Source organism: Streptomyces africanus (assembly GCF_002150735.1).
In the GTDB taxonomy this organism is placed as follows: domain Bacteria; phylum Actinomycetota; class Actinomycetes; order Streptomycetales; family Streptomycetaceae; genus Streptomyces; species Streptomyces africanus.
Window position 1 is genome coordinate 1 of record NZ_MUKA01000212.1, and the last position, 55,036, is coordinate 55,036.

51 protein-coding genes and 2 riboswitches are annotated in these 55,036 nt (G+C 71.5%); of the genes, 33 read left to right on the plus strand and 18 right to left on the minus strand.

Going from position 1 to position 55,036, the window contains the following annotated elements; translation table 11 throughout:
- A partial coding sequence (locus tag CCL05_RS24645) for a haloacid dehalogenase-like hydrolase (protein ID WP_107400511.1) occupies positions 1–679 on the minus strand: 679 nt, incomplete at its 3' end.
- A gap of 57 nt (positions 680–736) precedes the next feature.
- Positions 737–1,729 carry an aldo/keto reductase gene (locus tag CCL05_RS24650; RefSeq protein ID WP_086562671.1) on the minus strand — a complete coding sequence of 331 codons (993 nt, stop codon included), beginning with the start codon at positions 1,727–1,729 and terminating at the stop codon, positions 737–739.
- Between the two features lie 354 nt (positions 1,730–2,083).
- Here CCL05_RS24650 and CCL05_RS24655 point away from each other — a divergent pair, with 354 nt between their 5' ends.
- The 4 genes from CCL05_RS24655 to CCL05_RS24670 all read left to right on the plus strand — a co-directional run bounded on the left by CCL05_RS24655 (position 2,084) and on the right by CCL05_RS24670 (position 5,490).
- Positions 2,084–3,094, plus strand: a complete 1,011-nt coding sequence (locus CCL05_RS24655) for a beta-ketoacyl-ACP synthase III (RefSeq protein WP_086562672.1) — start codon at positions 2,084–2,086, stop codon at positions 3,092–3,094.
- A 68-nt stretch (positions 3,095–3,162) separates the two neighbouring features.
- Positions 3,163–3,402 (plus strand): acyl carrier protein, encoded by a 240-nt coding sequence (locus CCL05_RS24660; protein WP_086562673.1) that lies wholly within the window; start codon positions 3,163–3,165, stop codon positions 3,400–3,402.
- On the plus strand, positions 3,402–4,634 hold the full coding sequence (locus tag CCL05_RS24665; protein ID WP_086562674.1) for a beta-ketoacyl-[acyl-carrier-protein] synthase family protein: 1,233 nt from the start codon (positions 3,402–3,404) through the stop codon (positions 4,632–4,634). The genes CCL05_RS24660 and CCL05_RS24665 overlap by 1 nt, the downstream gene beginning before the upstream one ends.
- Positions 4,635–4,734: 100 nt before the next feature.
- The gene (locus CCL05_RS24670; RefSeq protein ID WP_086562675.1) at positions 4,735–5,490 is read left to right on the plus strand and encodes a thioesterase II family protein; all 756 of its coding nucleotides are present in this window, start codon (positions 4,735–4,737) and stop codon (positions 5,488–5,490) included.
- A 6-nt stretch (positions 5,491–5,496) separates the two neighbouring features.
- Here the strand turns inward: CCL05_RS24670 and CCL05_RS24675 are convergent, their stop codons facing one another.
- Positions 5,497–6,315 (minus strand): AfsR/SARP family transcriptional regulator, encoded by an 819-nt coding sequence (locus CCL05_RS24675; RefSeq protein WP_020271026.1) that lies wholly within the window; start codon positions 6,313–6,315, stop codon positions 5,497–5,499.
- 253 nt (positions 6,316–6,568) lie between these two features.
- On the opposite strand from CCL05_RS24675, the gene CCL05_RS24680 reads away from it, so the two are divergent.
- Both CCL05_RS24680 and CCL05_RS24685 read left to right on the plus strand, forming a co-directional pair.
- Positions 6,569–10,384, plus strand: a complete 3,816-nt coding sequence (locus tag CCL05_RS24680) for a type I polyketide synthase (RefSeq protein ID WP_086562676.1) — start codon at positions 6,569–6,571, stop codon at positions 10,382–10,384.
- Positions 10,385–10,503: 119 nt separating this feature from the next.
- Positions 10,504–11,187 carry a TetR/AcrR family transcriptional regulator gene (locus CCL05_RS24685; protein ID WP_086562677.1) on the plus strand — a complete coding sequence of 228 codons (684 nt, stop codon included), beginning with the start codon at positions 10,504–10,506 and terminating at the stop codon, positions 11,185–11,187.
- An 84-nt stretch (positions 11,188–11,271) separates the two neighbouring features.
- Here the strand turns inward: CCL05_RS24685 and glgX are convergent, their stop codons facing one another.
- Positions 11,272–13,524 (minus strand): glycogen debranching protein GlgX, encoded by a 2,253-nt coding sequence (glgX, locus tag CCL05_RS24690; protein WP_086562678.1) that lies wholly within the window; start codon positions 13,522–13,524, stop codon positions 11,272–11,274.
- A gap of 186 nt (positions 13,525–13,710) precedes the next feature.
- Here glgX and CCL05_RS24695 point away from each other — a divergent pair, with 186 nt between their 5' ends.
- The 6 genes from CCL05_RS24695 (at position 13,711) to CCL05_RS24720 (ending at position 19,942) form a co-directional block, all read left to right on the plus strand.
- On the plus strand, positions 13,711–14,955 hold the full coding sequence (locus CCL05_RS24695) for a L,D-transpeptidase (RefSeq protein ID WP_086562679.1): 1,245 nt from the start codon (positions 13,711–13,713) through the stop codon (positions 14,953–14,955).
- Positions 14,956–15,112: 157 nt separating this feature from the next.
- Positions 15,113–16,339: a L,D-transpeptidase gene (locus CCL05_RS24700; RefSeq protein ID WP_167409608.1), complete on the plus strand. Its 1,227-nt coding sequence runs from the start codon at positions 15,113–15,115 to the stop codon at positions 16,337–16,339.
- 77 nt (positions 16,340–16,416) lie between these two features.
- The gene (locus CCL05_RS24705; protein WP_086562680.1) at positions 16,417–17,184 is read left to right on the plus strand and encodes an enoyl-CoA hydratase/isomerase family protein; all 768 of its coding nucleotides are present in this window, start codon (positions 16,417–16,419) and stop codon (positions 17,182–17,184) included.
- A gap of 174 nt (positions 17,185–17,358) precedes the next feature.
- A complete protein-coding gene (locus CCL05_RS24710) occupies positions 17,359–17,961 on the plus strand; it encodes an ATP-binding protein (RefSeq protein ID WP_086562714.1) in 603 nt (200 codons plus the stop codon).
- An 82-nt stretch (positions 17,962–18,043) separates the two neighbouring features.
- On the plus strand, positions 18,044–19,222 hold the full coding sequence (locus CCL05_RS24715; protein WP_086562681.1) for a YncE family protein: 1,179 nt from the start codon (positions 18,044–18,046) through the stop codon (positions 19,220–19,222).
- A gap of 93 nt (positions 19,223–19,315) precedes the next feature.
- Positions 19,316–19,942, plus strand: a complete 627-nt coding sequence (locus CCL05_RS24720) for an ADP-ribosyltransferase (RefSeq protein WP_086562715.1) — start codon at positions 19,316–19,318, stop codon at positions 19,940–19,942.
- 93 nt (positions 19,943–20,035) lie between these two features.
- On the opposite strand, the gene CCL05_RS24725 is transcribed toward CCL05_RS24720, so the two are convergent.
- A complete protein-coding gene (locus tag CCL05_RS24725) occupies positions 20,036–20,404 on the minus strand; it encodes a MerR family transcriptional regulator (RefSeq protein WP_086562682.1) in 369 nt (122 codons plus the stop codon).
- Between the two features lie 80 nt (positions 20,405–20,484).
- Here CCL05_RS24725 and CCL05_RS24730 point away from each other — a divergent pair, with 80 nt between their 5' ends.
- The 4 genes from CCL05_RS24730 to CCL05_RS24745 all read left to right on the plus strand — a co-directional run bounded on the left by CCL05_RS24730 (position 20,485) and on the right by CCL05_RS24745 (position 23,789).
- Positions 20,485–21,294 (plus strand): alpha/beta fold hydrolase, encoded by an 810-nt coding sequence (locus CCL05_RS24730; protein WP_086562683.1) that lies wholly within the window; start codon positions 20,485–20,487, stop codon positions 21,292–21,294.
- The gene (locus CCL05_RS24735; RefSeq protein WP_208641611.1) at positions 21,291–22,499 is read left to right on the plus strand and encodes an MFS transporter; all 1,209 of its coding nucleotides are present in this window, start codon (positions 21,291–21,293) and stop codon (positions 22,497–22,499) included. Before CCL05_RS24730 ends, CCL05_RS24735 begins: the two co-directional genes overlap by 4 nt.
- Before the next feature lie 114 nt (positions 22,500–22,613).
- Positions 22,614–23,528, plus strand: a complete 915-nt coding sequence (locus CCL05_RS24740) for a MerR family transcriptional regulator (protein ID WP_086562684.1) — start codon at positions 22,614–22,616, stop codon at positions 23,526–23,528.
- Between the two features lie 48 nt (positions 23,529–23,576).
- Positions 23,577–23,789 (plus strand): EF-hand domain-containing protein, encoded by a 213-nt coding sequence (locus CCL05_RS24745; RefSeq protein WP_020271014.1) that lies wholly within the window; start codon positions 23,577–23,579, stop codon positions 23,787–23,789.
- A gap of 65 nt (positions 23,790–23,854) precedes the next feature.
- Here CCL05_RS24745 and CCL05_RS24750 read toward each other — a convergent pair whose 3' ends face one another.
- Both CCL05_RS24750 and CCL05_RS24755 read right to left on the minus strand, forming a co-directional pair.
- Positions 23,855–24,646, minus strand: coding sequence for an ABC transporter ATP-binding protein (locus CCL05_RS24750; protein ID WP_086562685.1), 792 nt, complete (start codon positions 24,644–24,646; stop codon positions 23,855–23,857).
- Positions 24,643–26,355, minus strand: a complete 1,713-nt coding sequence (locus CCL05_RS24755) for a 2-isopropylmalate synthase (protein ID WP_086562686.1) — start codon at positions 26,353–26,355, stop codon at positions 24,643–24,645. Before CCL05_RS24755 ends, CCL05_RS24750 begins: the two co-directional genes overlap by 4 nt.
- A gap of 194 nt (positions 26,356–26,549) precedes the next feature.
- Between CCL05_RS24755 and CCL05_RS24760 the strand changes: the two genes are divergently transcribed.
- The gene (locus CCL05_RS24760) at positions 26,550–27,242 is read left to right on the plus strand and encodes a FadR/GntR family transcriptional regulator (RefSeq protein ID WP_086562687.1); all 693 of its coding nucleotides are present in this window, start codon (positions 26,550–26,552) and stop codon (positions 27,240–27,242) included.
- 78 nt (positions 27,243–27,320) lie between these two features.
- Complete coding sequence (locus tag CCL05_RS24765) at positions 27,321–27,983, plus strand: NADPH-dependent F420 reductase (protein WP_086562688.1); 663 nt, start codon at positions 27,321–27,323, stop codon at positions 27,981–27,983.
- A gap of 11 nt (positions 27,984–27,994) precedes the next feature.
- On the opposite strand, the gene CCL05_RS24770 is transcribed toward CCL05_RS24765, so the two are convergent.
- From CCL05_RS24770 to gcvT, 7 genes are all read right to left on the minus strand, one after another.
- The gene (locus tag CCL05_RS24770) at positions 27,995–28,552 is read right to left on the minus strand and encodes a GH25 family lysozyme (protein WP_086562689.1); all 558 of its coding nucleotides are present in this window, start codon (positions 28,550–28,552) and stop codon (positions 27,995–27,997) included.
- An 84-nt stretch (positions 28,553–28,636) separates the two neighbouring features.
- On the minus strand, positions 28,637–29,866 hold the full coding sequence (locus CCL05_RS24775; RefSeq protein ID WP_086562690.1) for an McrC family protein: 1,230 nt from the start codon (positions 29,864–29,866) through the stop codon (positions 28,637–28,639).
- Positions 29,863–32,055 carry an McrB family protein gene (locus CCL05_RS24780; RefSeq protein WP_086562691.1) on the minus strand — a complete coding sequence of 731 codons (2,193 nt, stop codon included), beginning with the start codon at positions 32,053–32,055 and terminating at the stop codon, positions 29,863–29,865. The genes CCL05_RS24775 and CCL05_RS24780 overlap by 4 nt, the downstream gene beginning before the upstream one ends.
- An 88-nt stretch (positions 32,056–32,143) precedes the next feature.
- Complete coding sequence (locus tag CCL05_RS24785; protein WP_086562692.1) at positions 32,144–33,511, minus strand: L-serine ammonia-lyase; 1,368 nt, start codon at positions 33,509–33,511, stop codon at positions 32,144–32,146.
- Between the two features lie 94 nt (positions 33,512–33,605).
- Positions 33,606–34,868 carry a serine hydroxymethyltransferase gene (gene glyA / locus CCL05_RS24790; protein WP_086562693.1) on the minus strand — a complete coding sequence of 421 codons (1,263 nt, stop codon included), beginning with the start codon at positions 34,866–34,868 and terminating at the stop codon, positions 33,606–33,608.
- A 14-nt stretch (positions 34,869–34,882) separates the two neighbouring features.
- Positions 34,883–35,260 carry a glycine cleavage system protein GcvH gene (gene gcvH, locus CCL05_RS24795; RefSeq protein ID WP_086562694.1) on the minus strand — a complete coding sequence of 126 codons (378 nt, stop codon included), beginning with the start codon at positions 35,258–35,260 and terminating at the stop codon, positions 34,883–34,885.
- Between the two features lie 102 nt (positions 35,261–35,362).
- The gene (gene gcvT / locus CCL05_RS24800; protein ID WP_086562695.1) at positions 35,363–36,484 is read right to left on the minus strand and encodes a glycine cleavage system aminomethyltransferase GcvT; all 1,122 of its coding nucleotides are present in this window, start codon (positions 36,482–36,484) and stop codon (positions 35,363–35,365) included.
- Positions 36,485–36,521: 37 nt separating this feature from the next.
- Positions 36,522–36,629, minus strand: a riboswitch (glycine riboswitch).
- A riboswitch (glycine riboswitch) is annotated at positions 36,630–36,730 on the minus strand.
- A 183-nt stretch (positions 36,731–36,913) separates the two neighbouring features.
- On the opposite strand from gcvT, the gene CCL05_RS24805 reads away from it, so the two are divergent.
- The 9 genes from CCL05_RS24805 to CCL05_RS24845 all read left to right on the plus strand — a co-directional run bounded on the left by CCL05_RS24805 (position 36,914) and on the right by CCL05_RS24845 (position 46,626).
- The gene (locus CCL05_RS24805; RefSeq protein WP_086562696.1) at positions 36,914–37,582 is read left to right on the plus strand and encodes an AAA family ATPase; all 669 of its coding nucleotides are present in this window, start codon (positions 36,914–36,916) and stop codon (positions 37,580–37,582) included.
- Positions 37,583–37,649: 67 nt separating this feature from the next.
- Entirely contained in the window at positions 37,650–38,444 is a 795-nt protein-coding gene (locus tag CCL05_RS24810; protein WP_086562697.1) for an enhanced serine sensitivity protein SseB, read from the plus strand.
- 199 nt (positions 38,445–38,643) lie between these two features.
- Entirely contained in the window at positions 38,644–39,444 is an 801-nt protein-coding gene (locus CCL05_RS24815) for an enhanced serine sensitivity protein SseB C-terminal domain-containing protein (protein ID WP_086562698.1), read from the plus strand.
- Between the two features lie 353 nt (positions 39,445–39,797).
- Complete coding sequence (locus tag CCL05_RS24820) at positions 39,798–40,796, plus strand: ABC transporter permease (RefSeq protein ID WP_086562699.1); 999 nt, start codon at positions 39,798–39,800, stop codon at positions 40,794–40,796.
- Between the two features lie 8 nt (positions 40,797–40,804).
- Complete coding sequence (locus CCL05_RS24825) at positions 40,805–42,571, plus strand: ABC transporter substrate-binding protein (RefSeq protein WP_208641612.1); 1,767 nt, start codon at positions 40,805–40,807, stop codon at positions 42,569–42,571.
- A 90-nt stretch (positions 42,572–42,661) separates the two neighbouring features.
- A complete protein-coding gene (locus CCL05_RS24830; RefSeq protein ID WP_086562717.1) occupies positions 42,662–43,672 on the plus strand; it encodes an ABC transporter permease in 1,011 nt (336 codons plus the stop codon).
- Positions 43,669–44,751 (plus strand): ABC transporter ATP-binding protein, encoded by a 1,083-nt coding sequence (locus CCL05_RS24835; RefSeq protein ID WP_086562701.1) that lies wholly within the window; start codon positions 43,669–43,671, stop codon positions 44,749–44,751. The genes CCL05_RS24830 and CCL05_RS24835 overlap by 4 nt, the downstream gene beginning before the upstream one ends.
- Positions 44,752–44,765: 14 nt before the next feature.
- Positions 44,766–45,887, plus strand: a complete 1,122-nt coding sequence (locus CCL05_RS24840) for an ABC transporter ATP-binding protein (RefSeq protein WP_086562702.1) — start codon at positions 44,766–44,768, stop codon at positions 45,885–45,887.
- A gap of 64 nt (positions 45,888–45,951) precedes the next feature.
- On the plus strand, positions 45,952–46,626 hold the full coding sequence (locus tag CCL05_RS24845) for a trimeric intracellular cation channel family protein (protein ID WP_086562703.1): 675 nt from the start codon (positions 45,952–45,954) through the stop codon (positions 46,624–46,626).
- Here the strand turns inward: CCL05_RS24845 and CCL05_RS24850 are convergent.
- Positions 46,517–47,752, minus strand: coding sequence for an alpha/beta hydrolase (locus CCL05_RS24850; protein WP_086562704.1), 1,236 nt, complete (start codon positions 47,750–47,752; stop codon positions 46,517–46,519). The two genes, CCL05_RS24845 and CCL05_RS24850, sit on opposite strands and share 110 nt — an antisense overlap.
- Before the next feature lie 136 nt (positions 47,753–47,888).
- Between CCL05_RS24850 and CCL05_RS24855 the strand changes: the two genes are divergently transcribed.
- Positions 47,889–48,749 carry a thioesterase family protein gene (locus CCL05_RS24855; RefSeq protein WP_086562705.1) on the plus strand — a complete coding sequence of 287 codons (861 nt, stop codon included), beginning with the start codon at positions 47,889–47,891 and terminating at the stop codon, positions 48,747–48,749.
- On the opposite strand, the gene CCL05_RS24860 is transcribed toward CCL05_RS24855, so the two are convergent.
- Positions 48,736–49,320, minus strand: a complete 585-nt coding sequence (locus tag CCL05_RS24860; protein WP_086562706.1) for a TIGR03086 family metal-binding protein — start codon at positions 49,318–49,320, stop codon at positions 48,736–48,738. The genes CCL05_RS24855 and CCL05_RS24860 overlap by 14 nt on opposite strands.
- A gap of 101 nt (positions 49,321–49,421) precedes the next feature.
- Between CCL05_RS24860 and CCL05_RS24865 the strand changes: the two genes are divergently transcribed.
- A complete protein-coding gene (locus CCL05_RS24865) occupies positions 49,422–50,459 on the plus strand; it encodes a helix-turn-helix transcriptional regulator (protein ID WP_086562707.1) in 1,038 nt (345 codons plus the stop codon).
- Here the strand turns inward: CCL05_RS24865 and CCL05_RS24870 are convergent.
- Complete coding sequence (locus CCL05_RS24870) at positions 50,395–51,033, minus strand: TetR family transcriptional regulator (RefSeq protein ID WP_086562708.1); 639 nt, start codon at positions 51,031–51,033, stop codon at positions 50,395–50,397. The two genes, CCL05_RS24865 and CCL05_RS24870, sit on opposite strands and share 65 nt — an antisense overlap.
- A gap of 116 nt (positions 51,034–51,149) precedes the next feature.
- Here CCL05_RS24870 and CCL05_RS24875 point away from each other — a divergent pair, with 116 nt between their 5' ends.
- The 3 genes from CCL05_RS24875 (at position 51,150) to CCL05_RS24885 (ending at position 52,959) form a co-directional block, all read left to right on the plus strand.
- On the plus strand, positions 51,150–51,317 hold the full coding sequence (locus CCL05_RS24875; protein ID WP_010041793.1) for a hypothetical protein: 168 nt from the start codon (positions 51,150–51,152) through the stop codon (positions 51,315–51,317).
- A gap of 56 nt (positions 51,318–51,373) precedes the next feature.
- On the plus strand, positions 51,374–51,640 hold the full coding sequence (locus CCL05_RS24880) for a DUF4190 domain-containing protein (RefSeq protein WP_086562709.1): 267 nt from the start codon (positions 51,374–51,376) through the stop codon (positions 51,638–51,640).
- A 149-nt stretch (positions 51,641–51,789) separates the two neighbouring features.
- Positions 51,790–52,959, plus strand: coding sequence for a cysteine desulfurase family protein (locus CCL05_RS24885; RefSeq protein WP_086562710.1), 1,170 nt, complete (start codon positions 51,790–51,792; stop codon positions 52,957–52,959).
- Between the two features lie 38 nt (positions 52,960–52,997).
- On the opposite strand, the gene CCL05_RS24890 is transcribed toward CCL05_RS24885, so the two are convergent.
- Entirely contained in the window at positions 52,998–53,663 is a 666-nt protein-coding gene (locus tag CCL05_RS24890; RefSeq protein ID WP_086562711.1) for an N-acetylmuramoyl-L-alanine amidase, read from the minus strand.
- 60 nt (positions 53,664–53,723) lie between these two features.
- On the opposite strand from CCL05_RS24890, the gene mnmA reads away from it, so the two are divergent.
- A complete protein-coding gene (gene mnmA / locus CCL05_RS24895) occupies positions 53,724–54,854 on the plus strand; it encodes a tRNA 2-thiouridine(34) synthase MnmA (protein ID WP_086562712.1) in 1,131 nt (376 codons plus the stop codon).
- Positions 54,855–55,036 lie beyond the last annotated feature (182 nt).

Consider the following 55,036-nt stretch of genomic DNA (forward strand, 5'->3'; position numbering starts at 1 on the left):
GCGCGGCGGCCTCGGCGTCGAGGGTGCGCAGCAGTTCCTCGTCGATGGAGTGCAGCGAGTCGACGATGTGCCGGGCACCGCTCTCGCGCATCAGCTGGGGCTGGAAGCTGTGCTCGAAAGAGCTGGGGTGGCCGATGAAGGGGATGTCGAGGGCCTTGGCGACCTCCGCCACCCGGGCCACGTCGTCGATGAACAGCACCTCGTCGTACTTCAGGCCGAAGACTTCGGTGGTGATCTCGCGCAGGCCGGGGCGGAAGTCGTTGGTGCAGACGTAGCCGGGCTCGTCGAAGAGGTCGGCGTGCTCGCCCAGGAAGTGGTCGAAGTGCGACTTGTCGAGGCCGCCGTAGCTGACCGTCTTCAGTCCCAGCCCGCGCAGCCGGCGCAGCAGGTCGATCGCGCCGTCGAGCAGCTCGACCGGGTGCTCGCGGGTGTACTCCTTGCGCTCCTTGAAGTAGACGTCGATCGCCTCCTGGGCGGTCCACGGAACGCGCGCCGCGTTCGCCATGCCCTGGCCGCCGACCAGTTGCGGCTGGGAGAAGATGCTGCGCTCGACGTCGGCGGTGTACTCGCCGCCGCGACTGACGATGAAGTTGTGGATGACGGGGCTGAAGGTGTCGTTCAGCAGGACGCCGTCGATGTTGACGGCGGCCAGCTTGAGCTGCTTGAGCTTGTCTGCCATGGAGTCCTCGTTAGTGGTGAAGAAGAGTGAAGAGTGAAGAGTGAAGAGTGACGGGCGTCAGTGGCCGACGGTCGCCATGCCCGCCGGGTCGTAGCGCTCGCCGGAGACGACGTCGTGGGGCACCGCGGCCGACACGGCGGCCAGTTGCTCGTCGGTGAGCCGCAGTTCGGCGGCGGCGACGTTCTCGCGCAGATAGCCGGTCCGGCGCGTGCCCGGGATGGGCACGATGTCGTCGCCCTGGGCCAGCAGCCAGGCCAGGGCCAGCTGGACGGGGCTGCACCCGTAGAGCTCCGCGAGCTCGCGCAGCCGCTCGACCATCCGGACGTTGCGCGCCAGGTGCTCCTGCTGGAAGCGGGGGTGCGAGTGCCGGAAGTCCGTGGGGTCCAGGTCCTCGGGCCGGCTGATCGCACCGGTCAGGAAACCCCGCCCGATCGGCGAGTACGCCACGAGCGACGTGCCCAGCTCCCGGGCCACCGGCAGGACCTCCGCCTCCACCTCGCGGGTCCACAGCGAGTACTCGGTCTGCAGGGCCGCGATGGGGTGGACGGCGTGCGCCCTGCGCAGGGTCTGCGCGGTCACCTCGGACAGCCCCAGGTGCCCGACCTTGCCGGCCCGCACGAGCTCCGCCATGGCCCCGACCGTCTCCTCGACGGGGATGTCGGGGCTCTTGCGGTGCAGGTAGTAGAGGTCGATGTGGTCGACGCCCAGGCGCTGCAGCGAGGCGTCGACGGCCCGACGGCAGTGCTCCGGGCTGGAGTCGATGTTCCGGCCCTGCCTCGGGTCGCTGTCGTCGCGCCGGATGCCGAACTTGGTCGCGAGGACCACCTGGTCGCGGCGGCCCGCGATGGCCCGGCCGACCAGGCGCTCGTTGTGGCCCTTGCCGTACATGTCGGCGGTGTCGAGCAGCGTGACCCCGCTGTCCAGGGCCGCCTGGAGGGTCGCCAGGCTCTGGGCCTCGTCGGTCGGACCGTAGAACTCCGACATCCCCATGCAGCCGAGACCGATGGCGGAGACCACCGGGCCGTTCGTGCCAATCCTGCGTTGCTGCACTCAGTTCTCCTCGTGCGCGGTCGTGAGCGGGGTCGTGTGAAGGGGTGTCCGGAGCCGTTCGCCTGCACCGCGGCACAGGGCCGCCGCCGGACGCATTCCAGGCTGGCAGCGCGCACTTACGCACCACTCATGTGCCGCTCACGGCCGACGTGAGCGGCACATGTCCCCTGCGTGGGCCGCCCGTGAGGGAAAGCGGAGCCCGCGTTGCCAGGCTGACAACTCCGACGGCGCCACAGCACATCGGTGCACCCAGACAGCAGCCAGGAGGAACGACGCAGTGACGGCTACGACAGCGACAACGGCTGTGGCTGACAGCAACACCCCGGACCACTCCCGCGGTGACGGAGACGCCGGATGACCGGGCCGGACCGCGCCGCGGTCGTCGCCGGCCTGGGCGCCTGGGTCCCGCCCACGGTGGTCACCAACGACGACCTCGCCCGGCAACTGGACACCTCGGACGAGTGGATCAGCAGCCGGACCGGGATCCGCCGACGGCACGTCATCGACCCGGGCGGGTCGACGGGCGACCTCGCCGTGGAGGCCGGGCGCAGGGCGCTGAAGTCCGCGGGCGAGGAGCGGGCCGACGTCGTCGTGGTCGCCACCAGCACCCCGGACCGCCCCTGCCCGGCCACCGCGCCCGAGGTCGCCGACCGGCTGGGGCTCGGCGGGGCCGGCGCGTTCGACATCGCCGCCGTGTGCACGGGCTTCGTCTACGCGCTGGGGGCGGCGGCCGGTTTCGTCCAGGCGGGCTTCGCCCGTTCCGTCCTGGTCATCGGGGCGGACACCTTCTCCACCATCCTCGACCCGGCCGACCGTACGACCCGGGCCATTTTCGGGGACGGCGCCGGAGCGGTGTACCTGCGTGCCGGCGCGGCGACGGAGCCGGGCGCCCTGACGGGGCTCCACCTCGGCAGCGACGGCGGCCGGAGCGACCTCATCCAGGTGGCGGCCGGCGGTTCACGGCAGCGTTCCACCGGCCGGCCGGCCGCGCCGGAGGCCTCCTACTTCACCATGGAGGGCCGTGCGGTGTTCGCGGAGGCCGTGCGCCACATGGCGGCCTCCGTGACGACGACGGCCGACGCCGCGGGCTGGGCGGTCGAGGACATCGACAAGGTCGTCCTCCACCAGGCCAACGCACGCATCCTGGCGGCGGTCGCCGAACGCATCGACGTACCGCTCGAACGGTTCCCCGCCAACATCGAGCGGGTCGGCAACACCGTCGCGGCCTCGATCCCGCTGGCCCTGGCCGACGCGTCGGCCGACGGCGAACTGCTCCCCGGCCAGCGCGTCGTGCTCGGCGGGTTCGGCGGCGGACTCACCTGGGGGTCGGTGGCCCTCGAATGGCCCGACATCACGGCGGCCTGACGCCGGCCCCCTCCCCCTCACAACCACCCCCACCTCTCATCACTCACCGCACCACAAGGAGACACACCATGCAGGCGATCGCGGAGCGGGTCTCGGTCCTTCTCTCCGACCAGTTCAAGGTCAAGCCGGAGATCATCGCGTCCGAGGTGACGCTCGGCAAACTGTCCTTCGACTCCCTGGTCCTGATCGAGCTCGGCCTCGTCCTGGACAAGGAGTTCGGGGTCGAGATAGCCGACGGTGAACTCACCGAGGACCACACCCTGGACGACCTGGTCCAGCTGCTGTCGGCCAAGGGAGCGGCGGTCTGATGGCGGACGGTTCCACGCACGGCACAGCCGTCACCGGCCTGGGCCTGGTGACCCCGGCCGGAATCGGCCTGGAGGAGAACTGGGAGCGGGTGCTGTCAGGACGCTCCTGCGCCACGCGCGACCCCGCACTCACCGAGCTGTCGGTCGACTTCTCCTGCCGGGTACCGGGTTTCGACGCCGGTGACCTGCTGGGCGGCTTCGCCGGCTGGCAGCTGGAGCGCTTCGTCCAACTGGCCCTCGTGGCCTCCCGGATGGCCGTCGCCGACGCCGGATGGGACTCGACGGCCTGGGACGGCACCCGGGTCGGGGTGGTGCTCGGCAACTCGCTCGGCGGCGCCGCCACCTTCGCGGAACAGCACGACACACTACGCGAGCGCGGCGCCGGCAAGGTCTCGCCCCTGCTCGTGACGAAGTACATGCCGAACATGCTCGCCGGCTACGTGGCGATCGACGTCGGTGCCCGGGGGCCGAGTCTGGTCACCGCCACCGCGTGCGCGTCCGGGGCGACCGCCATCGGCACCGCCCGGGACCTGCTGCGCTCCGGCGCCTGCGACATCGTGCTGGCGGGTGCCAGTGAGTCCGCGCTCACCCCGACGGTGATGGCCGGGCTGTGCAAGATGGGCGCCCTGTCCAAGTCGGGGGACGCGCCCGAGCACGCCGGCAAACCGTTCGACGCGGAACGGGACGGTTTCGTGGCCGCCGAGGCGGCCGGTGTGCTGGTCCTGGAACGGGAGGCGGACGCCCGCGCCAGGGGTGCGAGGATCCGCGCCGTCGTCAGCGGCTACGGATCCTCCTCCGACGCCCACCACGCCACCGCCCCGCATCCCGACGGGGAGGGCATCGAGCGGGCCCTGCGCGCCGCCCTGGCGGACGCGGGCGCCGGCCCCGCCGACGTCCGGCACGTCAACGCGCACGGCACGGCCACCGCGATGAACGACCTCGTCGAGGGCAGGATGCTGCGCCGTGTCCTGGGTGGCACGCCCCTGGTCACGTCGACCAAGGGGGTCACCGGCCATGCGCTGGCCGCCGCGGGCGCCATCGAGGCGGCGTACACGGTGCTGGCCGTGCAGCACGGCACGGTGCCGCCGACGGCGAACCTGAAGAACCCGGACCCCGCCATCGACCTGGACGTGGTCGGCGGCGAACCCCGCACCACCCCGGTGGACGTCGCCGTCAGCACGTCGCTGGGGTTCGGCGGCCACAACGCCGCGCTCGTCATCACGTCGGCCTGAGCCCCACGCCGCGAGGTCCGTGCCGGGCGGGGAGCACGCTCCCCGCCCGGCACGGGCGCTGTACGGCCCTCCCCTGGCCCCGACCCACCGAGGAATGAGCATGGCTTCCGACTCCGAGGACTGGACGCATGTGCTGCGGCCCTCCGCAGACCGCGGCAGCCGCGTCGTCGTCTTCCCCCACGCGGGCGCCGGCCCGCAGCGCTACGCGAGCGTCCTGGCCGCTCTGCCGGAGGCGGTGGAGGTCGTGGCCGTCACCCTGCCCGGGCGGGAGCGGCGCGCGAGCCTCCCACCCCGTACGACGCCGGCCGCCGCCGTGCCGGCCGTCCGCCGGGAACTGAACGCCCTCGACCCCGCCCCGACCGTCTTCTACGGCCACAGTCTGGGAGGGCTGCTGGCGCTCGCCGTCGCCGACGCCGGCGGACACTGCGACGGCCTGGTCGTGAGCTGTTCGCAACCGGGCGCGCGAAGCCGGCCCCGCCCGCAACTCCCGGGCAGGGCCGCCGAACTGGCCGAGATCTTCGCCGGCCACCGGCTGCCCGCCGACGCCCTGCACGACCCGTCGCTCAGCCCCGCACGGCGGGTCCTGGCCCATGACCTCGCGCTCGCGCGGGACGCGTTGCGCGCCGTGGAGCCGCTGCGGCTCACCGTGCCGGTGACCGCACTGGCCGGTACGGACGATCCGCTCGTCCCGCCGGAGGTGCTGCCCCTGTGGGGCCGCTTCACATCGGGCCCGTTCCGCTGCCGGCTCGCCCAGGGCGGGCACTTCTTCCCCTTCACCCCGTACGGCCAGGGCGTCCTGCTCGAAGAGCTCCTCGCGTCCCTGACGGCCGCCCGCACGGGGGTACTTGTCCACTGATGGGCACTACGCCCCGACGAGGTGGGGGGAGCGGTCGTCCAGGAACGTGTGCTCCAGCGCGTCGTCGCAGTTCAGGATCTGCTGCTGGAGGCGACGCAGACGGTGGGAGGGCTCCAGGCCGATCCCGTCGGTCAGCGCGGTGCGCACGCCCTGGTAGGCCGCCAGCGCGTCGTTGCGACGCCCGGAGAGGTACAGCGCCAGCATCAGGTACTCGTGCAGCACCTCGTCATAGGGGTTGAGCGCCACGAGGGCGTGCAGTTCGCCGATGACCTCGGCGTAACGGCGCAGCCGCAGGTCCAGGCCGACGCGCTGGCTCAGCACCGCCTTGCGGTCCTCCTCCAGCCGCAGCACGTGCGGGTGCAGGACGGGCCCGGCCGGCACATCGGCCAGGGGCGCGTCACGCCACAGCTTCAGCGCGTTGTTCAGCTGCGCCGACGCCTGTGACAGGTCCCCCCTGGCCTCCGCCTCTCCCGCCGCCGACACGAGCCGGTGGTAGCCGACGATGTCGAACTGCTCGCCGGGGACTTCGAGCCGGTAACCGGTGGCCTCGGTGATCAGCGTCTCCTTGGGGAGGCGGTCCGAGGGGCCGCCGGCGAGGGCGTGGCCGATGCTCTTGCGGATCTGCATGACGCAGTTCTGGATGCCCGTCGAGGCGCTCATGGGCACGTCGAGGCCCCACAGTTCGCGCTCGATGGCGGCCCGCTGCACCACGCGGCCCCGGTTCAGGATGAGCACGGCGAGGAGCTTTCTGGCCTTCAGCGCCGTGGGAACCACCGACACGCCGTTCATGGTCACGCGCAGGGGGCCCAGCACTCTGGCGATCATCCGTCCTCCTCGCTCAGGTGTGTAGCGGTGTATCAATGGACTGTAGCCCATGTTTTGACCGGTGTCGCGCGCCAGCTCACCGCCCTATACAAGGAAGCGACAGGTCAACCACCTTGGGAAGCTGGGGGAAATGCGCCCGTGACACACTCTTCTCTCGCCGTTCATCGGGTCAACTGGAAGTCAAACTTGGTCTCTGGTTTACTTTTGGACCTGACACCACAGGACCGAGGGGGGCTTCGTGCAGCAAGGCGGCATGCCTGACATCGCGATCGTCGGGATGGGATGCAGATTTCCGGGAGCGCACGGGGCGGGGGAGTTCTGGCACCTGCTCGAGCGCAACACCGACGCCGTCACACCCGTGCCCCAGGACCGGTTCGACGTGCGGCGGTACCACTCGACGCGGCCGGGCGAACCGGGCACGACCGTCTCGCGGCACGGCGGGTTCATCGACGACCTGTACGGCTTCGACGCCGCCTTCTTCGGCATCGCCCCGCGCGAGGCACTGGCCATGGACCCTCAGCAGCGGGTCCTCCTCCAGGTCGTCTGGGAAGCACTGGAGGACGCCCACATCCTCCCGTCCTCGCTGGCGGGCAGCCGCACCGGTGTCTTCGTGGGCCAGGCGACCGCCGAGTACGCGGACCTGGCGGAGTCCGACGGGCAGCAGGACGTGCACGGGATGGCGGGCAGCCGGCTGCGGACGATGACCGCCGGGCGCCTCTCCTTCGCCCTCGACCTGCGCGGGCCCAGCCTGATGGTCGACACCGCGTGCTCCTCGTCCCTGGTGGCCGTGCACCTGGCCCGGCAGAGTCTGCTGACCGGGGAGAGCGACCTGGCCGTCGCCGCGGGAGTCAACGCCGTGCTCTCGCCGTCCGACGCCATCACCTACTCCCAGGGCGGCATGCTCGCCCCCGACGGACGCTGCAAGTTCGCCGACGCCTCCGGCGACGGCTTCGTCCGCAGCGAAGGAGTGGGGACCGTCCTGCTCAAGCGGCTGCCCGACGCCCTGCGCGACGGCGACCAGGTCCTCGCCGTACTGCGGGGAAGCGCCGTCACCAACGACGGCCGGGGCAGCGGAACGCTGCTTCAGCCCGCCGTGTCCGGACAGACCGAGATGATCCGCTCGGCCTGCCGCAGCGCCGGCATCACCCCGGACCGGTTGGACTACGTGGAGGCACACGGCACCGGCACCCCCGTCGGGGACGACGTCGAACTGCGCGCCCTGGCGCAGGCCGTGGGAGGCGAAGGACGGTCCCGGTCCCGTCCGCTGCCCATCGGCTCCGTCAAGACCAACATCGGCCACGCCGAAGCCGCCGCCGGGATCGCGGGCCTGATCAAGACCGTGCTCATCGCCCGGCACCGCACCATCCCCGCGTCCCTGCACCTGCGCACTCCGCACCCCGTCCTGGCCGGGGACACCGCCCCCCTCACCTGCGTCACCCGCAACACCCCGCTCGTGCCCGGCGGCCGGGCCGCGCTCATGGGCGTCAGTTCCTTCGGCCTGTCCGGCACCAACGCGCACGTGATCGTCGGCGAGTACGTGCCCGAGCCGCGCACCGGGCAGCTCCCGCAGGACGCCGCGGACGCTCCCGAAGAGCCGCAGCTGCTGCTGCTCAGCGCCCGCACCCCGGCCGCCCTGAGCCGGCTCGCCGCGCGCTACGCCGACTTCCTGGACGGCGACGAGGGACGCGCGTTCCCCCTGCGCGACATCTGTCACACCGCCGCGACACGACGTGACGCCCACCCCCACCGCCTGTGGGCCGTCGGCCGCACCCACGGCGAACTCGCCGCCGCCCTGCGCGCCCTGGCCGAGGGCGAACAGACCCCGGACGGAGGGACGGCCGACGCCGGATTCACGGGCGAGTGCCGGACCGCGTTCGTCTTTCCCGGGCAGGGCTCGCAGTGGCTCGGCATGGGCCGCCGCCTGCTGGCCTCCGAGGCGGTGTTCCGCCGGACCCTGACGGAATGCGACGCGGCCGTCCGGGAGGAGCTGGGCTGGTCGGTCATCGGCCTGCTGACCGGCGACGGCGAGGTGGCACCGCCGCGGGAACTCCCCGACGACGTCGCGGTGGTGCAGCCCCTGCTGTGGGCCGTGCAGGTGTCACTGGCCGCGCTCCTGCGCGCCAAGGGCGTCGAACCCGACCTGTGCGTCGGGCACAGCATGGGTGAGGTGGCCGCCGCCCAGGTCTGCGGGGCGCTGTCGCTGAAGGACGCCGCCTCCGTCATCTGCCGGCGCAGTTCCCTGATGCAGAGCCGGGCGGGGCGCGGCGCGATGCTGGCCGTCGAACTCGACGCGCTGAGCGCGGCGGACGCGGCGGCACCCTACGGCGACACGGTGTGCGTCGCGGCGGAGAACGCCCCCGCGAGTACCGTCCTCGCCGGGGACGCGCACGCTCTGCACCGCATCGCCGAACGCCTCCAGGCCGAAGGGGTGTCCTGCCGGCCCGTCAAGGTCAACGTGGCGTCCCACTCCCCGTACATGGCGGACCTGCGGGACGACCTGACCGACGCCCTCGCCCACCTCACGCCGCTGCCCGCAACTACCGCGATGTTCTCCACCACCCGCTGCGAGCCGGTCGACGGACCCGAACTGGACGCCGCCTACTGGGCGGACAACCTCCGCGAGCGGGTGCGTTTCGTCGAGGCCGTGCGGGCGGCCGCCAAGGAGGAGACGGTGTTCCTGGAGGTCAGCCCGCACCCGCTGCTCGTCCAGTCCGTCACGGCGGTCCTCGGCGAACAGGGCGCCGCACCGGCCGCCGTCGCCACCTTGAAGCGCCACCAGGACGACGGCGAGAACCTCACCCGCGCGCTCGGGCAGCTCTTCTCCCACGGCGGACGCGTCGACTGGAACCGTTACTTCCAGGGAACCGCGCCACGGGTGCCGCTGCCGACGTACGCCTGGGACCAGGAACAGTTCAGGAAGGAGCCGGCCCCGGCTCCGGCGCCGGCCGCGCCGGCCGAGCACGTACGGGAGGTCGAACTGCGCGAGTTGGGCCTGGCCGACCTGGGGCAGAGCGTCCGCACCCGGGGCGGCGCGGCCGTCGTACCGCCGGTGCTCTACGTCAAGGCCGTCCTGCGGGCGGCGGACGGCATCGGGGAGGCCGGTGACGGCGTGCTGGAGGACGTCGAGTTCGGGGACCGGCCCTGGGAGCTGGAACACGCCCGCGATGCCGCGGTACGCGTGGTCCTGACGCCCGCCGCGGAGGAGGGCTGTTTTGTCTTCACCGTCACCGCGCTGCGCACCGCGGACGGCACCCGGGACGGTGAGCTCTGCATGACCGGCAGGTTCCGCACCACCGGCCCCGCCGAGCCGTACGGCCGGGAGCTGCTGGACGCCGCCCTGACCCGGTGCACCGCGTACGTGCCGGCGGCGGAGTTCTACCGCCGTGCACAGGGCCGCGGCTACACCATCGACGCGGCCCTGTGCACCGTGGCGCAACTGTGGTGCTCCGACGGCCAATCGGTGGCTCGCATGCGCCGCTCGCCCGGTGCGGCGACGGGGCTCGAAGCGGGGCTGCTGACGATGCTCGCCGCGTGGCCGCACTCCACGGGGGCAGGGGGCAGGCCGGACGACTACGTGCCGGTGTCCTTCGGCCGCGTCCTGGTCCGGGACGAGGCGGGAGTCGGCCGTGACCACTGGTGCGTGGCCCGCTTCACCCCCTCGGACGGCACGGACGACGCACGCTGTGACGTGTGGCTGACGGCCGAGGACGGCCATGTGATCGCGGAGTTCCGTGACATACGACTGCGTCACCGGGCTGCGGGCCCCGCCCACGAGGCACTCGCCGCGGAAGGCACGGTGCCGGTGCCGGTACCGGTTCCCACGACCACGGCCCCCGGGCGCGCCCCCACGCCCGACGACGTCCTGAAGCAGGCCGCCACCGTGCTGGGCCTCTCGGCGACCCGGCTCGACCCGCGCAGACCGCTGCGGACCCTGGGACTGGATTCCCTGCTGGCGACCGAGCTCAGGGTGCGCCTGCACCGCACGGCGGGTGTCGACATACCCGCCACACGGCTGCTGGGCCGCGAACCCATCGGTGTGATCGCCGCTTCCGTGGCGTCACGGCCCTGATGTCACTGCCCTGACGTCCCCTCAGGAAAACGAAGACCATGACTCATAGATGTACCGTGGTATAATTTTTTTCATGGCCGGGGGAGCCCGCACAACGACGTGAGAAGGCGAGGAAGCACATGGCCTCTGAACCTGCCCGGCCTCTCGGGCGCAGAGAGCGCAGCAAGCAGCGGGTTCGGGACCGCATCTACACCTCTGCCCTGACCCTCTTCGCGGAGCAGGGGTACGACCGCACCACGATCGACCAGATCGCCGAGCACGCCGACGTGGCCCGGGGCACCTTCTTCAACTACTTCCAGCGCAAGGAAGACCTGGTCACCGCCTGGGCCGAGGCCCGCAAGCGGCGCCTGGAGCTGTGCATGGAAGAGTCGATGAAGTCCCGGAACGACGACGTGACGGTGCACCTGGAGAGGTGCATGGCGGCCCTGGCGGAGTTCAACGAGTCCGAGCGGGAGATCACCGCCGCCATGCTCCAGGCGTGGGTGAAGGCAGGCCAGCCGCTCCTCGAAGAGCCCTACGCGGGCCAGGTCTTCGCCGACATCATCGAAGCCGGGCGCCAGCGCGGGGAGGTCGCCTTCGACATCGATCCGATGAGGGTCGGCAACATCCTCCGTGATTCGTACCTGGGCCTGCTCTACCGCTGGTCGCAGAACCCGGGCGGGCGGGTACCGCTCCACATCGAACTGCGCGAGGTCCTCAGGATCGTCCTCACGGGCGTCCTGTCGTACTCCCAGCACGGGCGCGGCGCCCCGGCGCCGTCGACTCCCGCCGCGACCCAGCTCGCGCCGGCGTCACAGGCGTAGAAACCCGCACCGGCCCGCCGACCACCAGGTCGGCGGGCCGCCGTCGCCGGAGCCTGGCGGAACGATGCCTGGCGAAACGATGCCTCAGCCCGTCACCCGCAGCAGCAGCACCGCCCGCGCCGGCACGGTGATCTCCGTCCCCGCCGCGTGCTCCACCCCCGGCGCCTCCGCCTGCTCCTCCAGACTCGTGTCGACGACGACCTCGTACCGCTCCGCCCAGGGCGGCCCCGGCAGCACGAAGCTCACCGGCTCCTCGCCCGCGTGCAGGACGGCGAGGAAGCTGTCGTCGAGGATCTGGTCGCCGCGCTCGTCCCGGCCCGGGATGTCCCGGCCGGACAGATACATGCCCAGCGTGGCGGCGGGCGCGTACCAGTCCTGCTCCGTCATCTCGGTGCCCCGGGACGTGAACCAGGCCAGGTCGCGCAGGCCGTCCGCGGTCTGGGCGCGGCCCGAGAAGAAGGCCCGGCGCCGGAGCACCGGGTGCCGGTGGCGCAGCCCGATCAGCCGCGACGTCAGCACGGACAGCGCCTTCCAGCCCGGGTCCTGGAGCAGGCCCCAGTCCACCCAGCCGATCTCGTTGTCCTGGCAGTACGCGTTGTTGTTGCCGCCCTGCGTGCGGCCCAGCTCGTCGCCCGCGACCAGCATCGGCACACCGGTCGACAGCAGCAGCGTGGTCAGCAGGTTCCGCAGCTGCCGCCGCCTGAGCGCCCGAATGCCCTCGTCGTCCGTCTCGCCCTCGGCGCCGCAGTTCCAGGACCGGTTGTCGTCCGTGCCGTCGCGGTTGCCCTCGCCGTTGGCCTCGTTGTGCTTGCGCCCGTAACTCACGAGGTCGCGCAGGGTGAAACCGTCGTGCGCGGTGATGAAGTTGACGGACGCGTACGGCCTGCGGCCGCCCCAGGCGTACAGGTCGCTGGAGCCCGACAGGCGGTAGCCCATCTCCCGTACGTCCGGCAGCGCGTGCCGCCAGAAGTCCCGGACGGCGCCCCGGTACCGGTCGTTCCACTCCGTCCACAGCGGCGGGAACGCCCCCACCTGGTAGCCGCCCGACCCCACGTCCCACGGCTCGGCGATCAGCTTCACCCGGCGCAGCACCGGGTCCTGGGCGATGACCGCCAGGAACGGGGAGAGCATGTCGACGTCGTGCATGGAGCGGGCCAGCGCCGCCGCCAGGTCGAAGCGGAAGCCGTCCACGCCCATCTCCGTCACCCAGTACCGCAGGGAGTCCGTGATGAGCCGCAGCACCTGCGGCTGGACCACGTGCAGGGTGTTGCCGCAGCCGGTGTAGTCGGCGTAGCGGCGGGGATCGTCCTGGAGGCGGTAGTAGCCGCGGTTGTCGATGCCCTTCAGCGACAGCGTCGGCCCCAGCTCGCCCGCCTCCGCCGTGTGGTTGTAGACCACGTCGAGGATGACCTCGATCCCGGCCGCGTGCAGGGCGCGCACCATGCGCTTGAACTCGCCGACCTGCTGGCCGGTCGTCCCAAAGGCCGCGTAGCCCGCGTGCGGCGCGAAGTAGCCGATGGAGTTGTAGCCCCAGTAGTTGCGCAGGCCTCTGCGCAGCAGATGGTCCTCGTGCGCGAACTGGTGCACCGGCAGCAGCTCCACCGCCGTCACGCCCAGCCTCACCAGGTGCTCGATCGCCGCCGGGTGCGCGAGGCCGGCGTAGGTGCCGCGCAGCTCCTCGGGGATGCCCGGGTGCAGCCGGGTGAAGCCCTTGACGTGCAGCTCGTAGATCACCGAGTCCGCCCAGGGCGTCTTCGGGCGGCGGTCGTCCGCCCAGTCGTCGTCATCGTGGACGACGACACCCTTCGGGACGTACGGCGCCGAGTCCCGGTCGTCGCGCACGGTGTCGGCGACGTGCTGCTGCGGCCAGTCGCGCACGTGCCCGTAGACCTCCGGGGGCAGAGCGAAGTCACCGTCCACGGCACGGGCGTACGGGTCGAGGAGCAGCTTCGCCGGGTTCCAGCGGGCGCCGGTCCACGGGTCCCAGCGGCCGTGCACCCGGTAGCCGTAGCGCTGCCCCGGCAGCACGCCCGGGACGAAGCCGTGCCAGATCTCGTGGGTCAGCTCGGCGAGCCGGACCCGCGACTCCTTGCCCCGGTCGTCGAAGAGGCACAGCTCGACCCCCTCGGCACCGCCCGCCCACAGGGCGAAGTTGGTCCCCGCCACCCCGTCCGGGCCGACCCGGAACCGGGCGCCCAGCGGCGTCGGCGCGCCCGGCCGGGCGGGCACCGCGGGCGGTGGCGCGGCCCGCCGCGCGCCGTTCACGGCGGCGGCCTGGCGCCCGTTCCCGGTGGCCTGATGACCGGCCACCGCCTCCTGCTCGGCTGCGCTGGACACCTGTCAGCCTCCCGCGGCTCGTGGGACGACGGGGGACAGAGGGGTGCGGCTCTGCTGCGGCCCGGGTCGCGGCTCCCCTGCGCGTCGTCCTCCCCACTGTTCTGCCCAGAGCGTGGGTCGCACTCACGTTTCCCCGGGGGCGGGCATGGTCGTTTCCCGGGGCCGCGGCCGGTCGTTGGGCACCTCGTGAGGCACGTACAAGGGCGCGCGCGGCGCGCGAGGGCCGCGCTGGCCGCCGTAGTGACATGGGCAGGGCTCCTGACCGGGGCCACCGGCTGTACCTCGGACGACGCGGGCGGGATCGCGGGGGTGTTCGGCGCGCCCCCGGCGCCCGAGGACGTCATCCGGGTCTCGCCCGACGACGGCAGCAGGGGTGTGCGCCCCGGGAGGAAGCTGCGGGTGCGTGTGCCCGACGGCAGGCTGGAGTCGGTGAAGGTCGTCCGGTCCCAGGACGCGCAGGAGTCACCGGTGCCCGGGCACCTCTCCGCCGACGGGCTGTCCTGGGAGCCCGAGGACAAGCGGCTCGCGCTGGCCGCCGAGTACACGATCGACGCGGTGGCCGTGGACGGCTACGGACGCCGCTCCGCCCGGCACACCACGTTCACGACGTATGTCCCGGAGGAACGCTTCATCGGCTACGTCAGTCCGGAGAACCGGGCCACGGTCGGCACCGGCATGATCGTCTCGCTGGAGTTCAACCGCGAGATCGCCGACCGCGCCGCCGTCGAACGCGCGGTGCGGGTCACCGCCCGCCCGGCCGTCGAGATCCGCCCGCACTGGTTCGGCCGGGCGCGCCTCGACTTCCGCCCCGAGGACTACTGGAAACCGGGCACCCAGGTCACCGTGGACCTGCGCCTGCGGGACGTCGAGGGGGCGCCCGGGGTCTACGGCCTCCAGTACAAGACGTTCTCCTTCACCGTCGGCCGCAGCCAGGTCTCCGTGGTCGACGCCGCCCGGCACACCATGGAGGTGCGGCGCGACGGCGAGGTGCTCGCCACCGTGCCGGTCACGGCCGGGGCGCCCGGGACCACCACGTACAACGGCAAGATGGTGGTGACCGAGATGCACGACGTCACCCGGATGAACGGCGCCACGGTCGGCTTCAAGAAGCGCGACGGCAAGGGCGAGTACGACATCCCGGACGTCCCGCACGCCATGCGCCTGACCGAATCCGGCACCTTCCTGCACGGCAACTACTGGGCCCACCACACCGTCTTCGGCCGGACCAACGTCAGTCACGGCTGTATCGGACTGCGCGATGTGAAGGGCGGCGGCTCGGACACCCCGGCCGGCTGGTTCTTCGACCGCAGCCTCGTCGGGGACGTCGTCGAGGTGGTCCGCAGCAAAGACAAAAGGGTTGCTCCCGACAACGGGCTCGGAGGCTGGAATATGGGCTGGAACGCATGGAAGGCGGGCAGTGCGGTGAAGTAGCGGTACACAGGGGTGGGTTGACCCGGCGTTCCGTTGGGACCGAACAGTGACAATCACGGGCCGCCGATGCCGTGCGACCTGTGGTTACTATTCGCCGGTGCGCGGGGGACACGCGCAGGGGTGCGGGCCTGACCAGGCCCGGGGAGGGGAGAACGACGTGAACGGGCGACCGATATCGGGGGCGTCGGTGAGGGGCCGCAGCGGACTGCTCGCGCTGATACTCGGCGGGCTGCTGTTCGCCGTCACGGCGTGCGGCGGCGGGGGGACCGGCTCCGGTTCCGGCGGGGGCACCGGCCAGGGCGCGGACGCCGCGCAGAGCAAGCAGTCCGAGGCCGTCGTCGGCATCACGCCCAAGGACGGCGCCAAGTCCGTGGACACCAGCGGGACGCTGAAGGTGACCGCCGCCAAGGGCAAGCTGACCGAGGTCGTGGTCAAGGACACCAAGGGCAAGAAGGTCGACGGCGAGATATCCGGCGACGGCGCCACCTGGACGCCGTCGACCCACCTGGCCGCCGCCACCACGTACACGGTCCACGCGGTCGCCAAGGACGCCGAGGGCCGCACGGCCGCGGAGGACGCGGGCTTCGCGACCCTGACGCCGAAGAACACCTTCATCGGCACCTTCACCCCCGAGGACGGCTCCAAGGTCGGCGTGGGCATGCCGTTCTCCATCCGCTTCAGCCGGGGCATCACCAACCCCGACGACGTCGAGAAGGCCATCCGCATCAGGACGGAACCGGCCGTGGACGTCGAGGGCCACTGGTTCGGCAACGACCGTCTTGACTTCCGCCCCGAGAAGTACTGGAAGCCCGGCACCAAGGTGACCGTCGACCTCGGCCTCGACGGCGTCGAGGGCCGCCCCGGCGTCTACGGCGAGCAGGACAAGAAGGTCGAGTTCACCATCGGCCGCAACCAGGTCTCCGTCGTCGACGCCAAGAAGCTCACGATGAAGGTCATGCGCGACGGCGAGGTCTTCAAGACCATCCCGGTCACCACCGGCCAGCCCGGAATGGAGACCTGGAACGGCCAGATGGTCATCAGCGAGATGCTCACGGTGACCCGGATGAACGGCGAGACCGTCGGCTACGGCGGCGAGTACGACATCAAGGACGTCCCGCACGCCGTGCGCCTCACCACCTCCGGCACCTTCCTGCACGGCAACTACTGGGCGGGCGGCGCCTTCGGCAACCACAACGCCAGCCACGGCTGCATCGGCCTGCGCGACGTGCGCGGCGGCTGGGACAAGAAGACGCCGGCCGCGTGGTTCTTCAACCACTCGATGGTCGGCGACGTGGTGGTCGTCAAGAACTCCGAGGACCGGATCGTCGACCCGGACAACGGGCTCAACGGCTGGAACATGTCGTGGGAGAAGTGGAAGAAGTAGCTCTGAGCGAATGACGAGGCCCCGGTGTGACGGACAGCACCGGGGCCTCTCCCGTTAGCCCCCGTTAACCTGCTGCCATGACCGTCTCTCTCGAAGTCGCTGAAGGCGTCGGCACGCTCCGTCTCGACCGCCCGCCCATGAACGCGCTGGACATCGCCACGCAGGACCGGCTGAAGGAACTCGCCGAGGAGGCCGGGGCCCGCGAGGACGTGCGGGCCGTGGTGGTCTACGGCGGCGAGAAGGTGTTCGCGGCCGGCGCGGACATCAAGGAGATGCAGGCGATGGACCACACCGCGATGGTCCTGCGCGCCCGCGCCCTGCAGGACTCGTTCACGGCGGTGGCCCGGATCCCCAAGCCGGTCGTCGCGGCCGTGACCGGCTACGCGCTCGGCGGCGGCTGTGAACTCGCGCTGTGCGCGGACTACCGCATCGCCGGCGAGAACGCCAAGCTCGGCCAGCCGGAGATCCTGCTCGGCCTGATCCCCGGCGCGGGCGGCACCCAGCGCCTGGCCCGCCTGGTCGGCCCCTCCAAGGCCAAGGACCTGATCTTCACCGGCCGGATGGTCAACGCCGACGAGGCGAAGGAGATCGGCCTGGTCGACCGGGTCGTGCCCGCCGACGAGGTGTACGCGCAGGCGCACGCCTGGGCCGCGAAGCTGGCGCAGGGCCCGGCCCTCGCCCTGCGCGCCGCCAAGGAGGCGATCGACACGGGCCTGGAGACGGACATCGAGACGGGCCTGGCGATCGAACGGAACTGGTTCGCGGGCCTGTTCGCCACCGAGGACCGCGAGCGCGGCATGCGCAGCTTCGTGGAGGAGGGGCCGGGCAAGGCGAAGTTCCTCTGAAGGCCCCTCCCGGGGGTTGCAATTGACGCCCTGTCTGATCCGGGTCCCTCGATAGGGCGGTTCACGGCGGCCTTGAGGCAGCCTTGAGCGTGTCCGGCCGCGTGTCCGGGTCGCTTGCCCCGCGACGGGTCATCGCCTCAGGTCAGACGGGCCGTGGACGCCTCCGAAGTGCCCATGGCATATGTCGGAGGCTCGCCGCTCGGTCCCCCGCCCCCGGGGCCGTTTTCCCCGGGAACGGCCCCCAGGGGCCCTCCGGGCGGCCATGATGGGGGCATGGCGGGGCTGGAGGGTACGGAACAGCCGCGGGGGCACGCGCATGCGGCCGCGGCGCGCTGGTCGCCGACCGTCGAGGACGAACGCGCGCTGAAGGCGCTGGAGTTGTACGGCAATCCGACGGAGGCGGAGGTGTCGCTGCCGTCCCGCCCCGAGTCCGCGGCCACCGCCCGGCGGCTGACCCAGGTCGTCGTCCTGCGCCACTGGGGGCTCACCCCCAAGACCACGGAGGACGCCGTCCTGCTCGTCTCCGAGCTGGTGGGCAACGCCGTACGCCACACCGGCGCCCGGGTCTTCGGGCTGCGTCTGCACCGGCGCCGCGGCTGGATCCGCGTCGAGGTCCGCGACCCCTCCCGGGGGCTGCCCTGTCTGATGCCGGTCCAGGAGCTGGACATCAGCGGCCGGGGCCTGTTCCTCGTCGACAAGCTGGCCGACCGCTGGGGGGTCGATCTGCTGCCCCGGGGCAAGACCACGTGGTTCGAGATGCGCGTCAACGACCGCTAGGGGGTGTGACCTGCGCCGGCTCGCCCGGCCGCCGATCGGGCGAATCACCGGTTTCCCCGTGGACCCGACCTTAAATGGTGCAATGCACCGCCACCTTGTCAAAAGCGCCCTCGTCGCGGGCGCCGCCCTCGCCGTCCTCGCCGCCTGCGGCACCGGGGGCGGGGAACGGACCTCCGAGGCACGCGCCACCAAGGCCGCCGTGCCCGCGCCGCGCGAGAAGAAGCCCGTGCGGGGACTGCCCGGGATGCCGCCCGTCCTCGATCCCGAGGACGTGTACGCGGCCGACCGCCCGAACAAACTGTCCCCCGTGGTCAAGGACTTCCCGTCCCGGGTCTACGTACCCAACACCGGGTCCGACACGGTCTCCGTCATCGACCCGAAGACGTACGAGGTCATCGAGACCATCCCGGTGGGCCGCCAGCCCCAGCACGTCGTCCCCTCCTGGGACCTGAAGACGCTCTGGGTCAACAACAACCGCGGCCACACCCTCACCCCGATCGACCCGAAGACCGGCAAGGCGGGCAAGGAGGTCGAGGTCCACGACCCGTACAACCTCTACTTCACGCCCCACGGCAGGTACGCCCTCGTCATGGCCTCCCTCGACCGTGAACTGGTCTTCCGCGACCCGCACACCATGAAGATCAGGAAGACGGTCCCGGTCTCCTGCTACGGCGTCAACCACGCCGATTTCTCCCTCGACGGGCGCTACTTCATCGTCTCCTGCGAGTTCAGCGGCGAACTGCTCAAGGTCGACACCGAGAAGATGAAGGTCGTCGGGCAGCAGCGGCTGCCGTTCGAGGGAGCCATGCCGCAGGACGTGAAGGTCTCGCCCGACGGCAAGAAGTTCTACATCGCCGACATGATGGCCCACGGCATGTGGGTCCTGGACGGCGACAAATTCACCGAGCCCACCCTGATCCCCACCGGCAAGGGCTGCCACGGCCTGTACGTCAGCCGCGACTCCCGCGAGATGTACGTGTCCAACCGGGGCGAGGGCACGATCTCCGTCTTCGACTTCACACAGGACAAGCTGACCAAGAAGTGGCAGCTGCCCGACGGCGGCAGCCCCGACATGGGCGGTGTCTCCGCCGACGGCAAGGTGCTGTGGCTGTCCGGCCGCTACGACGGCGAGGTGTACGCCATCGACACCCGCACCGGCACCCAGCTCGCCCGCATCCCCGTCGGCAGCGGACCGCACGGCCTCGCGGTCTACCCGCAGCCGGGCCGCTACTCGCTCGGCCACACGGGCATCTTCCGGTGAGGGTCAGCAGCCGTCCACCGAGGGGCAGTTGACACGCCCCTGATCGAGTGAGGGTCCCCGGCGCGGCGCCGCGGACCCGCGATCGTGCACCTCGTGATCACCACCAGCATCCGGCGGCGCACCGCTGCCGCCGCCCTCTGTCTCGCGGCCGTCCTCACGACCACGGCCGCCACGCCCGGCCCGGCATCCGTGGCCTCCTCGCCTTCTGTGGCCACGGCCGCCGCCCCCGGACCGGCGGCCTGTCCCGTCCAGTTCGACGACAAGATCAAGGCCGCCGCCGACCGCCGGGTCCGGGTCGACCGCATCACCCCCGACCCGTCCTGGCGCACCAGCTGCGGCACCCTCTACCGCGCCGACGGCCGCGGCCCCGCCGTGATCTTCGAGCAGGGCTTCCACCCCAAGGACGTGGTGAACGGCCAGTACGACCTGGAGCAGTACGTCCTGGTCAACCAGCCGTCCCCGTATGTGTCGACCACGTACGACCACGACCTGTTCAAGAAGTGGAAGTCCGCCTTCAACTACTACGTCGACGCTCCCGGCGGAGTCGACGTCAACAAGACCATCGGCGACACCCACAAGTGGGCCGACCAGCAGGAGGTCGCCTTCCCCGGCGGCATCGCCCGCGAGTACGTCGTCGGCGTCTGCCCGGTCGACAAGCGGACCAGGACCGAGATCATGAGTGAGTGCGAGAGCAACCCGCACTACGAGCCCTGGCACTGAGCAGCACCTCCGAGCCCACGGGCCGGTAGCCGGCCGCCTGGAACGCCCGCAGACTACGGGCGTTCCCCGCGGCAGCGGCAGGTTGAGGCGGCCTCAGTGTCCCGGCGCCCCTGAGGGCGCGGCGGTGATGATGGTGTCGAGGATCGCGCGCGACGCCTGTAGATCTTCGATGGCACGGGTGATTCGCTCGCCCTCCCGTCGCAGTTGGGCGAGCAGGTCCGGGCAGGTGGGCACGAGGAGCTCGTCGTCCGCCCGGATGCACGGCAGGACCTGGGCGATCAGAGCGGTCGGAAGCCCGGCCGCCAGCAGACAGCGAATGCGGCGCACTGTCTCGACGTCCGACTCGCCGTAGATGCGGTAGCCGCTGGGCAGCCTGTCGGGCGTCAGGAGTCCTTGCTGTTCGTAGTAGCGCAGCAGCCGCTCATGGACCCCGGTACGCCGCACCATCTCCTTCATGCGCATGCCGCTCGCCTCATTCCTGCTCCCGTTGCCCACGCCGCGACTTGACTCTGACACTGATGTCGGAGTTTAGCGTCGGCGCCATGACCACTGATCACGCGCTTCCCACCCCTCACCTCGACGTTCTCGTGCAGGGGAGCGGCCCGGCACTTCTGCTCGCGCACGGCGCCGGCGGAGGCATCGAGGGGAACTTCGGCCTGGTCCTCGACGACCTCGCCCAGGACCACACCCTCGTCGGCCCGCACTACCCCGGGGCCGGTGGCTCCGCCGTGGCCATCGAACCCCTGGACCTGGACGACCTCGCCGACCGCCTGGTCGCGGCAGCCGTCGCGGCCGGCCAGGACTCGTTCGCCGTCCTCGGGGAGTCCCTCGGCAGCGCCGTGGCCGTCCGGATCGCCACACGGCATCCCCACCGTGTCCGAGCCCTCGTCCTCACCGCCGGTTTCGCTGCCGCCGACCCCGTCCTGGCGCTCGCCGCCCAGCTGATCAAGTCCCTGGCAGCCGCAGGTCAGTGGGAGGACGTGGCACGGCTCGCCCTTCTGTCCTGCATGTCCCCGGCGGACCTGGCGGACCTCGAACCGGCCGCCCTGGACGAACCGGTCGCCCAGACCCTGGCCGCGATGCCGCCGGGCATGCTGGACCACTTCGACCTGGTGTCCCGCGTGGACGTCCGGGCCGACCTGGCGAAGGTGTCCGCCCCCACCCTGGTCGTGGCGCCGACCGGCGACCGACTGGTGCTGCCCGAGAGCTCGTACCGTCTGGCGGCCGGCATCCCGGGCGCCCGGCTGATCGAACTGCCCGGCGCCGCCCACATCCTGAACCCGGCGGACCGGGCGACCTGGCTCCGGCACGTACGCGAGTTCCTCGCCGCACTCCCCGCCACGTCGGCGTGAGCGCACCACTCCTCACGGATCAGGCCGGTCCGCCCACGAAGCCGCCGGCCCGGCGCCGGGCCGGCCTGCTCGTTCTCGCCACCACGACCTTCGTCGTCGTCACCACAGAGTTGCTGCCGGTCGGACTGCTGACACCGATCAGCGACGATCTGGGAGTCGCGCGATCACGGGTGGGGCTGCTGGTCACCGTGTACGCCTTCACCGTCGGACTGACCGCGGCTCCGCTCACCCACTGGACCGCCGGCTGGCCGCGCAAGCGCCTCTACATGACCGTGAGTGCGGTCTTCTCCCTCGGCACCGTGCTCTCCGCGGCCGCGGAGAGCTACCCGACACTGGCGATCGGCCGGTTCCTGTGCGGAACGGCGCACGGGGTCTTCTGGTCGATCGTCGCCGGATACGCAGCCGCGCTCGCCACGCCCGGCCGCTCGGGCCGCACAACAGCTGTCGTCTTCGCCGGAAACTCAGCGGCCCTTGTCCTGGGCGTTCCCCTGGGCACAGTCCTCGGCGGCGTCGTCGGATGGCGCGGTGCCTTCTGCGCCGCGGCGGCCCTAGGTCTCGGGACACTCGCCGCCGCCCGGCGACTCTTGCCGGACATTCCCCACCGTCCCGCCCCGCCGCAGTCGACAGGACTCGGCGGCGCGCTGCGCCTGCTCGGCCTACGACGCATGGTGACAGCAACCGCGCTGCTCATCCTCGGACACTTCACCGTCTACACCTACGTGACCCCCCTCCTGCACGACGCTGCCGCCTTCAGTGAGGCCGCCACCAGCATGCTCCTGGCCTTGTACGGACTGACGGGCTTCCTGGGGACATGGCTCGGCGGTGTCCTGGTGGACCGTCGCCCGCACACCGTCCTGCTCGGCACCATCGCCCTGATGGCCGGCTCACTGGTGCTGCTCGGTGCGAGCATCCGACTGCAGCCACTCGCTGTGGCGGCCGTCGCCCTATGGGGCGTTGCCTTCGCCGCGCTGCCGGTGACGTTGCAGTCGAGCGTTCTCCACCTGGGAGCCACCGCGCCCGACGCCGCGTCCTCCTGGTACGTCGCCGCGTTCAACCTGGGCATCGGAGGAGGAGCCCTGGCCGGGGGGCTGCTGAGTACCATCCCGGTGGGGATGCTCCCGTGGATGGCGCTGATCCCCGTGGTACCGGCCTTCGTCTTCGCCTGGACCACACGGCCGGCCTTCCCGCATCCACAGTCGCGGTGAATACCAGCGCGGCGCCGGGCAGCAGCACGCCGAAGGTGTCCGACGTATGTCCCCCAGAGTGTCCGCCACGTGCTCCTTGAGTCTCCACCCACTGGAAGGCCCAGACTCCCAGACATGATCGACGACGGCACCGGCCTGCTCACCATCGGCGAACTGGCCCGGGTCACCGGGCTGACCGTGCGCACCATCCGGTACTGGTCCGACGAGGGCGCGCTGCCCCCGGTGGCCCGGTCCGCGGGAGGTTACCGGCTGTACGACGCCGCGTCCGTGGCCCGCCTGGAGCTGATCCGCACCCTGCGCGAACTCGGCCTCGGCCTGGCGGACGTCCACCGGGTCCTGGCCGGCGAGACGACGCTCGCGCAGGTCGCTGCCGCCCATGTGGTCGCACTGGACGCGCAGATCCGGTCGCTCAGGGTGACCCGTGCGGTGCTGTCGACGGTGGCCAAACGTGGTTCCGGTGCGGAGGAGATGACACTCATGAACAGACTGGCACGGCTCTCGGCGGCCGAACGGCGGCGGATCGTCGAGGACTTCATGGCGGAGATCTTCGAGGGGATCGACACGGCCGACCCGGACATCCGGAGCAGGCTGCGCTTCGCGGCGGCCAACCTGCCCGACGACCCCACGCCCGAGCAGGTGGACGCCTGGGTGGAACTCGCCGAGCTGATCCAGGACCCCGGCTTCCGCGCGCAGATGCGGCAGATGATCGAGTTCAACGCGGCGGACCGGGGGCCGGACGTCCCGGCCGGTTCGTCCCTGTGGTTCATGAGCCGGCTCGTCCGGCTCGCGGCGCAGGCACGGCAGCGCGGCATCGCCCCCGAGGCGCCGGAGGCCGACGATGTCCTGAGGGACCTGCTCGGCGACACCGACCGGGCCGCCGTACTCGAACGCCTGACGGCCGCCTTCAACGTACGGGTCGCCCGCTACCGCGAACTGCAGGCCATCGTCAACGGCCTCGACCCCCAGCCGACCCACGACGAGGAGTTCGCCTGGGTGGTCGCCGCGCTGGAGGCGCGCACGGGCAGTTAACCTGACCTGCGTCAGCAAGACCTGAAACACGAGAGTAGGGGCGGATCGGTGGCGGACATCGAGGAAGCACGCAAGCAGTTCGAGCGGATCGATACGGACGGTGACGGATTCATCACCGCTGCCGAGTTCAAGACCGCCCTGGCCCGGTCCGGCGACTGGAACGTCACCGAGTCGGTCGCCGAGGTCGTCATCAAGACCCGCGACCTCGACGGCGACAAGAAGCTGAGCTTCGACGAGTTCTGGGCCTACCTGAACAAGTGACGCCGGCGCTTCAGCTGCCGCGGGGCGTGGGGCCCGGTCCGTCCACGGACGGACCGGGCCCCTCGTCACGCCCGCCGGGTCGTGCGGACGCTCCAGCGGCCGTCGTGCCGTTCCAGCGCCAGCGGCAGGTCGAAGCACGTGCCGAGCCGGTCGGCGGTCAGCACCCCGGCGACCGGGCCGCCCGCCAGCGGACGCCCCTCGCGCAGCAGCAGGGCGTGCGTGGTGTGGGCCGGCAACTCCTCCAGGTGGTGGGTGACCAGGACCGTCGCCAGGTGCGGATGCTCCCGGCGCAGCTCCCCGAGGGCCCCGAGCAGCTGCTCCCGGCCCGGCAGGTCCAGGCCGGTGGCCGGCTCGTCGAGGAGCAGCAGCCGGGGCTCGGGCATCAGCGCCCGGGCGATCAGGGTCCGGCCGCGCTGCCCCTGGGAGAGCGTGGGCCAGCGCGCCTCACGGTGCTCGGCCAGCCCCAGCGTCCGGATCAGCCGCTCCGCCCGCTCCCGCTGCTGCGGCGCAGGACGCCACCGGGGCAGCGGCTCCACCGAGTTGGTCAGGCCGGTCAGGACGACGTCCCGTACCCGCAGCGGTGAGGTGAGCGGATGCCGCGGATCGACATGCCCGACGTGCGCGCGCAGCTCCCGCAGGTCGACCCGGCCCAGCCGGTGGCCCAGCACCTCCACGCAGCCCCGGGTCGGGTGGACGAGCGCGCCGAGCAGAGCGAGCAGGGTCGACTTGCCCGCGCCGTTGGCGCCGAGCAGCGCCCAGTGCTCCCCGGCCCGGACGGTCAGCGACACCTCCGCCAGGATCGGCCGGCCGTCGCGTACGACGTGGACGTCCTCGGCACGCAGGACGACCGGCGTCACCGCAGCGCCCTGTTCACCGCGGACAGCACCGCCTGCACCGAGGCGCCCGGAGACGAGGAGTCCCGGCCCGCGCCCCAGCACGTCCTGCCGCCGACACGGCACTCGGCGAAGGCGTCCGTGACCTCGTCGCCGCTCTGCTCGCAGAAGTCGAGCACGTCGACGCTGATCCCGGCACCGGCCAGCGCGTCGACGAACGCGGAGACCGGGCCGCCGCCGGTGCCCTCGTAGTCGCCGGTGCGGTCGCCGGTGCGCAGCGTGCACACGAAGCGGTGGCCGCCGGCCTCGTCCCGGTGCACGGACCAGGCCTCCAGCGCGACCTCCCCGTCCGCCACCAGGTACGTCGCCCGGAACAGCGCGTACAGCTCCTTCGGCGTCATCTCCCGCCCGCTGTCGTCCGTCGCCTCCTGCACGGCCCGGGAGAAGTCCGGCCGCATGCGCGCGGGCAGGTCGACGCCGTGGTGGGTGCGCAGCAGGTAGGCCATGCCGCCCTTGCCCGACTGCGAGTTCACACGGATCACCGCCTCGTAGGAGCGGCCCACGTCGGCCGGGTCGATCGGCAGGTACGGCACCGACCAGGGCGCCTGCCGCTCGGGCACGCCCAGCTCCCGGGCCCGCTCGGCGTGCCGGGCCAGGCCCTTGCTGATCGCGTCCTGGTGGGTGCCCGAGAAGGCGGTGTGGACGAGCTCCCCGGCGTACGGGTGGCGCGGGTGCACGGGCAGCCGGTTGCAGTGCTCGACCGTCTCCCGGACGGTGTCGATGTCCCGGAAGTCGATCATCGGGTCGACGCCCTGCGCGTACAGGTTGAGCGCCAGGGTCACCAGGTCGACGTTGCCGGTGCGCTCCCCGTTGCCGAACAGGCAGCCCTCGACGCGCTGGGCGCCGGCCAGCACGGCCAGTTCGGCGCAGGCGACGCCGGTGCCGCGGTCGTTGTGCGGGTGCACGGAGAGGATCACGCTGTCGCGGCGGGACAGGTGGCGGTGGACGTACTCGATCTGGTCGGCGTAGACGTTCGGCGTCGCGATCTCCACGGTCGCCGGCAGGTTGTGGGTGACCGGCCGGTCCCAGCTCGCGTCCCACAGCTCGGTCAGCCCGTCGCACAGGTCCAGGACGTAGTCGGGCTCGGTCAGGTTGAAGGTCTCCGGGGAGAACTGGAAACGGACGGACGAGGCCCGGTCCGCCCGGCGGGCCATGTGCTCGGCGGCCTCCCGCACGGTCCGCCGCACCTCGGCCCGGTCCCGCCCCAGGACGACGTCCCGCCACACCGGCGAGGTCGCGATGTACAGGTGCACGACAGCCCTCGGCAGCCCCTCGATCGCGTCGAAGGTGCGGTCGATCAGGTCCCGGCGGGCCGGGGTGAACACGACGGGCGTGACATCGTCCGGCACGGCACCGGAGGTCGCCAGGTGCCGCACGAAGTCGAAGTCGGTGCGGCTCGCCGAGGGGTAGCCGACCTCGATCTCCTTGAAGCCCATGCCGGTCAGCAGGTCGAAGAAGCGGCGCTTGCGGGGCGTGTCCATCGGTTCGGCGAGGGCCTGGTTGCCGTCGCGCAGGTCGACGGGGACCCAGAGGGGAGCGCGTTCGATCCGGGCGGCGGGCCAGTCGCGGTCCGCGGCGGGAACGTGCACGCGCTCCTGGAAGGGGCGGTAGCGGTGGCAGGGCATGGGGCCCGGGCGCTGGGGGTTCCAGGCCGGGGCAGGGGTGGTGGTCATCGTCGGCTGTGGCCTTCCGGCTCGGTCGGACGGTGACCGGCAGCACGGCGCCCCGCGGCGGGGTGCCGGTCGCGTCAGGCCCCGCCGCGGCAGCCGAGAAGAAGACCGCGGAAGATCATGCGCAGTACGCTATCCACCACTCAGGTCCTCAGACAAGTGGAAACCTCCCACTCCTCAGACAAGTTGGTGAAGCCATGCCGCTGGGCTCCGTCCGCCCCAGCCCCCTGGTCGAGCAGGCCACCGCACGGCTGCGCGAGCAGATCGCCGGCGGCGCCTGGCCGGTCGGCACCCGGCTGCCCGGGGAGACGACGCTGGCGAAGGAGCTGGGCGTGGGCCGCTCCACCGTCCGCGAGGCGCTGCGCGCGCTGGCCGGAGCCGGGCTGGTCCGGTCCCGCCAGGGCGCCGGGGTCTTCGTCATCGCGACCGAGCCGGTCGAGGACTGGCCGACCCGGCTGCGCCGGGCCGCCGTGACCGACGTCTACGAGGTCCGGATGGCGGTCGAGGTGCACGCTGCCCGGCTCGCCGCGCGCCGTCGCACCCCCGAGGACGTCACGGCGCTCCGGGCCGCACTGGAGGGCCGCCGGGCCGCCGGCACGGCCGGCGACGCCGCCTTCGTCGACGCGGACATCGCCTTCCACGCCGCGGTGATCGCCGCCGCCCACAACCCGGTGCTCGCCGACCTTTTCGCCGAGTTCAGCCCGGTCCTGCGCGAGGGCCTGATCGAGCTGCTGTCCCTGACCGGCCTGCGCGCCGACGACCCCGACACCGGCGACGAGGCGCACGAGGCACTCGTCCGGGCGGTGGCGGACGGGGACGCGGAGGGAGCGGCGGAGGTACTGCGCGGCGAACTGGAGGATCCCTTCACACCTTCCCGGAAGGCGGAATAGCCCCTTTGCCCCGACGGTTGACCTGATCACGAAGCTGGCCAGGAACTCCTGACCCCCCTGGAAGGGCGAGGCGAGGACATGAAGATCGGCATCATCGGAGCGGGCAACATCGGCGGCAATCTGACCCGGCGGCTCACCGCCCTCGGTCACGACGTGTACGTCGCGAACTCCCGCGGTCCGCACACGCTCACGGCCCTGGCGGAGGAGACCGGCGCGACACCCGTGACGGTCGAGGAGGCCCCGCGGGGCGCCGAGATCGTCGTCGTCACGATTCCGCTGAAGGCGGTCCCGGACCTGCCGTCCGGCCTGTTCGACGAGGCTTCCGACGGCGTCGCGGTCATCGACACCGGCAACTACTACCCCCGCCAGCGCGACGGCAGGATCGCCGCGATCGAGGACGAGGGCCTCACCGAGAGCCGCTGGACGGAGCGGCAGCTCGGCCACTCCGTGATCAAGGCCTTCAACGGCACGTACGCCCAGGACATCCTGGACCGCCCGCTGCCGGCCGGCGACCCCGGCCGCATCGCCCTCCCGGTGGCCGGAGACGACGCGGCGGCCAAGCGCAAGGTGCGCGACCTGATCGACGAACTCGGTTTTGACACCGTCGACGCGGGCGGTCTCGACGACTCCTGGCGCCAGCAGCCCGGCACCCCGGTCTACGGCCTGCGCGGCGGCGTCGAGGCGGTCACCAAGGCCCTGGCGGAGGCGTCCCCGGAGCGCACGGCGGAGTTCAGCGGCTAGAGGGGGTCCGTCTAGGCGTCCTGGGCCCAGTTCCGCAGCGCCGCCTTGTTCTCGAAGGCGGCCACGTTCCTGTCCAGCGGGTCGTCGGTGTACTGGTGGAATCGCCACTTGGCCTTGATGCGCGGCTTCCCGGCACTGACGTAGTCGGCGATCCACAGGCCGTCGCCCGCGTAGGACGTCGTGTCGATGTTCAGCCAGAAGTGGCGATTCGCGTAGAGGATGACCTGGTTGTCCGGCCGGCGGTCCTTCAGCTTCCGGATGAACAGGTCCTTCTCCGCGTTGCTCGCGTGCGTCCCGTTGCTGGTCGTCTCCCAGTCGACGGCGAGGATGTCGCCCGGGCGGTCCGGGGCCTTGGCGAGGAAGTACTCGGCCTGGGCGGTGAGGTTGCCGGGCCACAGGAAGTGGTAGAAGCCGACGACCAGACCCGCGTCGCGGGCCCGCTTCGTCTGGGCGGCGAGTCTGGGGTTGACGTAGGAACGCCCCTCCGTCGCCTTGACGAAGACGAAGGAGAGGCCGTCGGTGTCGTAGGAGGAGGACTGGTAGGCGCTCACGTCGATGCCGCGCAGCATGGGGGCTCCCTGAAATGCTGGTGGGGGAGGGGAGTTGGTGCCTACCACCATGGCACGGCCTGCTGCGGCACCGGCGTGGAAATGTCAACTCGGGCGGATCGCCGGGTGGATGCCGGCCGCCGTGGCGGTGATCCGGGCAGCCAGCTCGGCGACGGCCGCGAGGAGTTCGGCCGGTGGGCGGGCGAGGTCCAGGGCGTGGGCCGTGACCGTGATGCCGGAGCGGCGGATGACGTGGTCGGCCGGGCCGTCCCGAGCGGTGGCGGCGTAGACGAGGTGGCCGTGCGGCAGGCCGAGCGCGGTGCAGTAGCCGAGCAACTGGCCGAGGTGGTCGGTGGAGGGGGCGGGCCTGTCGAGGAAGACGTACTTCGCGTCCACCACGGAGACGGGGCGGCCCGCCCGGTACAGCACGATGTCCGGACGCAGACGCACCCTGCGGGCCTCGTCCAGGCGGTGGTGTCCCTCCTGCCCGGCGCACCGGATCCCCTGCCGGGCGAGGGTGTCGCCGAGCGCCACGGTGAGGAACCGTTCGAAGACGTCCGGCAGGTCGAGCAGGAAGCCGTCCGCCGCGGTGGGAGAGCCCCCGGACGGCTGGACGGAGCGGGCGGACAGCACCAGTTCGGCCAGCCGCAGGACGCGCGTGTAGCGGGCGTTGAGGCGGTTCGGCGTCCAGCGGGGCAGCGGCGCGCCGGGGTGGAGGGGACGGACGCCCGTGAGGCGGCCGGCCAGGTGGCGCAGGGTCAGGGCGGTGCGCCGGGGGACTGACGGGAGCCGGGCGGCCAGGTGCAGGGCCGTGAGCAGGACGCGGTTCTCGGCGATGTCCGGGGTGTGGTCGTCGTAGCGCACGGCGACGGGCAGCGGCAGGCCGACCCGGCGCAACTGGTCCGCCGTGCGGATCCGGCCGCGGATCAGGGGCAGGTCCTCCTCGACCGTGCGGTAGCCGTGCAGCACTCCCGTGTCGAGGGTGCGGCGGGCGGTGCGGGCGAGCAGGTCGGCGACGGCGGGCAGCAGCTCGTCCGACTCGGCCGCCGTGACCGGCTCGGGCCGCCAGGGGTCGCCGGGGGAGTAGGAGAGCAGGAACAGCAGGTCACGGACCGGGAGTTTGGGGCGCAGGTGCAGCTGGACGGTCCCGCCGGACGGCGTGCGCAGGCGCACCAGGCCGACCTTCTGGTTCCCCCGCAGGCGCCAGCGTCCGCCCGCCGCCGGGGTGAGCCGGACCAGGTCCGGCACGCCGAGCAGCCCGGCGATCTGGTCGCCGGTCAGCTCCCGCACGGTGCCGGGGCCGGTCTCCCGCACGGTGAGGTCGAGGCCGGTCACGCGTCCTCCAGGTCCGGCCCGAGCGCCGCACGCAGGGCGGGCAGGCCGTACTCCTCCTCCACGTCGACACCCGTGCCGTAGAGCTGGTCCTCCAGCAGGGGCAGGATCTGGGTGCGCCACACGAGGTCGAGCCCCTCCGGCCGGGCCGCGGCGGGCTTCATCAGGTACGACGGCCCGATCGCCCGGTCGGCGTCACCGAGCCGGGCGTTGAGCTCGTCCAGCAGCCGGGCCGCGGTGTCCGGCAGTCCGCGCTCGCGCAGCCAGCGGTCCAGCAGGCCCCGGACCGGCGGTTTCTCGGGGGAGAGGCGGCGGAAGGCGAAGCGGCGGCGCATCGCCGCGTCGACGAGGGCGATCGAGCGGTCGGCGGTGTTCATGGTGCCGATGAGGAACAGGTTGTCCGGCAGGGTGAACGGGGCGTGCGGGCTGTACTGGGTGGTGACGGGCTCCTCGCGGTACTCCAGCAGGAAGTACAGCTCGCCGAAGACCTTCGCCAGGTTGGCCCGGTTGATCTCGTCGACGACCAGCACGTACGGGTTCGCCGGGTCCTTCGCGGCGCGCTCGGCGAGCAGCCGGAACGGCCCGGGCACGACGTCGAACACCACCGAGCCGCCCTCGCCCCGGACGGGACGGAACCCCTCGAAGAAGTCCTCGTAGGTGTACGAGGGGTGGAACTGCACGAGCTCCACCCGGTCGGGGCCGGCGAGATGCCGGGCGAGGGCGCGGGCCAGGTAGGTCTTCCCGGTGCCGGGCGGGCCGTGGAAGACGAGCTGCCCCTGTTCCTGGAGCTGTTCGGCCGTCTCCCGCAGCCAGTCCAGCGGCATCAGCAGCCGTGCGGCCAGCTCCTCGGTGACCGGCGGCAGTTCCAGTGCCTTGGTGACGTCGACGTCGACGAGCTCCTCGGCGACCACGTCCTCCAGCCCGGCCCGCTCGGCGAGTTCGGCCGCGACGCTGCTGATGTCGTAGACCGTCGGCGGCAGGGGCAGCCGGGCCTGCACGCGCTCGGGCAGCTCCGCGCGGACCAGCGGCCGCTCGGCGGTGGCCCAGCGCACCGGCCGGCGCCGGGCGTTGTCCGGGCCGTCCGAGACGTCGTACGCGGCCGGGCCCTGGACCGTGCCGACATGCACCTCGTCGGGAGTGACGGTGACGACCAGGTCGCCCGGCTGCATGAGGGTGAGGAAGGCGTGCAACTGGTACGCGGCCTGCGCGCGCAACTGGGCGCTGGCCTCCGGCATCGCCTCGGCGACGGCCCGCTGGACGTCCTGCTTGGCGGAGCCGGCGGCGATCTCCGGGATCTCCCGCCAGGACATCGAGCAGTAGCCGCGCCGCAGCCAGTCGGGGATGAAGTTGCGCCCGTCCACGTTGTACCCGCGCACCAGCCAGCCGCGCTGCTCGTGCTCGACGGCACCCGTGCGCCATCTGCGCACCCAGGGCTCGTCGTAGAAGTCGACCGGTTGCCCGGTCTGCGCCTGGAGCGTCCGGCACAGTTCCAGCAGGTCGTGGTCGGCGTCGCCGCTGGGCTCGGGGAGTTCGTCCGCGAACGCCGTGACGATCTCCTGCTTGTGACGGGCGCTGGCGATCGGCTGATACGTCTCCGGGAACAGCAGGAACAGCAGGACGTGGATCTGCGCACGCCCCTTCTTGTGCCCGACCGACTCCTGGATGGCCAGGCACAGGGCCCTGAAGCCCCAGGGGTCCTCGAACGCCGCTTCCCGCCCGGCCGGGGTCATCGCGGCGAGCCGCTCCACCAGCAGGACCAGGATCTGGAACTGCGCCCACCGGTAGTTCAGAAACCCCTGGCCGCCGTGCAGGAAGCCCTTCAGGCCGGGCTCCAGATCGTGCGGAACGGCCACCGGACGGCCGGCCCAGGACAGCACCTCGCCGAGGATCTGCCGCTTCTTGGCCAACCCGATCTGCTCGGGCACCAGCGGCGCCATGTTCACGAACAGCAGCTCGGCGGCGAGGACGACCGTCGCGTCGGGCGCGCCGTCGAGCTGGCGTCGCAGCTTGACCAGGAAGGTGTCCGAGGACTCGTCCGGCTGGTCCACGAACCGGACCCGCAGATCGGAGGCCGTCGCCCCGGTCCAGGCCGGCACCTCCGGCGCGAACGCGGACCTGCCGCTCAGCAGTCCCTCGCGGAAAACCCGCCGCACCGCCGCCACGACATCGGTGCTCTCCGGCCGCCTCGCCACTGTGCCCCACCCCCTGGTGCTCGGTGGCCCCAGCTTAGGAGGGGGATGTGACAGACAGACAGACAGACAGACGGCCGACCGGGACAGGTCAGCACTCGATGATGTTCACCGCCAGCCCGCCCCGGGCCGTCTCCTTGTACTTGACCGACATGTCGGCGCCGGTGTCCTTCATCGTCTTGATGACCTTGTCCAGGGACACCTTGTGGGAGCCGTCGCCGCGCATCGCCATGCGCGCCGCCGTGACGGCCTTCACCGCGGCCATGCCGTTGCGCTCGATGCACGGGATCTGGACCAGTCCGCCCACGGGATCGCAGGTCAGGCCGAGGTTGTGCTCCATGCCGATCTCGGCCGCGTTCTCGACCTGTTCCGGCGAGCCGCCGAGGACCTCGGCCAGCGCGCCCGCCGCCATCGAGCAGGCGGAGCCGACCTCGCCCTGGCAGCCGACCTCGGCACCGGAGATGGACGCGTTCTCCTTGAACAGCATGCCGATCGCGCCCGCGGCGAGCAGGAAGCGCACCACGCCCTCCTCGTCGGCGCCCGGCACGAAGTTGACGTAGTAGTGCAGGACGGCCGGGATGATGCCGGCCGCGCCGTTCGTCGGGGCGGTGACGACCCGGCCCCCGGCCGCGTTCTCCTCGTTGACCGCCATCGCGTAGAGGGTGATCCACTCCATGGCGAGGGCCTTCGGGTCGCCCTCGGAGCGCAGTTTGCGGGCGGTGTTCGCGGCCCGGCGGCGCACCTTCAGACCGCCCGGCAGGATGCCCTCGCGGGACATGCCGCGCGCCACGCACGCCTCCATGACCCGCCAGATCTCCAGCAGTCCGGCGCGGATCTCCTCCTCGGTGCGCCAGGCCCGCTCGTTCTCCAGCATCAGCGCCGAGATGGACAGGCCGGTCTCCTGGGCCGTCCGCAGCAGCTCGTCGCCCGTGCGGAAGGGGTACTTCAGCACGGTGTCGTCGAGCTTGATGCGGTCCGCGCCGACCGCCTCCTCGTCGACGACGAAGCCGCCGCCGACCGAGTAGTACGTCTTCGTCAGCAGCTCCGCGCCCGAGGCGTCGTACGCCCACAGGGTCATGCCGTTCGCGTGGTACGGCAGGGCCTTGCGGCGGTGCAGGACCATGTCGTCGTCGTAGGAGAACGCGATCTCGTGCTCGCCCAGCAGGTTCAGCCGGCCGCCGGCCCTGATCGTCTCCACCCGCTCGTCGGCCTTCTCCACGTCCACCGTGCGCGGTGAGTCGCCCTCCAGGCCGAGCAGCACCGCCTTGGGCGTGCCGTGGCCGTGGCCGGTGGCGCCGAGCGAGCCGTAGAGCTCCGCGCGGACCTTCGCGGTCGGGGCCAGCAGCTCCTCGTTGCGCAGCCGCCGGGCGAACATCCGGGCCGCGCGCATCGGGCCGACGGTGTGGGAGCTGGACGGGCCGATGCCGATCGAGAACAGGTCGAAGACCGAGATGGCCACGGGGACTCCTGACTACGGGGGTGGTGCAAGGGGTGGTGCAGGGGGACAGGGCGCCCCGCCCACGCGGAACGGGGCGCCCTGAAAGGTTTCTTCGTTATGTGTGCGAACCCGGGTACAGCGGGTGCTTGTCGGCCAGGGTCTTCACCCGGGCCTTGAGCGCCTCGGCGTCGTAGGACGGCTTCAGCGCCTCGGCGATGACGTCCGCGACCTCCGCGAAGTCCTCGGCCGTGAAGCCCCGGGTGGCCAGGGCCGGTGTGCCGATCCGCAGACCCGACGTCACCATCGGCGGGCGCGGGTCGTCGGGGATCGCGTTCCGGTTGACCGTGATGCCCACCTCGTGGAGGCGGTCCTCGGCCTGCCGGCCGTCCAGCTCCGAGTGGCGCAGGTCGACCAGGACCAGGTGCACGTCCGTGCCGCCGGACAGGACGTCCACGCCCACGGCCCGGACGTCGTCCTTCACCAGGCGCTCGGCCAGGATGCGGGCACCCTCCAGCGTACGGCGCTGGCGCTCCTTGAAGTCCTCCGAAGCGGCGACCTTGAAGGCGACCGCCTTGGCCGCGATCACATGCTCCAGCGGACCGCCCTGCTGACCGGGGAAGACAGCGGAGTTGATCTTCTTGGCGAGTTCGGCCGTGGAGAGGATCACACCGCCGCGCGGGCCGCCCAGCGTCTTGTGGGTGGTCGTGGTCACCACGTGCGCGTGCGGTACGGGGTTCGGGTGCAGCCCCGCCGCGACGAGCCCGGCGAAGTGCGCCATGTCGACCATCAGGTACGCGCCGACCTCGTCCGCGATCCGGCGGAACTCCGCGAAGTCCAGCTGCCGCGGGTAGGCCGACCAGCCCGCGACGATCAGCTTCGGCTTGGACTGCTTGGCCAGCCGCTCGACCTCGGCCATGTCGACCCGGCCGTCCTCGCCCACGTGGTAGGCGACGACGTCGTACAGCTTGCCGGAGAAGTTGATCTTCATGCCGTGGGTCAGGTGCCCGCCGTGCGCGAGGTTCAGACCCATGATGGTGTCGCCCGGCTTGAGCAGCGCGAACATCGCGGCGGCGTTGGCCTGGGCGCCCGAGTGCGGCTGCACGTTGGCGTGCTCGGCGCCGAACAGCTCCTTGACGCGGTCGATCGCGATCTGCTCGACCACGTCGACGTGCTCGCAGCCGCCGTAGTAGCGGCGGCCCGGGTAGCCCTCGGCGTACTTGTTGGTGAGGACCGAGCCCTGCGCCTCCATGACCGCGACCGGAGCGAAGTTCTCCGAGGCGATCATCTCGAGCGTGGACTGCTGCCGGTGCAGCTCGGCGTCGACCACGGCGGCCACGGCCGGGTCGAGCTCGTGCAGGGGTGTGTTCAGGAGGGACATACGGCTATGACTCCTCAGCCGGCGGAGAACGCGGTGTACTCGTCGGCGGAGAGCAGGTCGCCCGGCTCGTCCGTGACCCGCACCTTGAACAGCCAGCCGCCCTCGAAGGGGGCCGAGTTCACCAGCGACGGGTCGTTCACCACGTCCTCGTTGACCTCGGTGACCTCACCGGAGACGGGGGAGTAGAGGTCGGACACCGACTTGGTCGACTCCAGTTCGCCGCAGGTCTCGCCCGCGGACACCGTGTCGCCGACCTCGGGGAGCTGGACGAAGACCACGTCGCCGAGCGCGTTGGCCGCGTGCTCCGTGATGCCGACCGTCGAGACGCCGTCCTCGGCGGCCGACAGCCACTCGTGCTCCTTGCTGTAACGCAGCTGCTGGGGGTTGCTCATGGCCTGGATTCTCCTGTACGCGCGGGAGTGCTGTGGAAGGGGGGACTGCTGATGATCTGGGACGACGGACAACGGGGTCGCTGCCACGGCCCCGGCCAGTGTCTACTTCTGGCGCTTGTAGAACGGCAGCGCCACGACCTCGTACGGCTCGTGACTGCCCCGGATGTCCACGGCCACGCCGGGTGTGCCGGGCGCGGCGTGCGCGGCGTCGACGTAGGCCATCGCGATCGGCTTGCCGAGCGTGGGGGAGGGGGCGCCGGAGGTGACCTCGCCGATCACCTCGCCGCCGGCGACGACCGCGTACCCGGCGCGCGGGACCCGGCGGCCCTCGGCGACGAGCCCGACCAGGACACGCGGCGGGTTCTGCTCGGCCCGGGCGGCGGCCTCGCGCAGGGCCTCGCGCCCCACGAAGTCGCCCTCCTTCTCGAACTTCACCACCCGGCCGAGCCCGGCGTCGAACGGCGTGAGGGAGGTGCTCAGCTCGTGCCCGTACAGCGGCATGCCCGCCTCCAGGCGCAGCGTGTCGCGGCAGGACAGCCCGCACGGGACGAGCCCGGCACCCTCGCCCGCCTTGGTCAGGGCCTGCCACAGCTCGACCGCGTGCTCCGGCTTCACGAACAGTTCGAAGCCGTCCTCGCCGGTGTAACCGGTGCGGGCGATCAGGGCCGGGACACCCGCGACCGTGCCGGGCAGCCCGGCGTAGTACTTCAGGCCGTCGAGGTCGGCGTCGGTCAGGGACGCCAGGATCCCCGGGGACTGCGGCCCCTGGACGGCGATCAGCGCGTAGGCGTCCCGGTCGTCGCGCACCTCGGCGTCGAAGCCGGCGGCGCGCTCCGTCAGCGCGTCCAGGACCACCTGGGCGTTGGAGGCGTTGGCGACCACCATGTACTCGGTCTCGCCCAGCCGGTAGACGATCAGGTCGTCGAGGATGCCGCCGTCGGCCCGGCAGATCATGGTGTAGCGGGCGCGGCCGGGCTTGACGCCGCCGATGTTGCCCACCAGGGCGTAGTCGAGCAGGGCGGCGGCCTGCGGGCCGGTGACGGTGATCTCGCCCATGTGGGAGAGGTCGAAGAGCCCGGCCTTCGTGCGCACGGCGGTGTGCTCGTCGCGCTCGGAGCCGTAGCGCAGGGGCATGTCCCAGCCGGCGAAGTCGGTCATCGTCGCGCCGAGCGAACGATGCAGGGCATCGAGCGCGGTGTGGCGGAGTTCTCCTGTACTGCTCATCGGTCGGTCGTCTCCAAGGGATGACGGGCGAGGTCGTTCCTCCCCATCTGTCATCGGAACCTGAGAGGTTCGCCATGACCACACGGGCCATGGCTTGCACCTTGGGTGGGACCACCGAGGACGGCGGCCCGCTTTTCAGATGTGCCTCGCCCGCGCGGTAACGGGGCCTGAGAGATTCAAGGGAGGGACTTGCTCCTTCGGCGCCCCAGCGTCGGACGGTGCTGGGGACTCTCCCGCGCGGATTCAAACGGCCGGTATGCAGTTGGCGCGCACATCATTGCACGCATCGTCGGGGGGTGGCAGGGGGACCACCCTGTAGCAGGGCTGTTGCGGGAAGAGGACTAAAACCAGAGACATCGGGCATTACCTTCTCTTTACACTCGGCGGGGATGGGACTGAAGTACCTGGCCCCAGGGGAGGACGATCACGGTGAACAGGACCACCGCGTACGCCACGACGTCGGGCATCGCGCTGCCCGAGCAGCCGGCCGCTCCGGCACGCGCGGCCTGCGGCCCGCTGCCGGTGCCGGTCGTCCGCGATCTGCGCGAGCGCCAGGGCCGCGGCCCGCACGCGCTGCTCTTCGGCCCCCGCGACCTCGTCGTGGTCACGGGCCTGCCCGGCAGCGGCAAGTCCACGCTGATGCGGCGCACCGTGCCCGGCCGGCGCATCGACTCCCAGGACACCCGCGACCGCTGGGACAGCCGCATGCCGCGCTTCCTGCCGTACGGGGTCTACCGCCCGCTCGTCCGCCTCGCCCACTACGCCGGGCTGCGCCGCGCCCTGCGCACCGGCGAGGGCGTCGTCGTGCACGACTGCGGCACCCAGGCCTGGGTCCGCCGCTGGCTGGCCCGCGAGGCCCGCCGCCGCGGCGGCACCCTGCATCTGCTCATGCTCGACGTCAGCCCCGAGGAGGCCCTGGCCGGCCAGCGCGACCGGGGCCGCGGTGTCTCGCGGTACGCGTTCCTGCGGCACCGCGCGGCGGCGGGCCGCCTGCTGCGCTCCGTGGAGCGGGGCGAACTGCCCGCGGGCTGCGGCTCGGCGATCCTCGTCGACCGGGACGCCGCGGGCACCCTGCGCCGGATCGGGTTCACGGGCTGACCGCCGGCGGCCGGGGAGCCGTTAGCCTTTTGAGCCACAGCAGTGGTTCCAGGCAGGCGGTAGGCAGATGGACTTCCCGGCGGACTTCTCCGCGGACTTCCCGGCGCAGACGCAGGGCCACCCGCACGGCGGGTGGCCCGGCAACGAACTGGAGGAGGTGCTCTCGGCCTCCCTCGGCGCCGGGCCGTCGGCCGGCGGGCGGATCGTCGAGGTGCTCGGCCGGAGTTTCGTGTGGGTGCCCCTGCCGAACGGCGGCGGCCCGCAGAGCGGCCCCCTCGACCTGCCCGGCATCGAGATCGAGGGCCAGGCGTACGTACCGGTGTTCAGCTCCGAGGAGCAGTTCCGCCAGGTCGTCGGCTCCCACATGTCGTTCACGATCGCGCCCGCCGTGGAGTTCGCCCGTGGCCTGCCCCCGCACGCGGGGATAGCCGTCAACCCGGGCGGCGTGGTCGGCATACCGCTCCCGCCGCCCGCGGTGGCCGAGCTCTGCCGGGCCGGCCGGACCCCCCTGGACGGCCCCGCGAGCGGCGGCCGGGTCCGCCTCTTCGAGCCCGACTGGCAGGACGACCCGGTGGACTTCCTCGCCGCCGCCTCCGCCGAGTTCGAGGCCGTCGGCGTCGTCCTCACCGCCCGCCGCTGCCTCGCCGCGATCGAGACCGCCGACCCGGTGATGTTCGTGGGCGTCGAACTCTCCCAGTGGGAAGGCGACCTGCGGGCCCTTCCCCTGGAGGCCCTGTCCCGTGCCGTGACCCGGTGCCCGGCCCCGTGGCAGGTCAACCTGGTCCTCCTGGACGTGGCGGAGGACCCGGTGGGCACGTGGATGAGAGACAGGGTCCGGCCCTTTTATCAGCGGAGCCTGTAAACGCCCTCAGGGGCAGCGTCCCCAGGGGCGCGGGGCAGTGACATCATGCGGCTCCGCCGCGTGGGCGCGACAAGCCACGAACGACCCGCACTCGCGAGACGGCACAAAGACCCGAGCTCCCAGGCGGGCTTAAGCTCCTGGCCCCCGGACGGGCTTAAGCTAGGTCACGGTCGAGGCGTTGTACGAAGGGGCGGTAAAGGTGAGCGCGAGCGGCACGGCCGCGGCCGGACAGGTCGAGCACATGCTGCGCCAGGTCACGCCCGGGCGTTACGACGCCTACGAGGCACTCCTGCGCGCGCTCGCGACCCCGCACACCGGCCAGATCTGGATGCTCCTCTGGCACGGCCAGGCGGGCTCCCCCGACGCCCAGTACGGGAACATGGAGGTCGACGGCCACGGCTACGCCCCCTGCGTGACCTCCGCACAGGAACTCTCGGCCAGCGGCTGGAACCGCAGCTACGAGGTGATCGACGGTGTCGACGTCGCCCGCGCCCTCTACCCCGACCACTACGGCCTCTGGCTCAACCCGCACGCCCCGGGCGGCGGCGTCGGCATCCCCTGGCTCGATCTGCGCCGGATCGCCACGGGCCTGGACCGCCAGCCTGCCGGCCCGCTGCGGCTGTCCGAGCCGGCCATCGAGCTCCCGCAGTTCTACGCCCTGCTCGCGCAGAACGCCCACCGCACCCCGGCCGTCCGCTCGCTGCGCCGGGCCTGGGTGCAGCCCGCGCTGGGCGCGCCGTATCTCGCCATCGGACTGGATGTGTACGACACCTCGCCGCCGGCCGTGGATTCCGTGCGCGCGATGATGCAGCAGTCCCTCGGTGCCGTACCGGACGGGCTGCCCGTCTCGACCGTCGCCATGTCCGACGAGCACGACCCGGTCGCCATGTGGCTGCGCGAGAGCGCCCGCCCCTTCTACGACCGCGAGGCCCACGCCACCGCCCCCGTCCAGGCACCCGCCTCGGGCTACGGATACCCCCCGGTCCAGGGCCGCTACTGACCCGCCTCGCGGGCCTCCCGCGGACCGTCCGACGGTCCCTGTTTATCCACCCTCGAACGCGACCCGCTCTCAGCTCTCCGCGCGTAGATAGGGGTGAAAACGGCAGGTCTGTCCTAAAATTCTCCCATCTCGGCGCGTCCGACCCCCGTTACCCACTGTCCGGATAACGGAACCCCGCAGACAGCATCACGTTTACGCATCCTTTCACCGCCAAGTCTGGCAACAGATCGCCAAAGCGTTGAAGACTCCCCGCAAGACACGGGCCGGGTCGGTCTCGTGTACGAGACAAACAAACCGCTACAGCGGCAGCCAGGGGCTCGGCGATCGCCGGCCCGAGAGGGGTCAATCGCACCGTGACCGCACCGATCGAGACCACCGGGGCGGAAGCCGGAGCACAGCCCGAGGCCGTGCTCTCCGGGGTCAAGAAGAGCCAGATCGAAGGGCGCTCGCTCACCCAGATCGCCTGGATGCGCTTCAAGCGGGACAAGGTGGCGATGGCGGGCGGCATCGTCGTCATCCTGCTCACGCTGCTGGCGGTGTTCTCCAAGCCGATCCAGTGGATCTTCAACCTGGATCCGAACAAGTTCAACCAGGACCTCATCGACCCCGCGCTGCTCGCCCCCAAGGGCGGCTGGGGAGGCATGAGCTGGGACCACCCGCTCGGCGTGGACCCCCAGTACGGCCGGGACATGCTCGCCCGCATCATCGACGGCTCCTGGGTCTCCCTCCTGGTCGCGGGCGGCGCCACGCTGCTGTCCGTGTGCATCGGCACCGTGCTCGGTGTCATCGCCGGGTACTACGGCGGCTGGATCGACAGTGTCATCAGCAGGCTGATGGACACCTTCCTCGCCTTCCCGCTGCTCCTGTTCGCCATCTCGATCTCGGCCTCCGTGCAGGACGGGTTCTTCGGTCTCGAAGGCCTGTCCCTGCGCATCAGTGTGCTGATCTTCGTGATCGGCTTCTTCAGCTGGCCGTACATCGGCCGCATCGTGCGCGCCCAGACGATGACCCTGCGCAAGCGGGAATTCATCGAGGCCGCCACGAGCCTCGGGGCACGCGGTCCGTACGTCCTGTTCCGGGAGCTCCTCCCGAACCTCGTCGCGCCGATCCTCGTCTACTCGACGCTGATCATCCCGACGAACATCCTGTTCGAGGCCGCGCTGAGCTTCCTCGGTGTCGGTATCGCTCCGCCACAGGCCTCCTGGGGCGGCATGCTCAGCAACGCTGTGGATCTCTACACGGCTGATCCGCAGTACATGTTCGTGCCCGGACTGGCGATCTTCATCACCGTCCTGGCCTTCAACCTGCTGGGTGACGGGCTGCGTGACGCCCTCGACCCTCGCAGCAAGTGATCCATCGAATGAGGGGGCTTCCTCAGGTGAAGACGAGAAGGGTGACCGCCGGCGTTGCGTCGGTCCTGGCGCTGTCGCTGGGTGCTGCCGCGTGCGGCGGCGGAGGTGACGACAACGACGGGGGAGGCAACGGCAAGAAGGACGCCGCGCTGAACTCGATCGTCAACGCGTCGAGCAAGAAGGGCGGGACAGTCACGTACGAGCACTCGGACGTGCCCGACTCCCTCGACCCGGGCAACACGTACTACGGCTGGGTGCAGAACTTCTCCCGCCTCTACGGCAGGACGCTCACGTCGTTCAAACCGGCGGCGGGCAAGGAAGGCCTGGAGATCGTGCCGGACCTCGCCGAGGGACTCGGCAAGTCCAGCCCGGACGCCAAGACCTGGACGTACAAGCTGCGTGCGGGTGTGAAGTTCCAGGACGGCACCGAGGTGACGTCCAAGGACGTGAAGTACGCCATCGAGCGCTCCAACTTCGCGCCCGAGGCCCTGTCCAACGGCCCGACGTACTTCAAGTCGTACCTGGAGGGCGGCGACAAGTACAAGGGTCCCTACAAGGACAAGTCCCCCGAGGGCATCAAGTCCATCGAGACGCCGGACGACCGGACGATCGTCTTCAAGCTGAAGCAGCCGTTCGCCGACTTCGACTACCTGGCGACGTTCTCGCAGACGGCGCCGGTGCCGCAGTCGAAGGACACCGGTGCGAAGTACGTGCAGGCGATCCAGTCCACCGGCCCGTACCAGTTCCAGTCCTACGAGGAGGGCCGCGGCGCCACCCTCGTGCGCAACCCGCAGTGGGACGCCAAGACGGACCCGGTCCGCAAGGCCCTGCCGGACAAGATCTCGATCAAGTTCAAGGTCAACCCGGTCACGGTCGACAACGACCTGCTCTCCGACAAGATCACAGCTGACGCGGCCGGCACGGGTGTGCAGCCGCAGACCCAGCCGAAGGTGCTGCGCGGCAAGTACGTCAACCAGACGGACAGCTCGTATGCCGGTGCGACGCAGTACATCGCGCTGAACCTGAAGGTCGCCCCGTTCGACAACATCCACTGCCGCAAGGCCGTGCAGTGGGGCCTCGACAAGCAGTCGGTGCTCGACGCCATGGGCGGTTCGCCGAAGGGTGACGTGGCGACCACGCTGCTGCCGCCGTCGGTCAACGGCTACACCAAGTTCGACACCTACGCGACCGAGGGTCACAAGGGTGACGTGGCCAAGGCCAAGGCGGAGCTGAAGGCGTGCGGCAAGCCGAACGGCTTCAGCACGATCATGACCGCTCGCTCCGACCGCCCCGCCGAGGTGGCGCAGGCCACGGCCGTCCAGGCGTCGCTGAAGAAGATCGGCATCAACATCGAGATCAAGCAGTTCCCGGCCGGTAAGTACTTCTCCAACTTCGCCGGTGTCCCGAGCTACGTTCACAAGAACAAGCTCGGCATGCTGTCGATGGCGTGGGGCGCGGACTGGCCGACCGGCTACGGCTTCCTCGACCAGATCATCAACGGCGCCGCCATCAAGCCCTCGGGCGGCAACAACCTGATGGAGCTGGACGACCCGAAGATCAACAAGGCCCTGTCGGACGCGATCGCCAACACCGACGACGCGGCCCGCACCAAGGCCTGGGGCCAGATCGACAAGATGGTCCAGGACAACGCCTCGGTCGTCCCGGTCATCTACCGCAAGAACCTGCTGCTCCGGCCCACGTCCGCGACGAACGTCACGGTCACCCAGGCCTACCTCGGTATGTACGACTACCTGCTGATGGGCTCCTCGAAGTAACCAGCAGGCCGGATCCTTTCGAAAGGCAGGTGAAGGCACTGGGTGGCCGCGGCGGACAATCCCGCCGCGGCCACCCGGGGCCGCACAGCTGTGGCTGCGTACATCCTCCGACGCGTCATGGGCGCGGTGCTGTTGCTGCTGGTGGTCAGCGCAGTCACTTTCGCCATCTTCTTCCTGGTCCCCCGCCTCGGGGGACAGACGGCCGACCAGTTGGCCACCCAGTACGTCGGCAAGGACGCGAACCCCGAGTCCGTCGCCGCGATCAAGCAGAACCTCGGGCTGGACCAGCCGGTCTACGTCCAGTACTGGGACTTCGTCAAGGGCCTCGTGGTGGGCGCCGACTACAAGTTCGGTCCCGACGCGACGCACTGCAGCGCACCCTGCTTCGGGTACTCCTTCAAGAGCCACATCGAGGTGTGGCCACAGTTGGAGCAGCGGATCCCGGTCTCCTTCTCGCTGGCCGTCGGTGCCGCGGTGATCTGGCTGGTCTCCGGTGTGACCACCGGTGTGATCTCGGCTCTGCGCAAGGGCAAGCCCATTGACCGCGTCTCCATGTTCATCGCGCTCGCCGGCGTCTCGCTCCCGATCTTCTTCACCGGCCAGATCCTGCTCGCGCTCTTCGTCTACGAGATCCCGATCTGGGAGAGCATCGACTACGTCCCGTTCACCGACAACCCCGCCGAATGGGCCTGGCATCTGATGCTGCCCTGGATCAGCCTCGCCTTCCTGTTCTCCGCGCTGTACGCCCGGCTCACCCGGGCGGGCATGCTGGAGACGATGAACGAGGACTACATCAGAACGGCCAGGGCCAAGGGCCTGAAGGAGACCACGGTCGTCACCAAGCACGGCCTGCGCTCCGCGCTCACGCCGATCGTCACCATCTTCGGCATGGACTTCGGCACCCTCGTCGGCACCGCGGTGCTCACCGAGACCGTGTTCTCCCTCCAGGGCATCGGCGCATACTCGGTACAGGCCATCAAGGACAACGACCTGCCCATCGTGATGGGCGTGACCCTGGTCGCCGCGTTCTTCATCGTCTTCTGCAATCTCGTCGTCGACCTGGTGTACGCCGCCATCGACCCCCGGGTGAGGTACTCGTGAGCAAGCTCGACAAAGCCGCGCTCGGCGAACCGGACACCGTCGCCCCGTCCGCGGACGACGACGTGTTCCTGTCCGTCCGCGATCTGCGCGTCCACTTCGACACCGACGACGGCCTGGTCAAGTCCGTGGACGGCGTCAGCTTCGACGTGCGCAAGGGCAAGACCCTGGGCATCGTGGGCGAGTCCGGCTCCGGCAAGTCCGTCACCTCCCTCGGCGTGATGGGCCTGCACCGCTCGGCGCGCGCTCACGTCTCCGGTGAGGTCTGGCTGGACGGCCAGGAGCTGATCGCGGCCGACCCCGACGACGTACGGCGGCTGCGCGGCCGGAAGATGGCCATGATCTTCCAGGACCCGTTGTCGGCGATGCACCCCTACTACTCGGTCGGACACCAGATCGTCGAGGCGTACCGGGTCCACAACGACGTCAGCAAGAAGGTGGCCCGGCAGCGGGCGATCGAGATGCTGGACCGGGTCGGCATCCCCGAGCCCGCCAAGCGCGTGGACGGCTACCCGCACGAGTTCTCCGGCGGTATGCGCCAGCGCGCCATGATCGCCATGGCGCTGGTGAACAACCCCGAGCTGCTCATCGCGGACGAGCCGACCACCGCCCTGGACGTCACCGTGCAGGCGCAGATCCTCGACCTGATCCACGATCTGCAGAAGGAGTTCGGCTCCGCGGTCATCATGATCACCCACGATCTGGGCGTGGTCGCCGAGATGGCCGACGACCTGCTGGTCATGTACGGCGGCCGGTGCGTCGAGCGCGGTCCCGCCGAGGACGTGTTCTCCGAGCCCCGGCACCCCTACACCTGGGGCCTGCTCGGCTCGATGCCGCGCCTGGACCGCGAGGAGACCGACCGGCTCATCCCCATCAAGGGCGCGCCGCCCTCCCTCATCAACCTCCCGTCCGGCTGCGCCTTCAACCCGCGCTGCCCGTACGCGGACATCCCGAAGGACAACGTCACCCGCACGGTCCGCCCCGAGCTGACCGAGGTCGGCGGCTCGCACTGGGCCGCCTGCCACATGACGCAGGAGCAGCGGGAGCGTATCTGGACCGAAGAGATTGCGCCGAAGCTGTGAGCGACGAAAAAGCCGTGAGCGAACCGGACACGAGCGGGAGCACCCTCACCCAGGACACCGCCGCCGACGGCGAGGTCCTGCTGAAGGTGACCGGCCTCCAGAAGCACTTCCCGATCCGCAAGGGCCTGCTCCAGCGGCAGACCGGCGCGGTGCGCGCGGTCGACGGCATCGACTTCGAGGTCCGCAAGGGCGAGACGCTCGGCGTCGTCGGTGAGTCGGGCTGCGGCAAGTCCACCATGGGCCGGCTGATCACGCGGCTGCTCGAACCGACCGGCGGCACGGTCGAGTTCGAGGGCAGGGACATCACGCACCTGAAGACCGGCGAGCTGCGCCCGATGCGCCGCGACGTGCAGATGATCTTCCAGGACCCGTACTCCTCGCTGAACCCCCGGCACACCATCGGCACGATCGTCGGCGCCCCCTTCCGGCTCCAGGGCGTCGACCCCGAGGGCGGCGTGAAGAAGGAGGTCCAGCGGCTGCTGTCGGTGGTCGGCCTCAACCCCGAGCACTACAACCGCTATCCGCACGAGTTCTCCGGCGGTCAGCGCCAGCGCATCGGCATCGCCCGCGCGCTCGCCCTCAACCCCAAGCTGGTCGTGGCGGACGAGCCGGTCTCCGCGCTGGACGTGTCGATCCAGGCGCAGGTGGTGAACCTGCTGGACGACCTCCAGGAGGAGCTGGGCCTGACGTACGTGATCATCGCGCACGACCTGTCGGTCGTCCGGCACGTCTCGGACCGGATCGCGGTGATGTACCTCGGCAAGATCGTCGAGCTGGCCGGCCGCGACCAGCTGTACAAGTCGCCGATGCACCCGTACTCCAAGGCCCTGCTGTCGGCCGTGCCGATACCGGACCCGAAGCGCCGGGGCGTCAAGAGCGAGCGCATCCTGCTCAAGGGCGACGTGCCCTCGCCGATCTCCCCGCCGAGCGGCTGCCGCTTCCACACCCGGTGCTGGAAGGCGACGGAGATCTGCAAGACCACGGAACCCCCGCTGGTGGAGCTGCGGGCCGGACAGCGCGTCGCCTGCCACCACCCGGAGAACTTCGAGGACCAGCAGCCGCAGGACACCAAACTGCTGTCCTCGGCCAAGGAGGTCGCAGCCGGCAACGGCGGCGCCACCCCCGTGGAGAAGTGACCCCGCCCGAGCCCCCGTCCCCGCGCCTCGGGGCGGGGGCTCACCCGTGGGTAAAAATGTTCGGGTGCTCCTGCAACTCTTCAGCCCGTCCGTCCAGCACACGCTCGACCTGATCGGCATCTTCGTCTTCGCGATCTCCGGCGCCCTGCTGGCCGTGCGCAAGAACTTCGACGTGTTCGGCATCGCCGTGCTCGCCGAGGTCACCGCGCTGGGCGGCGGGCTCTTCCGTGACCTGGTCATCGGGGCCGTACCGCCCGCCGCCTTCACGGACCTGGGGTACTTCCTGACCCCGCTGCTCGCCACCCTCCTGGTCTTCTTCCTGCACCCCCAGGTGGAGCGCATCCAGGTCGCCGTGAACGTCTTCGACGCGGCCGGCCTCGGCCTGTTCTGCGTCGCCGGCACGATCAAGGCGTACGAGTACGGACTCGGCCTGACCGCCTCCGCCGGCCTGGGGCTGACCACGGCGGTGGGCGGCGGTGTGCTGCGGGACGTCCTCGCCAACGAGGTGCCCTCGCTGCTGCGCTGGGACCGTGACCTGTACGCGGTCCCGGCGATCGTCGGCGCCGCCCTGGTCGCCCTGTGCATCCGCTACGACGCCCTGAACCCGCTCACCAGCGGCCTCGCGGTGATCACCGCCTTCGTACTGCGCCTGCTCGCCATGCGGTTCCACTGGCGAGCTCCGCGGGCCTGGCACCGGCGGTCGACGGTGAGCGAGGAGGAGCAGCCCGTCCTGCCGTGACCTGGCCGAGGCCCGTCACCTCCGTCAGCCAGCGGAACGCCGGGACCACCTGCGGCCGCCACAGCGCCATGGTGTGACCGCCCGCGCTCCTCGGGATGTACACCACGTGCACGGTCGTCGGGGCCTTCGCGGTCTGTTCCAGGGCGACGGCCGCCTCGTAGCCGTCGTGCGGCTGGCCGGACAGGTAGAGCGAGACGGGCGGCGGGACGGGTGCGCTGCGCAGCAGCAGGCAGGGGTTGTTCCCGGCCCGCAGGGCGGGGGTCTGCGCGGCGAGCGAGTCGCGTTCGCCGAGCGGGTCGTTGTAGCCGGACAGGCTGACGGCGGCCCGGTAGCGGTCGGGGTGGGCGACGGCGAGCTTGGCCGCGCAGTGCGCCCCGGCCGAGTAGCCGGCCACGGCCCAGCCCCGCGGGGCGGACTCGGCGCGGAAGTTGTCCATGACCATCATCGGCACGTCGACGCTCAGCCAGGTGTCGGCGTTGACCGTGCCCGGGACGTTGGCGCAGCCCGTGTCCACCCCGGCCAGCAGATTGGTGCGCGGCGCGACCAGGATGAACGGGGCGACCTGCCCGTCCCGCATCAGCGGCTGCACCTGCTCGTGCGTGTGCAGCGAGCCGAACCAGGCCTTCGCCGAGCCGGGATAGCCGGGCAGCAGCTCCACGACCGGGAACCTGTGGTGCCGGTAGGCCGGTTCGTCGTACTGCGGCGGGAGCCAGACGTAGACCTCGGCGTTCACGCCCGACACCCGGCCCTTGAGCTGGGTGACGCGCACCCCGCCGGCCGCGCCCATGCCGGGCCCGGTGGCCGGCCGGAAGGTCTGGCGCACCGGGGGCAGCCGCTTCAGCGCGATGCCTCCGGTGCCGTCGGCGCCGAGGTCGGCTGCCTGTTGCACGTGGTCGCCGGTGCCGAGCAGGTCGGCCCAGTCGTCGTACAGGTTGTTGGCGTTGTTGACCAGCGTGAAGACCAGTGCCACGGCGGTCCCCTGGGCGAACAGCAGCATCAGTGCGCGCGTCGCGGTGCGCAGGGCGCGGGGGCCGCGGACGCGCGACCACAGGGCCAGCGGCAGCGCGAGCGCGACGACCGACAGCGCGATCAGCGTGGAGAGGAACGGAGTCCCGGTGAGGCTCATGTCTCTTCAGAGGGACGGACGGCCCTCCGGGTTTACGGACGAGTGCGGACACTTACCGAGAAATTGCCCGGGTCTCACCCACGTCCGAACCGACCAAAGCTACCGCTTAGTAGTTAGTTCTTGTACTGTTCAAGCCATGCCAGAAGCAGCCTCCGCCCCGGCCGTCCGGGCCACGATCGGGGACAGCGAGTTCGACCGCGACACCGCGCTCACCCGACGCGCGCCCGGCGTCTACGACATCGACCTCTCCGCCGGCTGGACGATCATCAGCGCCGTCAACGGCGGCTACCTGCTGGCCGTCCTGGGCCGCGCACTGGGCGACACCCTGCCGCACGCCGACCCCTTCACCATCTCGGCGCACTACCTGACCGCGTCCCAGCCCGGCCCGGCGGTCGTCCGCACGGACGTCGTCCGCACCGGCCGGACCCTGTCGACCGGCCAGGCCTCCCTCTTCCAGTACGACGGCGAGGGCCGCGAGGTGGAACGCATCCGCGTCCTCGCCTCCTACGGCAACCTGGACGCCCTGCCCGACGACGTCCGCACGACGGCCGCTCCGCCCGCGATCCCGCCGCTGGAGCACTGCTTCGGCCCGGAAGACGGGCCCACCCCCGTCGACGGCAGCTCGGCCATCGCCGACCGGCTCATGCTCAAACTGGACCCCTCGACCCTGGGCTGGGCCCTCGGCAAGCCCTCCGGCAAGGGCGAGATGCGGGCCTGGTTCGGACTCGCGGACGGCCGGGACCACGACCCGCTCTCCCTCCTGCTGGCGGTGGACGCCCTGCCGCCCACCGCCTTCGAACTCGGGCTGACGGGCTGGGTGCCCACCGTCGAGCTGACCGTGCACGTCCGCTGCCGTCCGGCGCCGGGCCCGCTGCGCGTGTCGATCACCACGCGCAACCTCGCCGGCGGCTTCCTGGAGGAGGACGCCGAGGTGTGGGACAGCGCCGACCGGCTGGTGGCGCAGTCCCGTCAGCTCGCGCGGGTCAGGCTCGGCTGAGCGGCTCGCGCCCGAGCCAGGCCGCCAGCCTGCCGTAGTCGTCGGCGCCCTCGGAGACCGGCCGGGCCGAGGCGAACGGCGTGTTTTCGTCCCGCTGTTCGTCCGGCAGCATGCGCTGGGCCACGGTCAGCGCGAACGCGGCGAGCTCCGGGTCGAGGTCGCGCGGATGCCCCAGGGCCTCGGACAGGTCCCAGGTGTGGGTCACCGTCTCCAGGACGTAGGCGGACAGGGCGGCCCGGCCGGGCATCTCGCCGAACGGCAGGCGCATCACCGCGTCCAGCAGGTCATCGCCCGCCCAGGCCTTCACGGCCCGGGTCCTGCCCTCGTCGTACGCGGCCGTCCAGCCGTCGTCCGGCACACCCTCGGCGAACGGCCGTACCGCGGCCGCGTCACCGCCCTCGGCGACGACGGCCACCCGGTGGGTCCCGCCGGTGAGATGGCTCAGCAGGGTGCGCACGTCGAACTCGCTGCACGGCGTGGGGCGGTCCAGCTGCTCCGCGCGCACGGACCGGATGAGCTCGGCGGCCTGCTCCGTGGCGCGGCCGAACAGCGGACGGGGATCGTTGGTCATGAAACTCCTCCTGAGTGCGTGGACAGGAGGAGCATGGCCGGAAAACCTGACAGCCGCCGTCAACATTTGCCCGGGCCCTCGTCCGCCACGATGCTGATGCCGTGAAGTCCGACCGCCTGCTGTCGATCCTGCTGCTCCTCCAGACCCGCGGCCGGGTCCCCGCACGCGAACTCGCCGCACGACTGGAGGTGTCGGTCCGCACCGTCTACCGCGACGTGGAGTCCCTGTCGGCCGCCGGCGTCCCGGTCTACGCCGAACGCGGCCGGCACGGCGGCATCGAACTGCTCGCCGGGTTCCGCACGGACGTCACGGGCCTGACGACCGACGAGTCCCGCGCGCTGTTCGTCCTGGCCGCGCAGGGCGCGCACGCCGCGCTCGGCCTGGACGCGGCGTTCGGCTCGGCCCTGCGCAAGGTGATGGCCGCGCTGCCGGCCCCGCACCGCCCGGCCGCCGAGACGGCCTCCCGCCGCATCCTCGTGGATGCCACCCGCTGGCGCGGCGGGCCGCGGCCGGCCGTCGACCTGGAGGTGCTGCGCGACGCGGTCTTCGCCGACCGCAGGCTGCGGCTGCGCTACCGGCACAGCGGAGAGCGCCAGGCGCGGACGTACACTGTCGACCCGTACGGCCTCGTCGCCAAGGCCGGCGTCTGGTACCTGGTCGCCGACCGGCGGGCCGAACCCCGGCTCTTCCGGGCGGACCGGGTGCGCTCCGCCCGGCTCCTCGACGAGCCCGTACGGCGACGCCCGGGCGTCGAACTCGCCGACGCCTGGGAGGGCCTGCGCCGCCAGGTCGAGGAGCGGCCCAGTGGGCTGGACGTCACCGTCCGGGTGCGGCGCGAGCGGCTGGACATGTTCCTGCGGCTGACGGACTTCGTCCCGGCGCACGTTCTCGACGACGACGGCGAGAGCGAGTGGGCGTCCGTGCGGCTGACGTACGGATTCCTCCCGGAGACCCGCCAACTGCTCGTGTTCGCCGACGAGGTGGAGGTCCTTTCACCCCCTGAGGTCCGCGAGGAACTGGCCAGGGCGGCCGCCTCCGTCGGGGAGCTGTACCAGCGCGCCGCCCGTCGTGCGGTCAGTCCAGCCAGTGGTGACGGCCCAGGCCGATCAGCCGCAGCTGCCGGGTCGCCACCTGCGTGACGTGCCGGGTCCGCTCCTCGCGCTCCCGCTCCGGGCCCTCCAGCGCCTCCAGGAAGAGTGACGCGGTGATCAGCATCTGGTCGACGTAGAGGTGCGCGAGCATCAGCAGGTCGTCCTCGGTCCAGCCCGCGGACACCGGGTCCTTGGCCAGCTCGTCCTTGACCTCCTGGGCGAACCGGGCCAGCTGGTCCCGGATGGCCTCCCGGACCGGCTGGACTCCGCCATGTCGTTCACGGGCGATGAACCGGACATGTGCGGGGTACCCGTCGACGTGACGGGCGATCAGCTCGATGGCGCGCGCGATGCGTTCCTCACTGTCGCCCGTCGTGGACACCGTCGTCCGGATCATCGGGTGCAGGCTGCCCAGCGCCTCCTCGACCAGGGCCACGCCCAGATCCGCCGTGGAGCGGAAGTGGCGGTAGAAGGCGGTCGGGGCGACACCGACGGCGCGGGTGACCTCGCGCAGCCCCAGGCTGCTCAGACTCTGCTCCTCCAGCAGCCCGAGGGCCGCGTCCAGGAGCGCCTGCCGGGTCTTCTGCTTCTGGGCCTGCCGGATGCCGAGGGTGTGACTCATACCATGCAGTTAACAACTGTTCTCCGTAATTGGAAAGTCATGAGACAGGCTAGACTGGGAAGTCAGTGAACAACTGTAACCACAACCGTTCACCGAAACCCTGGGGGTTGTTTCCCGTGTTGTTCATCGTCGCCGCGCTCCTGCTGCTGGGCTTCGTCCTGGGCACCGTGGCCCACGCGCCGCTCACCTTCTCCGTGGCCACGGGCGTCGTCATAGCCGTCTGGCTCGGCATCTTCGCGCTCCGCGAGCGCCACGGCCGCCGGCGCCACACGCAGGCCCACTGACGCCGCCCCCGCTCACCGACCGCCCGCCACCGACCCGACACCGGGAGTCGATCACCATGCAGCTCACCGCTCCGGCCACGCGCCGCACCGGTATCCGCGACACCGACGGCATGGCCGTCGCGTCCTTCATCCTGGGCCTGCTCGGCCTCCTCGTCCTGAACGTCTTCCTCGGCCCGATCGCCATCGTGCTGGCGAGCGTCGCCCTGTGGCGCGGCACCCAGCGCCGTGGCCGCGCGTTGCTGGGTCTGGGCCTCGGCGTCGCCGACCTGCTGGTCCTGGCCCTGTTCGTGCAGGCCGACAGCACGATCTCGTGGAGCTTCTGAGCCGCCGTCGGACCGTCCTGCACCGACGAGCCGCGGCCGGCCCGGGGACGACGGGCCGCAGCCGCGCGGGAAAGCGGTTCACCTCCCTTCAGGTTCGGCCAACCTTGATCTGAGGGCCGCCGGAGGGGAGCCGTAGAATCGGGCTCACCATGGCTTACCTCGACCACGCCGCGACCACCCCGATGCTCCCGGAGGCGGCAGAGGCGCTCACCGCCCACCTGGGTGCCACCGGCAACGCGTCCTCCCTCCACGCATCCGGCCGGCAGGCCCGCCGCACCGTCGAGGAGGCCCGCGAGACCCTCGCCGAAGCCCTCGGCGCCCGCCCCAGCGAGGTCGTCTTCACCTCGGGCGGCACGGAGGCGGACAACCTCGCCGTCAAGGGCCTTTACTGGTCACGCCGCGACGCCGACCCGGCCCGCACCCGCGTCCTCGCCAGCCCCGTCGAGCACCACGCGGTCCTCGACGCCGTGCACTGGCTCGGCGAACACGAGGGCGCCACCATCGAGTACCTGCCGGTCGACACCCACGGCCGCGTCCACCCGGACGCCCTGCGCGAGGCGATCGCCCGCAACCCCGACGACGTGGCCCTCGCCACCGTCATGTGGGCGAACAACGAGATCGGGACGATCCTGCCGATCCGCGAACTCGCGGACGTGGCCGCCGAGTTCGGTGTCCCGATGCACTCGGACGCCGTCCAGGCCTTCGGCCAGACCCCCGTCGACTTCGCCTCCTCCGGCCTCGCCGCGATGACGGTGTCCGGCCACAAGATCGGCGGACCGTACGGCATCGGCGCCCTGATCCTCGGCCGCGAGCACACCCCCGTCCCCGTCCTGCACGGCGGCGGCCAGGAACGCCACGTCCGCTCCGGCACCCTCGACGTGCCCGCCATCGCCTCCTTCGCCGTCGCCGGGCGGCTGGCCGCCGAGCAGCGCGAGTGGTTCGCCCGCGAGATCGGCGCCCTGCGCGACACCCTCGTCGCCGCCGTCCGCGAGGCCGTGCCGGACGCGATCCTCGGCGGCGACCCGGACCCGGAGGGACGCCTGCCGGCCAACGCGCACTTCACGTTCCCCGGCTGCGAGGGCGACTCCCTGCTGCTCCTGCTCGACGCCCAGGGCATCGAGTGCTCCACCGGCTCCGCCTGCACCGCCGGCGTCGCCCAGCCCAGCCACGTCCTCCTCGCCACCGGCACCGACCCGGACCTGGCCCGCGGCACCCTGCGCTTCTCCCTCGGCCACACCTCCACGGAGGACGACATCGAGGCCTTGGCGAAGGCCATCGGCCCGGCGGTGGAACGGGCGCGGGCGGCGGGGCTGACGTAGTCTCCGCCCTCTCCGCCCTCTCCTCCCTGCTCGACCGGTCAGGCCGGCGACGTCCGCGCCTGGCGCACCAGCCGCATGTACCTGTCCCAGTCCCAGTGCGGCCCGGGGTCCGTGTGGTCCGTGCCCGGGACCTCCACGTGGCCGATGATGTGCTCGCGGTCGACGGGTATGTCGTAGCGCGCGCAGATCCGGGCCGTGAGCCGGGCCGAGGCCTCGTACATCTCGTCCGTGAAGTCCTGCGGCCGGTCCACGAAACCCGCGTGCTCGATGCCGACACTGCGCTCGTTGTAGGCGCGGTTGCCCGCGTGGTACGCCACGTCCAGCTCGCGGATCATCTGGGCGATGTGCCCGTCCTTGCGGACGATGTAGTGCGAGGCCGCCTTGTGCCCCGGGTCCTGGAAGGCCTTCACCGCGCTGTCGAAGCTGCCCTGGGTGACATGGACGACCACCATGTCTATGCCGTAGTCGTCCGGCCGGTCCGCACGGCGCCAGTTCGCGTCCGACGCGGCCACCCAGCGGGCGCCCGCGTAGTCGACCTCGCCCGCCTTGCGCGGCTTCTCCACGCCCGGCACGCGCCACCACAGCCGGCCCAGCTCGTCCCGGGCCAGCACCGCGGAGCCCACGGCGGCCGCCGCCCCGCCGACGATCAGGGCCCGCCGGCCGATGCGCCGGTCCGTGTCCTTGGCTGCTCGTCTCGCCCCCATGTGATCGCCAACGGATACCCGGCGGCCTTGGTTCCCGCGCCCCCTTACCCTGGAAGGGTTATGACTGACACCCCGCAGCGCTCCCGTCCCCTCCGCGTCCTGGCCGCCATGTCCGGCGGAGTCGACTCCGCCGTAGCCGCCGCCCGCGCGGCCGAGGCGGGCCACGACGTGACCGGCGTCCACCTCGCGCTCTCCGCCAACCCCCAGTCCTTCCGGACGGGCGCGCGGGGCTGCTGCACCATCGAGGACTCGCGCGACGCCCGCCGCGCCGCGGACGTCATCGGCATCCCCTTCTACGTGTGGGACCTCGCCGACCGCTTCCGCGAGGACGTCGTCGAGGACTTCGTCGCCGAGTACGAGGCCGGCCGCACCCCCAACCCCTGCCTGCGCTGCAACGAGAAGATCAAGTTCGCGGCGCTGCTGGACAAGGCGCTGGCGCTGGGCTTCGACGCGGTCTGCACGGGCCACTACGCCAAGGTGATCGTCCGCGAGGACGGCACCCGCGAGCTGCACCGCGCCTCCGACATGGCCAAGGACCAGTCCTACGTCCTCGGCGTCCTGGACGACAAGCAGCTCGCCCACGCGATGTTCCCGCTCGGGGACACGGTCACCACCAAGGACGAGATCCGCGCGGAGGCCGAGCGCCGGGGCCTGGCCGTGGCCAAGAAGCCCGACTCGCACGACATCTGCTTCATCGCCGACGGCGACACCCAGGGCTTCCTCGCGAACCGGCTCGGCCGCTCCGAGGGCGACATCGTCGACGAGTCCGGCAACCGGATCGGCACGCACGAGGGCGCGTACGGCTTCACCATCGGCCAGCGCAAGGGCCTGCGCATCGGCACCCCGGCGCCCGACGGCAAGCCGCGCTACGTCCTCGACATCTCCCCGGTCACCAACACGGTCACGGTCGGCCCGGCCGACGCGCTGGACGTCAGCGCCCTGACCGCGATCAAGCCGCGCTGGTGCGGCGCCGCCCCCACCGGCCCGGGCACCTACACGGCCCAGCTCCGCGCCCACGGCGGCGAGACCGAGGTCACCGCCGAGCCGGCCGACGGCCGGCTGGAGGTGTCCTTCGCGGAGCCGGTCCGCGGCGTCGCCCCCGGCCAGGCGATCGTCCTGTACGACGGCACGCGCGTGGTGGGGTCGGCGACGATCGCGTCGACCAGGCGAGCGACGGCGGGCGTGGCCTGACGCCGCGGACCTCAGGAGGGCAGGCCTCCACGCGCGCGTGGAGGNNAGCACCGGCGCCATCACATTCGGCTCCACCATGTGCGTCTGGCCCTGAAGCGTGCGGTACGACCCGTCGGGGACACAGTCCGCGATCGCCCGGGCCGCCTCGCGCAGCCAGCCGGGGCTCGCGTCGCCCGCCACCG

Coding starts and splice junctions, on each gene's coding strand:
- CCL05_RS24890 (WP_086562711.1), bottom strand. CDS start 53,663: ATGGGGGCGAGACGAGCAGCCAAGGACACGGACCGGCGCATCGGCCGG.
- CCL05_RS24825 (WP_208641612.1), top strand. CDS start 40,805: ATGAGGGGGCTTCCTCAGGTGAAGACGAGAAGGGTGACCGCCGGCGTT.
- CCL05_RS24705 (WP_086562680.1), top strand. CDS start 16,417: ATGACCGTCTCTCTCGAAGTCGCTGAAGGCGTCGGCACGCTCCGTCTC.
- CCL05_RS24710 (WP_086562714.1), top strand. CDS start 17,359: ATGGCATATGTCGGAGGCTCGCCGCTCGGTCCCCCGCCCCCGGGGCCG.
- CCL05_RS24685 (WP_086562677.1), top strand. CDS start 10,504: ATGGCCTCTGAACCTGCCCGGCCTCTCGGGCGCAGAGAGCGCAGCAAG.
- gcvT (WP_086562695.1), bottom strand. CDS start 36,484: ATGAGCAGTACAGGAGAACTCCGCCACACCGCGCTCGATGCCCTGCAT.
- CCL05_RS24730 (WP_086562683.1), top strand. CDS start 20,485: ATGACCACTGATCACGCGCTTCCCACCCCTCACCTCGACGTTCTCGTG.
- CCL05_RS24755 (WP_086562686.1), bottom strand. CDS start 26,355: ATGACCACCACCCCTGCCCCGGCCTGGAACCCCCAGCGCCCGGGCCCC.
- CCL05_RS24670 (WP_086562675.1), top strand. CDS start 4,735: ATGGCTTCCGACTCCGAGGACTGGACGCATGTGCTGCGGCCCTCCGCA.
- CCL05_RS24855 (WP_086562705.1), top strand. CDS start 47,889: ATGCCAGAAGCAGCCTCCGCCCCGGCCGTCCGGGCCACGATCGGGGAC.
- gcvH (WP_086562694.1), bottom strand. CDS start 35,260: ATGAGCAACCCCCAGCAGCTGCGTTACAGCAAGGAGCACGAGTGGCTG.
- CCL05_RS24655 (WP_086562672.1), top strand. CDS start 2,084: ATGACCGGGCCGGACCGCGCCGCGGTCGTCGCCGGCCTGGGCGCCTGG.
- CCL05_RS24860 (WP_086562706.1), bottom strand. CDS start 49,320: ATGACCAACGATCCCCGTCCGCTGTTCGGCCGCGCCACGGAGCAGGCC.
- CCL05_RS24870 (WP_086562708.1), bottom strand. CDS start 51,033: ATGAGTCACACCCTCGGCATCCGGCAGGCCCAGAAGCAGAAGACCCGG.
- CCL05_RS24885 (WP_086562710.1), top strand. CDS start 51,790: ATGGCTTACCTCGACCACGCCGCGACCACCCCGATGCTCCCGGAGGCG.
- CCL05_RS24680 (WP_086562676.1), top strand. CDS start 6,569: ATGCCTGACATCGCGATCGTCGGGATGGGATGCAGATTTCCGGGAGCG.
- CCL05_RS24740 (WP_086562684.1), top strand. CDS start 22,614: ATGATCGACGACGGCACCGGCCTGCTCACCATCGGCGAACTGGCCCGG.
- glyA (WP_086562693.1), bottom strand. CDS start 34,868: ATGTCCCTCCTGAACACACCCCTGCACGAGCTCGACCCGGCCGTGGCC.
- CCL05_RS24675 (WP_020271026.1), bottom strand. CDS start 6,315: ATGATCGCCAGAGTGCTGGGCCCCCTGCGCGTGACCATGAACGGCGTG.
- CCL05_RS24850 (WP_086562704.1), bottom strand. CDS start 47,752: ATGAGCCTCACCGGGACTCCGTTCCTCTCCACGCTGATCGCGCTGTCG.
- CCL05_RS24810 (WP_086562697.1), top strand. CDS start 37,650: ATGGACTTCCCGGCGGACTTCTCCGCGGACTTCCCGGCGCAGACGCAG.
- CCL05_RS24660 (WP_086562673.1), top strand. CDS start 3,163: ATGCAGGCGATCGCGGAGCGGGTCTCGGTCCTTCTCTCCGACCAGTTC.
- CCL05_RS24770 (WP_086562689.1), bottom strand. CDS start 28,552: ATGCTGCGCGGCATCGACGTGAGCGCCTACCAGTCCTCCTCCTACGAC.
- CCL05_RS24665 (WP_086562674.1), top strand. CDS start 3,402: ATGGCGGACGGTTCCACGCACGGCACAGCCGTCACCGGCCTGGGCCTG.
- CCL05_RS24880 (WP_086562709.1), top strand. CDS start 51,374: ATGCAGCTCACCGCTCCGGCCACGCGCCGCACCGGTATCCGCGACACC.
- CCL05_RS24725 (WP_086562682.1), bottom strand. CDS start 20,404: ATGCGCATGAAGGAGATGGTGCGGCGTACCGGGGTCCATGAGCGGCTG.
- CCL05_RS24715 (WP_086562681.1), top strand. CDS start 18,044: ATGCACCGCCACCTTGTCAAAAGCGCCCTCGTCGCGGGCGCCGCCCTC.
- CCL05_RS24760 (WP_086562687.1), top strand. CDS start 26,550: ATGCCGCTGGGCTCCGTCCGCCCCAGCCCCCTGGTCGAGCAGGCCACC.
- CCL05_RS24765 (WP_086562688.1), top strand. CDS start 27,321: ATGAAGATCGGCATCATCGGAGCGGGCAACATCGGCGGCAATCTGACC.
- mnmA (WP_086562712.1), top strand. CDS start 53,724: ATGACTGACACCCCGCAGCGCTCCCGTCCCCTCCGCGTCCTGGCCGCC.